Raw genomic sequence first — 51220 nt, forward strand, 5'->3', positions numbered from 1 at the left:
ATTAAAACAAGGATTGAAACCCATATACTCGAGCCCTTGCGTCCTCAGTCCCTGCATTGTCACAGTGGCAATTCCATTAAAACAAGGATTGAAACTAGTCAATGCCTGTATTTCCACCATTAAGCACACCAGTCACAGTGGCAATTCCATTAAAACAAGGATTGAAACACTTTGAATTCTTGTTCATTGATATATATAATTTCAGTCGCAGTGGCAATTCCATTAAAACAAGGATTGAAAGCCCAACTGCCTCTGGGCGATTGGCATTTACTCAAATCGGAGATTTGATATTTTTTTACATTTCAAGTCCATCAAAGGATTTTATGAACGAAGTGAATAAAAGGGTTTGGTTGAAAGCCCAACTGCCTTTAAATAAATCTTTCAGATTTATAGCTCGCCAACTACGTTGTCGATGGGCGGACGGCTTCATGTCAAATCGGAGATTTGATATTTTTATTTTCTTATTAAATTCCCATCAAAGGATTTTTACGAGTGAAACGAGTAAAAAGGGTTTGGGATATTCCATTAAAACAAGGATTGAAAGCCCAACTGCCTTAGGGCGGACGGCTTCATGTCAAATCGGAGATTTGATATTTTTTTACATTTCAAGTCCATCAAAGGATTTTATGAACGAAGTGAATAAAAGGGTTTGGTTGAAAGCCCAACTGCCTTTAAATAAATCTTTCAGATTTATAGCTCGCCAACTACGTTGTCGATGGGCGGACGGCTTCATGTCAAATCGTAGATTTGATATTTTTATTACATTTCAAGTCCGTCATCTTAAAAATCTTAGATTTTTGAGATACCTAAAATCTATGATTTTAGTGTAAAGGATTTTTACGAGTGAAACGAGTAAAAATGGTTTGTTTTATGAGCATAGCGAATAAAATGGTTTAGAGTGAAACGAGTAAAAAGGGTTCGATAGAAATTTCAAGTTTTATTTTATCAAATTATGCCTATTCGTAATAATTTCAGAAATCTTTTCTGAATAGATTCTGCTTCAATCTATATTTTAACTCTCAACTTATTTTTCTAAATTTTGGTTTTTTATTGATTTATATACGATTGATAACCCTAAAATCATTTGATGTCTTAATATTCATCTATTTTATGGAGTTTTGAAATATCCTTTTTTTAAAAAAAGTAAAAAAGTAAGTAATATATTATTCAACCACCCTAAATCCATCAGCAGTCCACTCAACGATAATAGGTTCTTCAGGAAGTTCTGTAAGAGTTTCAAAGTATTTTAAAGCAGCTTCAGTTCCTAATCTATCGGAACCAGCTATATATATCAACTTATAATTCTGAATTACAGTTGAAGAGCCTGAAGGTATTGAAATAACTTGTATAATTCCTCTATTTTCCCCAGGATTATCATTAGTTACAGGGATAGAGAATCTATCATTATATTGGTTAGCTATTCTGTTAGCTATTGGCCCACCTACGATAATTGTATCTCCATCTATTTCAGTATCGTCTGAATGTATATTTTCTTTTAAGTTTTCAGCTAACTGTTTATCGAAGCTACTTCCGTAAACTACGTTTGAATCTGAAACTGTCCTTCTTAAAGACTTAGAATCGATACTAGTGGAAGCATCTATTGTTCTATGTCTATTATTGTTATTTGAAGGTACGTGAGTATCTATTGTAAATGTTGTAGTTGTTGAATTACTGTTGTTAGCATTATCGGTAGATGTAACGTTTAATAGATATGTTCCATCGTTTAATGTTTTTTCCGCTACGTAGTAATCTCCTGTTTTAGTTAATGTAACGTTTTCATTAATATTTCCATTAGTTATGTTTGCTTTTACTTCTTTAACTTTAGATCCAGAATCTAAAGAGCTAACGTTTATTAAGAATTTATTAGTTTTTAAAGTTCCTGTTGGTGTGTTTATTGATACGTTTGGAGCTGTTGTATCAACTATAAATGTAGTTGTTGAGGATATTGCTTTATTATTTAACGTATCTATTGCATAGATTGTTAAATTGTAATTATTATCTGATAATGTTTTATCTATAATGTAGTAACCATCAGTTAATGTTAAAGTATTATTTTCTCCATTTATGTTTGCCTTTACTTCTTTAATTCCAGTTTTATCAATTACTGTTGCATTTATTGTAATATCGGATTCATTTTGAATTCCAATTGGAGAGTTTAATGTGATTGTTGGGGCAGATGAATCCAAGGTAAAGTTTATTACTTTGGTTTTATTGTAGTTACCTGCTTTATCGTAAGCAGTTATTACATAAGTATAATTACCACTAGACAATGAATTAATTGCAGATGTACTGTATATGTTTCCACCAATGTCATTCATTGTGTAATTATTTTCATTTAATTCAACGGTAACGTTTTTAACTTCCCTATTATCAGTTACTGTTGCATTTATTGTAAATCCTGTGTTTACAATTGTTCTGTTTGGTTTTTCATTTGTTATTACAGGTTTAGTTAAATCAATTATAATTTCATTTGGCTGAGTTTTATTTATATTTCCTAAATTATTCGTTGCATAGATGGTTATATTGTAATCACCTTCTGCTAACGTATTAGTATTTCCAATATAATTGTCAGTATCTTTTGATAAAGTTACGTTTTTATTTACAGCACTAGATTTTATATTTGCCTTTACTTCTTTTATCCCGTAAGTATCGGTTACAGTTGCATTTATTTCAATATCTGATTTATTATATATTGAATTATTTGTAGGTTCTGCTATTTCCATAACCGGTTTAGTTTCATCCACTATGAAGGTAGATTCGTTTGTATAGGTATTTTTATACAAATCTGTTGCAGTTACTTTTAATGTATAAGTACCTGCTTCCAAATTACTTATTAATTTAGTGTGTAAGTTTTCATTGTGCAAATCTTCAGTTAAATCATATTTAAATGTCTCAGTACCTTTTGTTAATGAAATATTAACAGTTGATTTTTCATTAACTGTTACTTGAATATTTGTTGCGATTCCCACTGTTGAACTATCTGTTGGTTTAACTGTAATTATCTTTGGAGCAGTTGTATCAACTGCGAATATTACTTCATCAGTTACGTTTTTATTTCCTACAGTATCTTCCGCATAAACTTTTATAACATATTTGTTATCTGCGAAGTTTCTACTTAATGTGTAGTAATTATCTGTTTTACTTAAAGTTACATTAGTTCCATTTATGTTCGCTATTACTTCTTTTATTGCACTTGAATCGTTTGCAGTTGCATTTATTACAATATCGCTTATATTGTAGATTTTATTGTTTATAGGAGTGTTTATTGATACGTTTGGAGCTGTTGTATCTACTATAAAGCTAATAACTTTCTCATCACTATTTCCTGCAGTATCTTTAACGGATATATTTATATTGTGTAACCCTTCTTTCAATCCACTAGCAGTTCCTGTATATGTTAAATCCGTTGGATTTACAGTCACTGTTTTTTCATCACCCGTTCCTCTATCGATAATTACTGTAGAACTTGAAACTGATTCGTTTACTGTAAAGTTTACTTTAACTTCACTCAAATTGTAGATTTTATTGTTTACTGGTGAATTTACTGTTATTCCAGGTTTAGTTGTATCAACTGAGAATATTATTTCATCGGTTACGTTTTTATTTCCGGCATTATCTTCGGCATAAACCTTTAAACCATGTTTACCATCGGATAACGTTTTACTTACTATGTAATAGTCATTATCTTTATTCATTGTATAGTTAGTTCCGTTTATGATTGCTTTTACTTCTTTTATTCCATATGTATCATTTACAGTTGCATTTATCAACATATAATTTTTAGAATATGTTTTATTATTTATTGGAGTGTTTAATGATACATTTGGCTTGGTTGTATCAACCATAAATGTTATTTCATTTACATTTTTAATACCTAAATTATCTTCAGCGTAAACCTTTAAACTATGTTTACCATCGGATAACGTTTTGCTTAATGTATAATAGTCACCAGTTTTGCTTAATGTTTCATTAGTTCCATTTATGTTTACCTTTACTTCTTTTATACCTATTGCATCTGTTGCATTTATATTTATTAGTATATCTCTTGTATTATAGCTAGTATTGTTTATTGGATTATTTATTATTATTTCAGGTGCTTCTGTATTTACAACAATCCATTGTTTTTTAACACTTCTATGCCCCAGGTTATCAAAAGCATAGAATGTTAATGAGTAATTACCATCAAGTATTCCGTTATATCCTAAGTAGAAGTAATTAGGATACTCTGCAAGTGATACATTCCAATCATCTAGTCCGGACACTATATAATCAACACCGCTTGCATCTACTGCAGTTATATTTACTATAAAATTCTTTACGTTTAATATTGATTTATTAGCTGGCGAATGCACTGTCATTACTGGACCTGTGGTATCCATACATTTTGGTAAATAATCAATAAGACCTGCTTTTATCGAATGTATGTCGTCACAGAAACCATCACCATTATTATCAGGATGAGTTTCAGAGAAACCGGGTCCTGTTGAATTAAACCAGTAGTTTCCACCACCGTTCTCTTTTGTAGTATTTAAGTCATTTGTACATTGATAAGCATCAATATTATACATAGAGTTATTAAAAAAATTGTCATATATTAAATTACCATTTGAAGATTCTAGATATGCACCATACTGATTGTTTAAATAAATACTATTATTGAATACCTCATTACCTGTACTTTGCATGGTATAAAATCCTATACCATTATTGCTGTATATTTCATTACTTTTTATGGTTGAATTCGTAGTATACCATAGTATTATACCATTCCAGTTATTGTGCGCGGTATTGTTTAGTATGGTATTATTTATTCCTTGTACCCTAATGCCAAATCCACAATTTGATGTAGTACTGTTGAAAACAATGCTGTCATCACATTTTTGAAGGTATATACCCTCCTCCATAAAATCTTTTACATTGAGATTTTTTATCGTAACATTTTTAAGTACTACGCCTGATTTATATACTAAAACACCTGTGCTTGCAGCACTATTTTTTCCATCTATTGTAAGTCCTTTTCCATCTAATGTTACATTGTCACTAGTAATTACAATTATATTACCCATATTGTGGGATATACTGTTATTTAAATAATACTTTCCCGGCGTATCTATCGTATCGGGTCCAGATATCGGCGTATCTGCATATGTAGTATTGATTGCTAACATTGTCACCATTAGTACCATAAAAAATGCTATTTTGTAGTTTTTTTTCATATTATCCTCCATTATATTTTACATAATTATTTATTTTTTTAATTGAATATATAATTATTTATTTAAATTGGGCATATTATAATATTAAATAACTTTAAAACAGTAATATATATTAAAAAAAAGATGAATAAGAGGAATGAAATAAATTTATAAGTTGATAATTAGGAATATTAATCATTTTTTGGTAAAATAATATATGTATAGCCGTCTTCTTTTTTAACAAATTCACATTTGTCTAAATCTACGTTTTCGTTAAATAATTCCTTTATTTCAGATTTAATCATTTCTAAAATTTCTTTATTTGAAATTGGTTCATCAATATCTACATCCATATGTACTATTAAAGAATCTTTTTCTTTATTATTTTCAAAAGGTATAATTTCAAAAGTTCCATATTCATTTCTGAATTTATATAGTATGTTTTCCATCAATTCACCTCGAAACCTATAATAATAAATTTTTATTTAAAGCTTTATATACCTTAATAATTTTTAAATAGTGAAAAATAGTACTAAAATAAAATAGTAAACTGAGGTATACTTGATAAACTAAAATAAAAAAATAAAAAAAAGTAAGTAGTATATTATTCGACTACTCTAAACGAAACTTTTGAAAAAAGCTTCACTCCAAACCATTTTATTCACTTCGTTCATAAAATCCTTTACACTAAAATCATAGATTTTAGGTATTTTAAAAACCGTAGGTTTTTAAGATGATGGATATATTTTGTATTTTTAAAAGTTTCATCAAAAGGTTAGTTAACTACTTTATAACCAGAACTAGTCCGCCCTACAACAATAGGTTCAGTAGGTAACTCTGTAAGAGTTTCAAAGTATTTTAAAGCAGCTTCAGTTCCTAATCTATCGGAACCAGCTATATATATCAACTTATAATTCTGTATTACAGTTGAAGAGCCTGAAGGAATACTTATAACTTGTATAATTCCTCTATTTTCTCCAGGATTATCATTAGTTACAGGGATAGAGAATCTATCATTATATTGGTTAGCTATTCTATTAGATCTAGGCCCTCCGATAATAATGGTATCTCCATCTATTTCAGTATCGTCTGAATGTATATTTTCTTTTAATTCTTTTGCTAACTGTTTATCGAAGCTACTTCCGTAAACTACGTTTGAATTTGAAACTGTCCTTCTTAATGAGCTTGATTCTATGCTTGGTGAATCATCTATTGGTTTACGTTTGTTATTATCGTTATTGTTACTATTTGTTGGCTCTGACCCTAGTACAGAGGTTGATTTTCCACGATATATCGGTAAATAGTCTACGTTTCTTTTTGAAATATTGTATGGTTCATCACAGAAACCGTCTTTATCTAAATCTGCATGAGTTTCAGAGAAACCCGTCCCTTTTGGAGTTATCCAGGTGTTTCCCCCACCTTTCTCTTTGGTAGTGTTCCAATAATTTAGCCCATATCCCATATGTACATTTTTTACATTGTTAAATACATTTTTTACAATATAATTATTATGGGAATTCGATAAAAAGACACCTGTATCCTTGTTTAAACTTATTGTATTATTTATTATTTGATTATTATTAGACAAATCTTCTATGTAAATACCATTTACTATGTTTAAACTTATTGTATTATTTATTACAGGATTACTTTGTGACTTATATATGTGAATACCATATCTAAGGTTTGAATGTACAGTATTCGTTATAACGGTATTATTTTTAGAATGCGATAAATAAATACCACTGTTCTTGTTTGAATTTACAGTATTATTGGTAATTGTGCTATTTTGAGAATACCCCATATAAATACCACTGTTCTTGTTTGAATTTGCAGTATTATTGGTAATTGTGCTATTTTGAGAATTTTCTATATATAGGCCATAACTGTTTGAATTTACAGTATTATTGGTAAAATTACAGTTTGTACTGTACTGTGCGGTTATTCCAAAATTTGCACCTGATATATTTAAATTCTCGACAAGCATATTTGAACAGTTCATAAGTATTACTTGCCCAGCGTCTTCGGGAACTTTTCCAGTATTGTTATTTTTGTAATAGTAAATTGGTCTACCGTTCATCGTGTTATTTTTGATTGTATGCGTATTTGTACCACCAATGCGGTCGTATGTATTTCCCACCCTAATTCCACGGATATCTAACGAATTATTGACGAGAATACAGCCATGTGAAGAATAATCTATCACAATATCATTAATACTATTTGAATTTGCAGTATTATTTTTAATAGTATTATTCTTGGAATTATCTATATACATACCATTTTTGTTTGAATTTATTCTGTTATTTATAATGGGGGTATTTGGGGAATTAAATATGTGTATACCACATTCGCTTGAATCTGCAGTATTATTTACAAAGAAGCTGTTCGGAGAGCTCCATAGTGTAATGCCATAATTGCTTGAACTTACAGTATTATTTATAATAGTGCTGTTTGGAGATTTTTCCAAATGAATACAAGCATCTCCCCTCGAACTTACAGTATTATCTATAACAGAGGAATTGGGACAATTATAAGTATAAATATCCCGTGTTATGCCTGAACTTACGGTATTATTTATAATAGTGCTGTTTGGGCAGTCTATTAAATGGATATTATAATCACCATTTGACTTTAGATTATTATTTATAATGGATATGTTAGTTACATTAATCATATGGATACCCATATGGTATCCAGATATATTCGTATTTTTTATTGTAATGTTTTTTAAATTTTGTCCATAAATACCCCGTGCTAAACCATTATTGGAAATTAAAGGAGCGGCTCTACCTATAATTGTTACATCATCAGATTTAATTACGATGGCATCGTACTGGGTAGTTGGTAGGGTATGGTCAATGTAATAAATCCCTGGTCCGCATATCGTACGTCCAGCTGGTTCATAACCTACGTTAGTGGTTTCATATTCTGCATAAACTGTATTTATGGATAATATCGCTATTATCAATAGTATAAAAAATATTAGATTATTATTTAGTTTCATTATTTACCCCTTAATATATTAATAAATTAGATATTTTAATTATTTAATAAATAATTATTTATTTAAATCCCGAAGCAAACGAAAAAATTAACCTATAAAATAATAATCTAAAAATAAGTAAAAAATAAGTAAAAAAAGTAAATTAGTATTTATAATTTGGATTAGGTTCAAATGAAATATTTTTAGTTTCTTTATCAATTTTTACAAGAATTCCAAGATATTCCATTTCTTCTAAATCTTTTGAAAGCATATATTGTGCTAATTCACTACAAATTTGAAGTATTTCATTATCTATATTATTTTGTAATTTTAACATCTTTTTCTTACTCGTAGCTTCTTCCAAATCTGCTTTAACTAACGCCATTGTCGTGTAGTTGTTTATCATTGTAGCTATTGCTAATTCTTCTTTATCTTCTTCAGTAGCTAATTTACCCAATATTTTTTTAGTTTTCATTTTATTTCCTCGGTTTATTTTGTGATTATTATTATTATTATTATTATTGCCATTATTATTTTTTTATTTATTTTAATAACTTAGTTTATTAAGTTATTTTATTAATTTTATTACAAAATTATGATTTATACTAGATTCATCAGTTGTAGAGTAATCAAGGATTTTGGTGCCATCGCATTTGTTTAATTCTTCACTACTAAATATGTTCCCATCTACTTTTAACGCCCCATTATGTACTAAATCCTGAAGTTTACTGATAATATCAAATTTACCCGTATCTTCTTCCCAGGTATCTTCAGGAAGTTCATTACAAAGCTGTAAAAATGTATAATTTTCCGTACTATTGGCATAATGGTTATTTACCACATCTACAATATTATTTTTTATTCTAGTCTCCCAAGCCAAATACTTCTGCTCTTCTTCGCTGATTTCTTTTTCAACTTCTTCATCAACTTCATAAGGGATTAATTCAAATGAAACAGTTGCATTTTTTTCATTTTCCTTATTGAGCTTAATTTTGTGGTCAAAAAATTCTACTTCTTCCAAATCGTTTGAAATCATATTATCTGCTAAATCTAACTTTATATTTTCCATCTGTTCTTCGATAAAGCTTTTTAATTGTAATATTTTTCTTCTATTGGTTGCACCATCTAAATCTTCCAAAAACATCCTGTTTAATTCATATGTCCTAAACATGTCTATTATAAACAATTCTTTAAGATCTTCTTCGGATAAATTACTTAAAAGTTTTTTACTTGCCAAATTTTCACCAGTTGAGATACTAACTTAATTATGGATTTATTAAATTATTAATTTTATCAGATAATTATTTTATTAGCATTACCATCATTTTTATTAGTTATTATTTAAAATTGCCATATATTCAAATCTTTTTCCATTTTTACGTTTAATAATTTTATTATTTTTAACCAGTAACTCCAAATCATTCCTTGCAGTATCGTAGGCAACAAAAAACATGTTTTGAACTTCTTTGATAGTAACATACTTTTCAGGGTTATTATAAAAATATCTAAGAATATCCGCTTGTCTTGAATTTAGGGCAGTATTTTCATAAAACTCCTCGCCAATATCCACTAGTTCTTTTTCTCGTCTAGATATATATCTATTCATTTCCTCGATTGATTTTTCAATGGCGTCTAAATTATAATTTATAAAGTAGGTTAAATCATTTTCATCCGTTTCAGAATACAAATAGGCTTTTGCATACTTCTTTTTAGCATTTTTCAATATTCTTGAAATGGCAGTATACCTAAATCCAACGTAGCCTCTCGAAAGTACGTACCAATAGAATATCGCTCGTGCAGTTCTTCCGTTTCCGTCGTTAAATGGGTGAATATAACCAATTAAAAAGTGAAGAATTATCCCTTTTATTATTGGCGGTATAAAATACCCATCTTCATCAGAATTTGCAAAATTGCAAAACTCTTCCATTAGTTCAGGGATTTCTGCGTATTTAGGGGGCGTATGGTAAGTAATACCAACGTCTAAGTTATCGCCCACAACTATTTCATCGTTATCTCGATATTGCATCTCATCTTTTTTATCATTCAACGTATCTTCTGTTATCGACCTATGAAGCTCCAAAATAACTTCGGGAGTTAATTGCTCGTTTATAAGGTTATCATAGATGTATTCCATCGTAATATATCCATTATATATCATTTTTTCAGAGTTATTTGTAGGCTTTTTCTGTTGAAGAATCATTTCTTTAGCTTTTTTACGAGTTGTAGTAGCTCCTTCAATTTGACTCGATGCAATTGCCTCTTCGATTAGGGAAGCTATAAGATATTTTTTCTTATATTTTTCGTTTACATTTTTAAGGCCAATATTCATTTCCCCGAAAGTTGCCTTATCAATTTCATGTATCCTCTTCAATAAGGTGTTTGTTAAGCAATATTTAAAACTATACCCTTTTATTTTAAAATTCTGGTTTTTAAAAGCCCTTAATAATTGTAATATAAACCAAAGTTCTTTTTTATCCATGCTGAAATCTTTATATTTTAAATCATCCCAATGAACGTAATTTACATTCAATAGTATTTCTTTTTCTTTTTCAGGAACATTTAATTCTTCGCCCTTAACTATAGAATTTATTAAATTAAAATACTTTAAAATACTTAAAAAGTCCAATTTAAATTTTTTATCATCATTGGAACTTAAATTTATGCCGTTAGTTGTATTAAGACCAAAATCACTCATTAAATCTAGCATATTCGGTGGTTTTTCAGGAATTTTCATAACTTCACCATCCGTACCAACTACCAATTTGGTAGATTTTGGTAGGTATTGGTAGTAAGTTATGAAGTTTGACACTTATATACTTATCTACCAATTTGGTAGATTTTGGTAGATTTTGGTAGATTTTGGTAGATTTTGGTAGATTTTGATATTAAATTAATCCTTAACTATATATCTAATAATTAAAATATTTTAATATATATTATTTATAAATGAGGGGAAAATAATGAAGATATGTATCAAAATAGTACTTTTTATGTTACTAATGGTGACGATGTTGGCTGTTAATACGGTATATGCAGATACTGAAATAAATAGTAGCGATTATACCATCAATAAATCAGGTAAATATTATTTAGCAAAAAATATAATTTGTAATGATAGCAATAATTGTATATCTATTACTTGCAACGATGTAGTTATAGATGGTAAGGGTTTTGCATTAGATGGGAATAATTCTGGAAGTAATGGGATTTATATGGCAGTAATGTTTACCCAACTCCGAAATATAACTATAAAAAATTTAAAGATAAGAAATTTTACAAATAGTGGAATTTATCAATATGGTGCTGTTTCTGGCTTAATTAAAAATAATACCCTATACCATAACGGGATGGGTGGAATTACAGCATATGATACTCACCGTTATGAGATTGTAAATAATAATATATCTTCAAATGAAGGGTATGGTTTTACCGCGTATTATTCAGATAATAATAACATAATAAATAATACCGTAGGACAAAATAATTATCATGGAATACACCTATACGATTCGCTACGTAACATGTTGGAAAATAATATTTTATCAAAAAATAAGTGGCACGATATACAGGTAGCAAGTTCCGACCGAACTACGATTAAAAATACAACCGTATCTTCAAATGATTCATTAGGAATTGCAATTTTAGATTCAAAATATAATGTTTTAACCAATAATTCGTTAAAAAGTGGTGGTATATCCATTACAGGTCGTTTTTTGGAAAATTGGAACACACATACCTTTGAAAATAATACGGTCGATGGAAAACCAATTTATTATTATAAAGACGTTAATAATACTACCGTACCAGAAGATGCTGGACAAATAATACTTGCAAACTGTAATGGTTTTTTAATTGAAAATATAAACGTCTCTAATCTTTTTACAGGTTTACAAATGGTTTATTCGTCAAATAATCTATTAAATAATGTTAATGTATCAAATTCTAAAAATGGAATGTTAATTCATATGTCCCATAATAATAGTTTCATAAATAATAAAATTTACTTAAATAATAATTACGGTATTTATTTACAACTTTCAGATAATAATACAATATATAATTGCGATATTTCAAATAATAGAGAAGGATTTAAATTTTCCGGTAATAATAACAACACTATAAACAATAATTTATTAAAAAATAATGAAATTGGTATGTATTTAAGTAATTTAAATAATAATTCGATATATAACAACACATTTAACAATACGGAAAATACCAAAACAGGTAGAATCATTGGTTTAAATCATTGGAATACCACAAAAGAGAACGGTGGTGGAAACTACTGGTTTACTCCAAACGGAACAGGCTTCTCTGAAACTCATGCAGATTTAGATAACGACGGTTTCTGTGATGAAATATACAATATTTCAAAAGGAAACATAGATTACTTACCAAAATGTTTTAAAAGAGAAGAACCGGCACCTAAACCAAGCAATAATAACAATAATAGGCATAGAACAATAGATGCTTCACCAAGCATAGAATCAAGCTCATTAAGAAGGACAGTTTCAGATTCAAACGTAGTTTACGGAAGTAGCTTCGATAAACAATTAGCTGAAAATCTAAAGGAAAATATACATTCAGACGATACTGAAATAGATGGAGATACCATTATTATCGGAGGGCCAATAGCTAATAGAATAGCTAACCAATATAATGATAGATTCTCTATCCCTGTAACTAATGATAATCCTGGAGAAAATAGAGGAATTATACAAGTTATTTCAATTCCTTCAGGTTCTTCAACTATAGTTCAAAGTTATAAGTTAATCTATATAGCTGGTTCTGATAGATTAGGAACTGAAGCTGCTTTAAAATACTTTGAAACTCTTACAGAGTTACCTACTGAACCTATTATCGTTGAGTGGACTAGTTCTGGTTGTAAGGTAGTTAACTAACCTTTTGATGAAACTTTTTTCAAAAGTTTCGTTTCATTACTTACTTTTTTTACTTTTTTAGATTATGTTGGTATTACTCAAAGTATTTTTATAAGCTCATAGTATGATATAATATATTTTTATAATCATTTAGTAATACTTTATATTAAATGTGTATGATTTATATAGTTGGTTATCTTAAGTAGTAATCGGCAGTATTCGTAAACGGGAGGTTAAAATTATGCCTAAATTAATCATTTGTGGCCGTGGAGGTTGTGGAAAAAGTACCTTAATCACACTCATGGCTCAGAAAATTGAAGAACAAGGAAAAAAGGTCTTAATTGTAGATTCGGATGAATCCAACCTCGGTCTTAGTGCCATGGTAGGGATAGAATCTCCAGAAAAAACTCTTATGAATTATTTGGGGGGTAGACCTATATTGGATGGTAAGTTAATGGAAGTTTTCCTAAATGGCGGGATTGAGCAATTAGATCTCTTTTCAGAGACTTCATTAGATAAACTCCCATCCGAATTTGTTAGTTGGAATGGAAACAAAGGCTTTATGCAAATTGGGAAAATAGAACACAACAATGAGGGCTGTGCATGCCCTATGGGTGTAGTAGGAAATGATTTCTTAAATAAACTTATTTTAAATCAAAATGAGTGGGTTTTAATAGATACCGAGGCTGGAGTGGAACACTTTGGACGTGGAACTGTTGAAGAAGTAGACGCTGTGATTATGGTGGTTGACCCATCTAACGATGCAGTTTTGTTGAGTGAAAAAATATCGAAATTATCTAATGACGCAGGTAAACCCTTTGGAATTGTTCTAAATAGAGTTGACGATGAAACAAAGGTAATACTCGAAGATGCCATTTCAAAGAAGAAAATTTCTATTATGGGTGCCATACCATATTCAAAGACAATGGCTCGTGAAAATCTTGTAGGAAACAGGCTTGATAATAATATGGTCGAAGGTAACGTAGGGGAAATACTAAAAAATCTTGAAAATTAATAATTAAAATAAATAAAAACATAATTTTTCTTTTTTTAAATATATCGTTTTAAAACATTCCTTAATATCGTATATCATCCCAAAAATTTGATTATAATAGCATATTTATAAAACTATATAATGATTTTATAAATTTTTTAAAAAACTAAATATCTCCATCTATTTCAGTATCGTCTGAATGTATATTTTCTTTTAATTCTTTTGCTAACTGTTTATCGAAGCTACTTCCGTAAACTACGTTTGAATCTGAAACAGTTCTTCTTTAATTGTAACAATTAATTGTAATAGAATCTCCCCCCTAGAATATCAAATTACTGTTTAAATAATAGTTACCTGGCTTATTATTGTAGTTTGACCAGTTATACGCATATCCATGTAACTACAATTAAAAGATAGAGTTATTGCTAGTAATAGCATATATAATATTATTTTATCATTTTTCATGTTATTCCATAAATCTTATACCATAATTATTTCGTTAATTAAATAACTAATTAGCAATTAAAATAATGCCAAAAAAAGTTATAAAATTAAAAGATGTTAAAATTATAAAATAATTATGAAATAAGTGTGACATAATATCAATAATATAAAGTAAATAGGGTTAATTTATTGTTTTTTTCCATAATTACACCTAATTAAAAATTTAAATCACTAATTATTTATTTTATTAAATGGCTAATTAATTTATTAGATATATCATAATAAAGTTATAATAAAGTTATAATAAATTACAAACCGATAATGGTGAATATATGAAAAAAAGTTGTTTTAAATTGACATTTTTTGTATTATTGGTAACAATAGTATTGTCCCTTAATTCAGCATATGCAGACACTGAAATAAGTGGCCCCTACAATATTAGCACGCCAGGGAATTACTATTTAATAAACAATATAACTCCAGGGGAACTTGGAGAAAATGATGCAATAATAAATATTTTTTGCAGTAACGTAACCTTGGATGGTAAGGGATATACCATAAAGGGAAATTATAATTCATATGGTATAGTAGTACGTAAAAATCCCAAATTTATAAAAAATATCACAATAAAAAATTTTAAAATGGAAAATTTAGAGAGATTTGGAATTTGTATCATGAATACAACTAATTCTCATATATTAAATAACACTGTCAATTCAGCATATGATTCAATTGCATTGATGAATTCATCAAATAACACTATTAAAAATAACAATGTTTCATTATCTGTACGTACAGGTATCGAAGCAGTAATGGGCAGTAATAACAATACCATTATTAATAACACTGTTTCAAATTGCCAATTTGGAATTGATATGGGTAAATCGTTAAATAACACTGTGATAAATAATACATTGTACAATGCAGGGATATGCGTTGGTGGAGATTATTATGGTAACCTTAATCCTAATATTATGCAATGGATTAATCATACAATAGTAAATAACACCGTAAATGGAAAACCAATTTACTATTACAAAAATAATATTACTGGAAAAGTTCCAAAGGATGCTGGACAAGTAATACTCGTAAATTGTTCAAATATGAATGTTGAAAACTTGACCCTAAATAACGTTTCAATGGGCATAGACCTTGGTTTCTGTTCAAATATAACCGTTAAAAACATTACCATGGGTAATAATTCAATGGCAAATATTTTGGCATATCAGTTACATAATAGTAGTATTTCAAACAATACTATTGGTTCAGGAAAATATGGAATTTCACTACATTATTCAAATAACAATACAATTTGTAATAACAATATTTCAAAGTTTAGCGAGGTAGGAATTATAGTTGCTACCCACTGTACGAATAATACAATTGAAAACAATGAACTCTACAAAAATAATATAGACTGTATGTTGGACAATTCTTTTAACAATACTATAAAATCCAATAAATTTACTATGGGTGGTCTTACAATTCGTGGATCACAAAAACAATACTGGAATACACACAATATCACAGATAACACCGTAAATGGAAAACCAATTTACTATTACAAAAATAACAATTCAGAAAAAGTGCCAGAAGATGCAGGACAAGTAATACTTGCAAATTGTTCAAATATGAATGTTGAAAATTTAGCTATAAATAACGTTTCAATAGGTATAAGCCTTGGTTTCTGTTCAAATATAACAGTTATAAACACTAACATGACAAATATATACGATTACGGAGTATATTGTAGTAAGTCACCCAATACAACAATTAATAATACTAGAATAGTTGGTATTCCATATCAGGGTTGTGGGATATATTTAAAGTATTCAGAATATAGCTCATGTATAAATAATAACATAGTTTCAGTTAGTGTCGGCATACTTACCACATATTCAAACAACTTAAAACTAATTAATAACGACATATCATCTAAATCTACGAATTTAGCATTTATAACATCGGATAATTCAGAAATAGCTTCTAATAAAATATACAATAGTGCTTTAGGAATATACCTAAATGCAAAAAATACTAAAATATATAATAATTATATATATTCAAATAATAATGGATTATTACAAGATAATCCAAATAATAACTCAATATATAACAATACATTTAACAATACAAGAAATGTTCTCGTATATGATATTATGGGATTAAATTACTTCAACACTACAAAAGAGAACGGTGGTGGAAACTACTGGTTTACACCAGAAGGAACAGGTTTCTCTGAAATAACGCCTGACAAAGACGGAGACGGTTTCTGTGATGAAATATACAATATTTCAAAAGGAAACATTGATTACTTACCAAAATGTTTTAAAAGAGAAGAACCGGCACCTAAACCAGGCAATAATAACAATAATAGGCATAGAACAATAGATGCTTCCACTAGTATCGATTCTAAGTCTTTAAGAAGAACTGTTTCAGAATCATCAGTAGTTTACGGAAGTAGCTTCGATAAACAGTTAGCTGAAAATCTAAAGGAAAATATACATTCAGACGATACTGAAATAGATGGAGATACCATTATTATCGGAGGGCCTAGATCTAATAGAATAGCTAACCAATATAATGATAGATTCTCTATCCCTGTAACTAATGATAATCCTGGAGAAAATAGAGGAATTATACAAGTTATAAGTATTCCTTCAGGCTCTTCAACTGTAATACAGAATTATAAGTTAATCTATATAGCTGGTTCCGATAGATTAGGAACTGAAGCTGCTTTAAAATACTTTGAAACTCTTACAGAACTTCCTGAAGAACCTATTATCGTTGAGTGGACCAGTTCTGGTTATAATGTAGTTAACTAACCTTTTGATGAAACTTTTAAAAATACAAAATATATCCATCATCTTAAAAACCTACGGTTTTTAAAATACCTAAAATCTATGATTTTAGTGTAAAGGATTTTATGAACGAAGTGAATAAAATGGTTTGGAGTGAAGCTTTTTTCAAAAGTTTCGTTTCATTACTTACTTTTTTTAGTTTTTCATCTTAATTATATTTTAGTTCTATTTTAATCATGTATTATTTCTTATTTTTTTATCAAATTTTGCAATAGTTATATAAATTAAGAATTCATATATGTAACTATAATTTATGATGTGAATATCTATGTTAAAAAGGAAAAAATACTACGGAAATGACCCCATAAAAAAACTTATGAACGACCCTGAAAAAGCGGAAAAATACTATAAGGTCGCATTTTTACTAAATATTTGGATGTGGTTTTCAATTTTCTTGGGTTCATTGATATTTATATATTGGACATATATCTCACTATCCTAGGAATCCAAAATTATAAAAGAGTTGGTTTAAATGAATGAATATGTAATATACTTTACATTGTTTACTTTGGTTATAGGAGCATTCTCCTCTTTAAAGTTATGCTTTCATAAAAATACTTCAAACGTTTTAATTGGTGAAGGATTATTAGCTATCATCGTAGCTACATTTTTAATTGTTATCAATGAAATATATTACATAGGTTTTGCGCAGTCTGTAGCATTATTTTTGCTAATCTGCGGACCAGTTGGCACATTGGCATTCTCAAAAACTATGATAAAGGGTAATTCAAAAATTACTACAAAAGAAAATTAATTTTTAAATACCTGTTAATTCTACTTTTTTAGTTTTTATATTATTATTTTATTATTATTTTATTATTTTATTATTTTATTAATTAATTTTTAATTTTATTTTCTACTTTTTTTTAGTTTTTATATATTCTATTTTTTATATTATTTAGATAGTTTATTTATGTCTAGATTTAAATCAATAATTATATATTCAATTAATTAAATAACTAATTTTATAATACACTGGAGGATAATATGAACAAAAACTACAAAATAGCACTTTTTATGTTACTAATGGTAACAATGTTAGCAATCAATACTACATATGCAGATACGCCGATATCTGGACCCGATACGATAGATACGCCGGGAAAGTATTATTTAACAAATAATATAACAGTTTCCAGTGGTCGAGTTATTGTAATTACCAGTGACAATGTAACATTGGATGGAAAAGGCTTTACTATAAAAGATAATGATAGCATTAATGTTTTAGACTATGGTATTTATGTACCTAATGTAAAGAATATTACAATAAAAAACTTTAATATATCTACTATTGGTTACGGTATTAGAATCGAAGGGTCTGAAAATACCGCCCTAATTAATAATACTTTAAATTCAAATTACCATAATATCAATATAAAATCTTCAAAAAATTCAACCATTCTTAACAATACGATAATTTCTAGTGATATTTCAGGTATATCAATATCAGATTCACCTAACACTAGTATTATAGGCAATAATGTAAGTTTAAACAAAGATTGGAGTATAGCCATATCTGGAACTTCTAATGATTTAGTTATTTCAAATAACAACGTAAGTTTAAATAAAAATGGTGTTAAACTACATGACTTACATAATGCAGATATTAGTGGTAATAATATAAGTTCAAATAACAATCGTGGTATTGACCTATATAATGTATATAATCTAACTATTGCTAATAACAATATAAGTTCAAATACAAATTATGGTATTGTTGCTGCTGAAATAACAAATATATCCATTATAAACAATACTATAAACTCAAATACGGCCAATGGTATTCATATGTATGAGGTCGTTAGTCCTATTACAATCATAGGCAATAATGTAAGCTCAAATCTAGATAATGGTATTTATATCAAGAGTTCTAATAACAATTTCATTATAAATAACACTGTAGATTCAAACACTGTTAATGGTATATATCTAGAGAGTTGCGATAATAATTCTATATGGAATAATAATGCAAGTTCAAACAAACAGGGTATTTATGTGCGAAATTCAAACAATAACACAGTTTTAAATAATAATGCAAGTTCAAACAAACAGGGTATTTATTTAGAAAATTGTGATAATACCTCCATTATAAATAATACTGCAAGTTCAAACGATCAGGGTATTTTCGTATACTACTCCAATAATAACTCCATTATAAATAATACTGCAAGTTCAAACGATCAGGGTATGTATTTAGCTAATTCTAATAATAACACAGTTTTAAATAATAATGCAAGTTCAAACAATAATGGTATTTTCGCATACTACTCCAATAATACCTCCATTATAAATAACACTTTAAATTCAAACACTGTTAATGGTATTTATTTAGAAAGTTCAAATGATAACTCCTTTATAAATGCTACTGCAAATTCAAACATTTTCGGCATTTACATATACAAGTCCAATAATAACTCCATTATAAATAGTAATGTAAATTCAAACAATAATGGTATTTATGTGCGAAATTCTAATAATACCGCCTTTATAAATAATACTGCAAATTCAAATAATGATAAGAGTATTTACCTACAATATTCCAATAATAATTCCTTTATAAATAATACTGCAAATTCAAATAATAATGGTATTTACGTATACTATTCCAATAATAATTCCTTTATAAATACCAATGTAAATTCAAACAGTGATAATGGTATTTATTTACGAAATTCTGATAATAATTCCTTTATAAATAATAATGCAAGTTCAAACAATAATGGTATTTACCTACAATATTCCAATAATACCGCCTTTATAAATAATACTGCAAATTCAAACATTGTTAATGGTATTTATTTAGAAGATTCTAATAATAACTCCGTTATAAATAATACTTTAAATTCAAACGTTGATAGGGGTATTTATTTACGAAATTCTAATAATAACTCCATTATAAATACTAATGCAAATTCAAACAAACAGGGTATTTATGTAGACTATTCAAATAATACTCACATTATAAATAATACTTTAAATTCAAACATTTTTGGTATTTATTTAGGTATTTCTGATAATAACTCTCTTATAAATAATACTTTAAATTCAAGTGATACTTGTATAGAATTGGAAGATTCACAAAATAATACATTTATTGAAAATTCATTGACGAACGGTATTGATATAGAAGGAAGTTCTTTATTACAATATAATAGCCATACGATACTAAATAACACAGCAAATGGTAAACCAATTTACTACTATAAAAATAACAATACAGGAAAAGTTCCAGAAGATGCTGTACAGGTAATACTCGCAAACTGTTCGAATATGATTGTTGAAAATTTGAATTTATCCAATGTATGTAATGGACTATTTATGATATATAGCTCAAATTGTTCAGTAAAAAATAATGATATAAGTTCAAACGGTTGCGGTATTTATTTAGTTAATTCTACTGATAACTCCATTATAAATACTAATGCAAGTTCAAACACCGAGGGTATTTATTTACGAAATTCTGATAATAACTCCATTATAACCAATAATGCAAATTCAAACCTGGTAGGTATTTATTTACGAAATTCTAATAATACTTCCATTATAAATACTAATGCAAATTCAAACTATTATGGTATTTATTTAGACCATTCTAATAATAACTCCATTATAAATAATAATGCAAATTCAAACATTTTTAATGGTATTTTATTAGGTAATTCGAATGATAACTCCTTTATAAATAGTAATGCAAATTCAAACAATGATAAAGGTATTTTCCTATTATATTCAAACAATACCTCCTTTATAAATAATACTGCAAGTTCAAACGCTGTTAATGGTATTTATTTAGAAAGTTCAAATGATAACTCCTTTATAAACAATTTATTTAATAATACGAAAAATATAGAATTCCAAGGGGTTAGTTCAAACTACTGGAGTACTACAAAAGAGAAAGGTGGAGGAAACTATTGGGCAACTCCAAACGGAACAGGTTTCTCTGAAACTCATAACGATTCAGATAACGACGGTTTCTGTGACGAAATATACAATATATCCTTAGGTAACATAGATTACTTACCGATTTCTGGCAAAAAAGTAGAACCAACGCCTGAGCCACAGCCTGAGCCAACATACAACAGAAATAATAACAATAAAAAATTAGATGCTTCACCAAGCATAGAATCAAGCTCATTAAGAAGGACAGTTTCAAATTCAAACGTAGTTTACGGAAGTAGCTTCGATAAACAGTTAGCAAAAGAATTAAAAGAAAATATACATTCAGATGATACTGAAATAGATGGAGATACAATTATCGTAGGTGGACCAATAGCTAACAGAATAGCTAACGTTTACAACGATAGATTCTCTATCCCTGTAACTAATGATAATCCTGGAGAAAATAGAGGAATTATACAAGTTATAAGTATTCCTTCAGGCTCTTCAACTGTAATACAGAATTATAAGTTAATCTATATAGCTGGTTCCGATAGATTAGGAACTGAAGCTGCTTTAAAGTACTTTGAAACTCTTACAGAGTTACCTACTGAACCTATTATCGTTGAGTGGACTAGTTCTGGTTATAAGGTAGTTAACTAACCTTTTGATGAAGCTTTTTTCAAAAGTTTCATTTCATTTTTTACTTTTTTACTTTTTTTAGATTGTTTTAATCGTAATCTATATATTTTAAATTAAACTGATTAATTATAATTAATAATTTAAAAATTTAAAATATTTGAAAAGGCGATAATTATGATATTACGAGGACATGTTTTTTCTAACGTATTGGAAATGGAAACAGGGATAACGGCGGTTATACCTAATGAATTTAACCCTGATGAAAAATATAAAGTAATATATTTATTACATGGTATGTGTGGTAGAAGTGGAGATTGGGTTGATTATACCATGCTACCCGTTTACGCAAACGATTATCACACTATTTTCATAATGCCCGAAGTTATACGGAGTTTTTACACAGATATGAAGTATGGCCAAAAATTCTTTAAATATGTTACAGAAGAATTACCTACATTATGTAGAAGTGTTTTTAATATATCTGATAAACGTGAAGATACAGGAATTATTGGTGCATCCATGGGCGGATATGGAGCTTTAAAAAGTGCATTATCAAAACCTGAACAATACGGGTATTGCTGTGCGTTTTCTTCACCATGTTTATTTTTAAAAGAAGGTATGGATTATCAGCGTGAAAATGAGCATACTGAAGAATTCAAAGCAATGTATGGCGAACAGTTGATTAGAGATTTTCATGCCTGCTTTGGTGAACGTTTGGAATGGATCCCCGAATATGAAATATTAGAACTTGCGAAAAAAGTTAGTGATAATCAGCTTAAACCCAAAATATACTGCAATTGTGGAAACGAAGATTATTTCCTCAATGAAAACATGAGATTTAGTGAAGAAATGAAAAAGCTCGATTTTGACTTTACATTTGAAGAATTACCGGGTAATCATGATTGGTATTTTTTCAATCAGGCTTTGAAAAAATCATTAGAATTTTGCTTTAAATAATATTAAAAGAATATTTATATTTTTAATTTATTGTACTTTCTTTTAGTTTATTCTATTTTAGTTTATTATTTTTTAAAATTTGAAATATCTTTAATTATATGATTTAACATCTCAAATCCATCGACCATTTTCATATCTTTTTGAGATTTTATATAATTCATCAAGTTATCCATTGTTTCCTTAGAAATTTGCGACTTCTCAAATACAGTTTCATATGTTCTAAGGGGATAATAGAGCTCTTTTGCATTTTTAATTAATATATCATGTTCTTCCCGAGTTACAATATTATCAGATAGTGCGTTTGCCATAAATTCCCTAAAGCTAACCATTGAAAAAGTTACCTGTACAATTTCAAATTCAGATTGTTCTTTTTGGCTTAAATTTTGATTATGATTTAATATTTTATCAAATGTAACTGCAACTTCGTCATCATCGCATAGAGCTCCTGACTTGTAGAGGTTATAAACTTTGCCTACTCCAACCATTCCAAAATCGTCTAATTCGGAAGCCCTTAAAGCACCCATAGAGCCTGCACCATAGACTTTGATACCTTTCTTTATAATATTTAATATTTCCCGGTGTCCCACTGCAGTATTTTGTAAAAAACAGCCATCTATTATACCTATTATGTCATAATTAAGCATTTCAGGCTTTTGTAAGTCCCCTCTTTTTATAGGGTCATATATGTGCAAATCTACGTTTTTAAGCTTATTATGACTTTCAAATAAATTTTTAATCTCATTTTCTTTTAGAGTTAGTTTAGAAAATATTGCTACTTTCAAATTTTCCATAAAATCACTATTATTTTGTTTTATTTTGTTTTTTTATACTTTTATATTATTATACAATATATATTTATTTATGTGCATATTGCAATTTCGTTTAAATTTAAATAAATTATAAATACTATGTTTAAATAGATAATAGATAAATCTATTAGTAAATAATATAAAAAGATTAAATAGACCAATATTATTATAAAAATTAATAAAACTATAATGTTATAAAATATGATTTATATTGTATGTATATTTATAGGTATATTTATATTTGAATACTTGAGGTGTAATTTTGGTTACTTACAAAGACGCAGGCGTAGATATTTACGGCGAAGACAAAATAATAAAAGCATTAGTTTCACAAATCAACTTTAAAAGAACAGACGCAATAAAACCAGCTGATTTAGATGGTCACTATGCAGGAGCTATCGAATTTGGCGATTATTACTTAGTACTCTGCACTGACGGAGTAGGTAGTAAAATGGTAGTTGCAGAGATGGCTAATAAATTTGATACTGTTCCTATAGACATGATTGCCATGAATGTTAACGATGCTATTTGCATTGGTGCTGAACCGGTCGCATTAGTCGATTATATGGCAGTTGAAACAATCACCGAAGATATTGCAAAACAAATCGGTAAAGGATTAAATGAAGGATTAGAGCAGTCCAATATAAACTTAATCGGTGGAGAAACTGCTTCATTACCAAGTATGATAAACGGTGTCGACCTTGCAGGAACTGTTTTAGCAGTTGTTAAAAAGGATGAAATAATTACAGGTAAGGAAGCTAAAAAAGGCGACGTAATCGTTGGTTTAAGAAGTAGTGGAGTTCACAGTAACGGTTTATCACTTGCAAGAAAAGTATTCTTTGATATTGCAAATTTGGACGTTAACTCAAAATTAAAACACGGAAAAACAGTTGCTGAGGAATTACTCACTCCTACAAAAATATATGTAAAACCAGTTATGGATATGATTAAAAAATCCGATATAAACGTTAAAGGTCTTGCACATATTACAGGTGGTGGATTTAGGAAGATTAAAAGGTTAAACAAGAACGTTACATATGTAATAAATGAGTTACCAGAACCATTACCTGTATTTAAAGAAATACAAGAGCTTGGAAGCGTTGATACTCATGAAATGTTTAAAACATTCAACATGGGAATAGGTTTCTGTGTCGTAGTTGCAAAAGAAGATGCTGAAAAAGTAATCGAAATGGCAAATCAATACTTGATACCTGCTCAAATTATAGGTAAAATAGACGATGAATACACATTAGAGAATGGCGAAACTGTTAAGGATACAGTTATTGTCAAATACGGAAAAGACGAATTTATAATGGAATAATTAAGAATAACTATAAAAAATAAACTAATAAAATAAAAAATAATAAAATAAAGAAAACTAAAAATTTGGTGAATAAAAATGCCTACAATCAATGTTGATAAGAAGGATTTAGAATATTTGGCAAATTTATCACTTTCTGATAAATTAATCGAAGATAAATTCCCTATGATGGGCGTTGAAGTTGAAGAACTTTTCGAAGAAGATAAAAGAGAAATGGTTCAATTTTCAATTAACCCGAATAGACCAGACTATTTAAGCGTAGAAGGTCTTGCAAGAGGTTTTAGGGGCTTTATGGGTATTCAAACAGGTTTATCCAAATACGATATTCATGATAGTGATATCGAAGTAATCGTTAAAAACAACAAAGAAAGACCATATATAGCTTTTGCACTAGTTAAAAACGTAATTGTAGATGATTTGATACTTGAAAGCATCATCAACCTTCAAGAAAAGTTACACTGGGCAATCGGTAGAGATAGGAAAAAATTGGCTATTGGTGTTCACGATTATGATAAAATCGAAGCTCCATTTACTTATGATGAAGTAGAAGGCGATGCAGTTAAATTTGTACCTTTAGCAATGGCAGAAGCTGGCGAAATGACCCCTGCTGAAATAATCGAAAAACACGAAAAAGGTCAAAAATACGCACACCTTATAAAAGATAAATTCCCGTTAATCACTGATAAAAACGGAAGTGTATTGTCAATGCCTCCGATAATCAACGGAGAATTAACCAAAGTTACTACAAACACTAAAAATCTCTTAATAGATATTACGGGAACTGAAAAAGGTGCTGTTGAAAATACATTGAATATTGTAGCAACTGCCCTTGCTGAAAGAAGAGGAACCATTTACAGCGTAAAAGTAATTTACGAAGAAGATGGAAAGGTTGTTGATACAAAAACCTACCCTAACTTAGAACCAACACAAATGGAAATCGACTTAGAGTTTATTAATAAAAAATTAGGATTAGAGTTAAACTTTGGTCAAGTTATTTCAGCTTTGAGAAAAGCAGGTTTAGACGCTGAATTAATCAATAAAGATGGCAATAACGTACTTAACGTTTACATTCCTGCATACAGAAACGATATGTTAGGAAAAGTAGATATTGTTGAAGAAATAGCTATTAACTACGGTTACGAAAAATTCAAAGGCGCTAAAATAAACGTACATACAATTGGACAGAAAAACGAATTGGAAGTTAAATCAACAGAAATCAAAAATACAATGATTGGTTTAGGATTCCAAGAAGTTATGAACTTAACACTTACAAATAAAGGCATTTTATTTGATAAAATGAATTTAGAGGTAGGCAATGTTGAAGAAGGTTGTAAAGATTACATCGAAGTTTTAAAACCGGCTTCAATTGAGCATAACGTCATTAGAACTTCAATTATTCCTCAATTGTTGGAAACGCTTAAAATAAACAAGCACAATGAATTACCTCAAAAAATCTTTGAAATTGGAGACTGTGTAATCATTGATGAAGAAGCAGACGAGACTGAAAAATGCTTTGATACCAAATGTAAAGACATTAGAAAAGTTTCTGGTGCTATAATTCAACCAAATGGTAACTTTAATGAAATTAGAAGTGCAATAGACGCACTTTTAAGAGAACAGTTTGAAAATTACACAATTGAAAACTACGTTCACCCATCATTTATTAAAGGCAGATGTGCTAAAATTTTAATAAATGGAGAATACAAAGGATTATTTGGAGAAATTAATCCACAAGTTATTGTTAATTTCGAATTAGAACATCCAATAACTGCTTTTGAAATTGAAATAGACAATTAAAATGATAATTAATTAAATGGTTATTATAATTTCATTTTAATTATATTGACTATAAATACATAATAATTATAATTAACTAATAATTACTACTTAAATATCTAAAATTACCACTTAAATACCTAATTTCATTATTTTTTAAGTAAAAATACTACTTTTTATAACTTATAACTAGTTAATATATGCGTATCATTTTAAAATCAAATTTAACGGGGTTTAAAATGGAAAATACTGAAAAAACTATGATTGGAACTGAAATAAATACCGATAAGTACAAAAATATTAAAAGACATCTCGAAAGAGAAATGATTAACTTAAACCCGATTCAGAGGGGCGGAATTTTACCAACTGAGTCCAAAAAGGTTATTTATGAGTATTGGGACGGCTACAGTGTTTGTGACTACTGCGCTGGTAGATTAGACCAGGTTGAAACACCTCCTATTCATGAATATTTGGACGACGCGTCAAAATTCTTCGGTGCTGATATTACTAGACCTACACACGGGGCAAGGGAAAGTAAGTACGTTATAATGAATTCAGTATGTAATCGCGGTGATTACGTAATTATGGATGGTAACGCACACTATACATCTTTTGTAGCTGCTGAACGTGCAAGATTAAACATTGATATCGCACCTGTGGAAGATTACCCTACTTACAGAGTAAATCCTGAAAAATATAAGGAAAGAATTGAAATATTGGAAGATGAAGGTAAACCTATAGGTTTACTATTACTTACACACGTTGATGGTAACTACGGGAACGTAGCAGACGCTAAAAAGGTTGGGAAGATTGCAAAAGATAAAGGATACCCATTCTTATTAAATTGTGCTTACTCCGCAGGTAGGATGCCAGTAAACGCAGAAGACTTAAACGCTGATTTTTTGGCTATTTCAGGTCACAAAAGTATGTCTGGCTCAGGACCTTGCGGTTTATTGTCCATTAGCAATAAAAATGAAGATTACGGCAAAAAAATCTTAAAAACGTCCAAAAAAAATATTGTAAAAGAGCTCGAAATGTTAGGTTGTACAAGTAGGGGTATTCCAATATTAACACTTATGACAAGCTTCGCACACGTTATTGAAAGAGTTAACAACTGGGATAAAGAAGTTAAACGTGCAAGATGGATTATTGATGAATTAGAGACTTTAGGATTTAAACAAATCGGTGAGAAACCTAAAAATCACGATTTAATTAAATTCGAAACTCCTATTCTTGATGAAATTGCTGAGCATGACAAAAGAAAAGGTTACTTCTTCTACGAAGAACTTAAAAGAAGGGGTATCGGCGGTATAAGAAGAGGAGCTACTAAAGAGTTTAAAATGAGTACTTTCGGCTTAACTGACGAGCAAACAAAATATGTTGTTGATAGTTTCAAAGAAATTATTGAAAACGGAAAAAAAGAAAACAAATTAAATTAAATACTTAAATTAAATATAATTTATATTTTTAATTCAATTTTTACTTTATTTTTATATTTTTATATTATTATATTTTTATATTATTATATTTTTATATTTTTTTACCAAATAACGAAGCTTCTACGATTTTTTTCAATATTACAGATGGTTCGTCCATTTTACCATTTGCATTTATATAGTCTACTAAATTTTTATCATTTACGTATTTTAAAATTCGACTAATATTTTTATTATTCAATTTATTCATTAAATAATTCATTTTTAGGCCGTAATTTATTTCTTTGCCAATTTCTGACTTCCAAAGGTCTTCATATACCTTTAAATAATCCAAACTAGCGTTATCATTATTAGTAGTATTATTGTAATAATTATTAATGGTTTTTGCACATAATTTTGCACATTTTGCACCAAAGTAAAGACCGCCTCCACTAAGTGGTTTTACCTGATTAACTGCGTCTCCTACAAGCATTACGTTGTTTAAAACGCTTTTACTATTATATCCTATCGGTATGGCACCTATACTATATTCCACAGGTGTGGCACCTTTTAATATTTCTTTTGCATTCTCATTTGTATTTATAAAGTTATTTAATTTATTTAAAGCATTTGACGTGTCGCACATCCCTACACGTACTCGGTCTTTTCCCGTTGGTATTATCCAGGTGAAAAAGTTTTTGCTATATCTTTTATCATAAAAAACATTTACAAAGTCACTATCAATATTGGTCACATTTGCGTATTCTATTTGAACACCGGTTACGATTTGTCGTTTTTTGTGCATATCTAAAGATTTACCCACTCCTGATTTTACGCCATCAGCTCCTACAATTATTTCCGGCGAAAATAAGTATTTTTCATCTTTCAAATTGTTTTTAATTTCAACATTGTACTTAAAATTAGTAATATTGGCATTATTCTCAATATTATTAGTAATATTATTAGTAATATTGGCATTCAAAATTTTTCCGTGCGATTTTAGCATTAAATTTACATTATTATTTTTTAAAGCCCTTTTTGCAATGTCTTTGTCCATTTCTTTCCTTTCATAGACCATTGCCCTTGTTTGTCCATCATCGCCAACAGTTACTTTATGATTTTCGCAAAAAATATTTGCACCATTAACTTTATTTACTATGCCTTTGGGATTTCCAAGTTCTTTTGAACATTGCTTACTTAATAATCCTGCGCATTGTAATGGCACGCCAATTGATTGATGTTCTTCTACAACCAATACATTTAAATCTTTTTTAATATTTTCCGCAGTTATAAAACCTGCAGGACCGCCACCTACGATGATAACGTCATATTTTTGACTATTTTCCATTTTATATCCCATGATATCCTCGCATCTACCTTCAATTGTATCTTCAATTGTATCTTCATTTCCTAGTTTACTTTTTTCAGGGTTATAATCTAAATTTGACATTTTTTCAATCCTTATATTATATTTAGCATTTATATATTTGGTATTTTTGTTTTTACAATACTTATTATTCTAAACTATAAATGATTTGCTAAAATTTTAACGTTTAAATTTTAAAGGTTAATTTCATATTTTTAAAATTCATCGATTATCGTGTGAATAAAAAAATCAAAACTAAAATTAATATCGCCATTAACATAATTACTAATATCATGTTAAAAAATTAAAAAAGTTATTTAAATAAAATTAGTTAAATTTATTTACATTTATTTACATTGCATTTTCAAGTGTCATGTCCATCATATTCTTAACACTTTTGGCAAGTTCTTCCGGTAAGCCTGTAATGTCCACGCTAAGGAACCCTTTAATAATTAAAGAAGTCGCCTCATCCTCGGTAAGCCCTCTTGACATTAAATATATAAGTTGGTCCTCTGCAATCTTACCTACTGCTGCTTCGTGAGATAAATCCAAATCGGTTTCAGTAGCCTCCAATTCAGGAACTGCTAATATTCTACCGTCTTTTGAAAGGATTAAACCCCTACATTCAAGGTGTCCCTTAACTTCTTTTTCAGCACCTACGAGGTGACCTCTTGAAACGATTTCTGATTCATCAACTGCGATAACTCTTGAAATCATGTCTGCACTAGCACCTTTTCCATTAAGAACTACTCTTGAGCCCATATCGTACTTAGATTTACCGCTACCGTATACGATTGTTTGGAAAGTTGCTTTACTGTTGTCTCCCTCACAATAAGCTGTTGGATAGCTTTGTATAGACTTAACAGGCATTGTCGTAACGTAGTTGTTAATGAATACAGCGTCTTCTTCTAATCTTACACCGGTTCTAGGTCTAACGTGTACGTTTTCGCCCCAATTATGTATCATTGTATAGGTTAATTTACCGCCTTTTTTAACGTAAAATTCTGAAACACCCAAGTGAAGACCTGATTTTACGTGAGGGGATGTTGTACATCCTGTTATTACGTTTAATTCAGCTCCTTCTTCTACAATGATGATATTGTGGACGTTTTGTGAAACATCTTCTTTACCAATTAAGAGGCAAGTTTGTAAAGGTATTGATTCTTTTACGCCTTTTGGTGCGTAGATGAAATAACCTTCGGATAATTCATTCTCTACTCTTGCAGCGTATTTATCCTTGATATCTACTACATTCCAGTAGTATTCACTTAAATCATGCTTTTTAAATGCTTCAGTAATAGGCATTATTTCGATATTTTTGTACATTTTTGAGTATATCGGTTCGTTGTTAACTTGTACGTATGAACCAGATGTACTTTTTTCGTTTATATCGATTCCTACTTTTGAAAGTGCTATCTTTTCATCGTCGTCAATTTCTTTCAATGATTCAACTTCTCTGTTTGTAGGAGCAGGTGTTGGGTAGTCATTGAAGTCTATATCTTCCCCAAATGGTGCGGGAACGTCTTTAAACTTCTCTGCTTTGATTTTAGCTTCTTTTATTTTTTGATTCATTTTTTCGCTAAATTCTGGACTTGGATTCATTTTCCCACCACGCATTTTTTATTTCTTGAGCAAGCTACGCATCTTTCGTAACCGTTTTTAATGATTTCAGGAAGTATCTCGTTAGGTGAGCCAGAGCAAGCAATTACTCCGTCATATAAAACGTGTGCTTTGTCCACATCCATAAAGTTTAAGATATAACCTAAGTGTGTAATGATTAATCCTGATTTTTTACGTTCACTTGGTTTTTTATCTTTATCAAGTAAGTGGTTTATAATTCCACCTAATAATTCAACGTTTTCAACGTCTACACCACTATCTGGTTCATCAAACATGATTAACTCAGGGTTTTGGGCATAGATTTGTAATAATTCAGACCTTTTAACTTCACCGCCAGAAAAACCAACGTTTACATCTCTGTCATAGAAATGTTTAATGTTCAATTTTTCTGCCATTTCATTTATTTTGCTCATATCCTTAGTGGTTATTGACTCAAGTAATGTATTTAATCTTACACCAGATAAGGAAGGCGGTGATTGGTAGGAAATGCCTATTCCAAGTTTCGCTCTTTCATACATTGGCATATCTGTTATATCGTGACCTTTAAAGTAAATATTACCACGTACAACTTCGTATTTTGGGTTTCCTAGTATAGTATTTAAAAGTGTGGACTTACCCGCACCATTAGGGCCAAATAAAACGTGACTTTCGCCCTTATCGATATATAGATGAATATCTTTTAAAATTACCTTATCCCCAGTTTTAACCGATAAATCTTCAATTTGTAGCATATAAACACCTTTTTATATTCGGTATTATTGATTTATTTATAAATAGGCTTTATCAATAAAATTTAATAAAATATAAAATATAAAATATAAAATTTAATAAAATCTATAATGTTTAATATATTTTTATTTTGTAGATTATCTATTTTATCTATTTTATCCATTTTTTTATTTATCTTATCTATTTTATTAATTATGACCCATATGAATTTGAGTAGTGGCTTTGAATTAACAACATATGCATATATGATTATGTAATTAAAAAAATAATCGTTAATAGTATATATTAGTTTATATTTGATTTTATTCAAATGTATAATATATATAAATAAATATATGGAATTTACTTCGAGTAATTAAATAAATTTATTATCTTTATTATTTTTATTATTCACTATTATTTACTATTATTATTTTATTATTCACTATTATCTTTATTTTCTAATTTTTCAAATAAATTTTTTAAAGCGGGCTTTATTTCACTTACTGAATCTAAAACATCTATTTCTTCCATCTGTTTTATGGTTGCTACATTTTTATAGTCTACATCCCTAAGGTGTAGCTTTATTGTCCTGCCATCTGGTATGATTGTATTTATTTCCCCCAATCTATTGTCTGGAGGATACATAAATATTGGAACTCTTGCTTTCGCCCCTTGAGCGACGGAATTTGTTATCAAAGTGTCTGCAATACCGTAAGCTATTTTTGCAGTCGAGTTTGCAGTTACAGGAGCTACTAAAAACGCGTCATATTTTCCAGTTTGCAATTTACCTGGTAAAAACGGAGCGTTTGCATTTGCTTCAGGCAGTACCTTTTCAAAGTTTTCTTTTAATAAATCAAGCAAATTATAGAGACTTAAGACCATTCTTGCATTTTGAGAGTAATAAATGTGTACCTCAAGATCAGGGTATTCCTCTTTTAATTCAACCATGGTCTTCACAATCTCTTCTATCTTATCGCCACAACCTGTTATTCCCCATGCAATTCTAACCATCATATCACTTTTTTAATAGTATATTAATCTTAAAATTTTTATAGTTATTATTCATAATCTTTATTCATACTCATTATTGTATTTGTTATTCAATATTCTAATATATTATTCTATAATGGTATATGATATACTATAAATTAGTTTATATTTGCTTTTACTTGCTTTTATTCTATTATTAATTTATTATTAATTTATTATTAATTTACTATTTTATTATTCTATTAATTTACTACTTTTTACTTAATTCATTATAGAATTTATTTAACGTTCTTTTTAAAACTCTCGCACCTTCGGTGTCATTTTCTACGCCCTCTCGCCCTAAGTCACGTGACCAGAACGTAGCGCCCAGGTTAGAGCCAAAAGAACCGCCACTAACGGGTAAAGCACCATTTAAGATATAAAAGTCGTGAATCGTTTTTAAAGCCACTTCCTGACCCCCATTTCTATCCCCGCCTACTGAAATACCCATTCCATACTTATCACGTATTGCATGGAGGTCCATTGCAAATAACGCTCTGCATCTGTCCATTACTGTTTTTAACTGTCCGGATACATTCCCATTATAGCAAGGGGTACCCATAATTATACCATCTGCCCATTGTAACGCACCATAAACTTCTTGCATACTGTCCTTATGAACGCAACCTTGTTTTTTTCTTATACAATGGTCACAATGTATGCAAAAATTTAATTCCTTTCTTGCCACGGTTATATATTTAGTTTCACATTCTATTCCATCAGTTTTACACTTATCAGACAAATAATTTAAAGCATGCTGTACTGCAAAATCAGTCCCTTCTAATCTTGGGCTTCCACTAATACCTAAAATTTTCAAGAAATCACCTGGCTATAGATAAACAGATATAATAACTTTGACTGTATTTTTAATTATTATATACTATTCTGTAATTTGATTAATAAATAGTTTAATAAAAAAATTAGAATGTATTAAATACATATAAATAGTATATAAAAAAATAAAAAGAATAATAAAGGTAATATTAAAATTAATAAAAAAGAAATAAACTAAATTAAAATCAATAAAAATAAAAAGAAGGTAATTATTATGATAATGGGCGCAAACATCTCTAAAGAGTTTTTTGAAAATTTGGACGAAAAACAAATTCAACAGTGTGGTATTGATTTAAAAGTAGGTACTATTTCTAAATTAAACGGTACAGGTTGCATAGATTACTCAAATAAAGATAGAGTATTACCTGAATACGTTGAAATCTTTGACTCTGAAAAAGATGAATACATAGATTTAGAACCTGGTATATATATTGTTAAAGTAGCAGATAAAATGAGCATACCTGAAGATATGGCAGGCTTTGCATATCCTAGAAGTACATTAATTAGAATGGGTGCAACACTCTACACAGCAGTTCACGACCCCGGATATATTGGATATCCTGCTTACGCTTTGCACGTAATCAACCCATTAAGAATTAAAAAGTATGCTAGAATTGCACAAGTCGTATTTGTTGCTACAAAAGATTCAAACGGAACCTACGAAGGAATTTACAAAAATAAATAATTTTTTTAATTTTACGTTTTCTATTTTCTTTATTATTCTATTTTCTTTATTATTCTATTTTTTATACCTCGAATGTTAATTGATAAATTTATATTCTATTAAAATAGATAATTTATTATGACATTATACAATTATAAAATATAAAAGAGGATTTAAAATCAATTAAGGGGGTTTTAATATGGGATTGGCGAATACTACAAAAATACTAATCATAGGGATAATTGTATGGCTATTCTATAAGCCACTTGGTTATTTAATCATTATATCGTTAATTTTAAATGGGTTATACTGTGCACTCAAAAGTAAAAATCTAAAAAAAATAGACAAGGTAATCTATTTTTTAATGGCAATATTTGTAATTGGCGTAACAATTCCTACGGGCTTTTTACCTGATAGTTACAACGGAGAACAGTTCATACGGGATAATTGGATGCTATATGTTATTGCCGTTGCTATTACCGTTTTATTGATTGGTATATACTCATATAGGATGAAAAAATACTATATTGAGGTAGATTTCCAAAAAAAGGCACTTAAATAATAAAATAATAGTGTATTGTAATAAAATAAGATGATATAAAATAATAAATAATAAAATAATACTAAAAATAATAGTATAATAAATAATAAGATTAAAATTGTTATAAATTTTGTAACGAATCTATCGAACCGTCAAATTTTACAATTTTAATATCTTGCGATTTTGCAAATTCAACTAACTCATTATTTTTTTGGTTAATTTCTCCAACTGGGAAATTGGAATATACAAACATTTCACAATTTAACAACTGTTTTTTGGCGTTTTCGAATGTGTTATCATCAATATTTGAAAATGATTTTTCAGAAATTATATTTACTTCCATTGTTTTAGATATTGCATAATCGATGTCATTTTCGTGTAAGATACCCACCGTAATGTCGTAACCGTTTTTCTTAAAGTATCTCAAAGCTTTTGCACCTGTTCCACCACCACAGGTTATAAACACTTTTTTAGGTGGTAATATGTCGCTTGTATCAATTTTTGAATCAAATTCTGAACTAAATTCTGAATTATTTTGGTTTAAATCGGAATTTGAATCTGAATTTAAATTATCACTTAATTCGTTATTATAATTATTTTTTAATTCAAAATAACCGATTTGTTCGTTATAATTTGCCTCAGTCAATCCATAAAGGTAATTTACGGTTTCTGTGGTCATTATATCCTCTGGAAAACCATAAGCTAGTATTTTATTATCTTTAACTAGTGCCATCTTGTCTGCAATTCTTAAAGCAAGTTCTATATCATGTAAAGTAACTATGATAGCTATATCTTTTTTAGATAACTTTCTAAGTAATAAAGTAAGTTCTATTTTGTGATTAGCATCTAAAAAACTTGTAGGTTCATCGAGTATCAATATCTCCGGCTCTTGTGCAAGAGCTCTTGCAATCATTATTTTTTGGCGCTCCCCATCGCTCATCTCGAAAAAGTTCTTCTCAAGCAATTTGGTTGCATTCACAAGTTTTGCACTGTGCATTATTATTTCTTTATCTTTTTTGCTTAATCTACCCAATAAACCAGTATATGGGTGCCTACCAATAGAAATTACATCATATCCCGTCATATTTGCAGGATTAATCCTGTCCGTTAAAACTACTGCCATTTCTTTTGCAAGTTGTGAAGGTTTTAAGTTGTGGATTTTTGAACTGTTTATATATACTGCCCCTTTTTTGGGAGTTAGATATGTTGCAATGGTTTTTAAAAGTGTAGATTTCCCCGCCCCGTTAGGTCCTATAATACACAATATTTCATTTTTATGTACATTTAAATTTACATCCGTTAGTACTTCTGAATTAGCATATCCTACAGTTAAATTTTCCGTTTTTAGCATCATATAACCTTTAAATTATTTTTATTTTATTTATTTATTTATTTTATTTCCTTTTAGTTCCCTATAGTTACTTTTACTTTATTTTATTTCATTTTTAGAGTGTAGCTTTCAATTTTCAATAATAGAATTATTATTAAATATGGAATTACTACTTATTAAAGTTATCTTAATTTTTTTAAAGTTATCTTAACTAGACAGTACATTCAAATAAATAAATTTACAATTATTATTTATATTAATAGAAACATCATATTTGTTAAATTTTAATGATTAATAATGTAAAATAAATGTTAAAGTTAAAATTAATTAAAAATATTTAAAATTGAATATTGAAGATAAAGATTGAAGATTAAAGATTAAAAATATATTTAAAAATTAAGGAATCGTGAAGTCATATGTATGAAGGAGAAATAGCAATTGGACCAGTACACTCTACAATGTTAGAACCGCACAGATTAAGACTTTTTATAGATGATGAGATTGTAAAAGACGCAGAATTAATAATCGGTGTTAACCATAGGGGCGTCGAAAGATTAATGGAAGGTTTACCCGTAGAAAAAGCTTGTATATTAACTGAAAAAATATGTGGTATCTGCTCACATATACACCTCTGGAGTTCTGTAAGATTAACGGAAATTGCAAGTAAAATATACGTGCCTGAAAGAGCACAGCATATTAGAGTTATTGTTGAAGAATTAGAAAGATTACACTCCCATAATTTATTATTTGGTCACGCTTTTGAAATATTAGGGCATGAAACCATGTCAATGAGATGTTTTATGACAAGGGAGCCTATTATGCAAATATTCTTCGAGATATCTGGTAGTAGGGTTCACTATTCTTGCCCGCTAATCGGTGGAATTAGACCTCGTTGTAACATAACTGAAGAACAGAGCAAAAGAATACTTTTAAAATTGGATGAATACGAAGAAAACATAACCGCTATTATCGATAGAGTTTTAAATGACCCGCTCTTAATTTCAAGAATGAAAGGTGTTGGTATACTCGACAGAAAAACTGCGGCTAAATTCCACGCTGTAGGTCCAACTGCAAGAGGTAGCAATGTAAAATCCGATATGCGTAAAATGGGTTGGGTTCCAGAATATGACGCTTACGAATTTGATGAAATATTATTTGACGATTGTGACGTATTATCTAGAATTGCAGTTCGTGGATTTGAAATCCTTGAAAGTATTAAAATAATAAGACAAGCTTTAGACTTATTAAACGATAAAAGCTTAAGTCCTGAAATTTACAACTCAGACTATGAAGTAAAAGAATTTAAACCTATTGAATGCTACACTGAAGCCCAAAGAGGTCAGCAATACTATTCGTATGGTGTTGATAAAGACGGTAGAGTAAGACATGCACGTATAAGGACCCCTACTGCTACAAACTTAGGTGCTATGGAAGAAATCGTTAAAGGATACCATGTAAGCGATGCAGAACTTATCATTGCAAGTTGCGACCCTTGTTTTACTTGTACGGATAGATTATCTATATTAAAAGAAGATTACAATACCTATTCCAAAAAAATCTAAAAATTTAAAAGACATAAAAAATCCAAATATATTTTATAATTTATTTTTATTATCTTATTATTCTTATTATTCTTATTATTTTTATTATCTTATTATTCTTAATTTATTATTTTATAAATTATTCTTATCTATTTTATAATATCAATGTGTGGAAACCTTTTTATATGGGAAATATATAACTAATGAGTTATAGGTACAAATATTGTAACATATAATAATGATTACATTACCCTGTGTACCGATAGGATGAATATCCCACTAAATAGAACATACGAAGAAACATAAGAAACAAGTGGAGGTAATAATATGCCTGCCCCAAGATATAAATCTGGCTCAATGAAAAAAACCTGTGTAAGAGTAACCAAAGGAAATACAGCTCACTACAGAAGAAAAAAACAAGGTACAGCTAAATGCGGTGCTTGTGGCGCTGTTTTAAACGGTGTACCTAACGGCAGAATTGCAGAAATATCAAAATTAGCAAAAACCGAAAAAAGACCTGAAAGAATATATGGTGGACACTTATGTGCAGCATGTGTTAAAAAAATGATGGTCGAAAAAGCAAGAAACTTTTAATTAGGTGCTATGATGATTATAACCATTGGAGGATTACCTGGAACTGGAACAACCACAATCGCCAAATTAATTTCTGAAAAATATAACTTAGACCATGTATGTGCGGGTTTTATCTTCAGAGATATGGCCAAAGAAAATAATATGTCTTTAAAAGAGTTCAGTGAATATGCTGAAGCTAATGATAAGGTAGATTATGAAATTGACCGTAGGCAGATTGAATGTGCTAAAAAGGGTAGTATAGTCCTCGAAGGAAGATTAGCAGGTTGGGTGCTTGAAAATAATAATATTAAAGCAGATTTAAGCATCTGGTTAAAAGCGGACCCAATGGTTAGATGCAAAAGAATAAGCTTGCGAGAAAACGAAGGCATCGAAAAAGCGATGGAAGAGATGATTCTTAGAGAAAACTCTGAGAAAAAACGATATAATGAAATATACGACATAAACATTGATGATTTATCAATCTACGATATAATTATCGAATCATCCAAATGGGATATTAACGGGGTATTTAAACTCATTGATTTTGCAATAGGTAATAAAATTCAATAAGTTAAGTTATTTAATTTAATTTTATTATCGTTCGGAATGAAGTTAAATACTTCCCTATTTCAAGAATGAAGTGCGTAACGGCGACGTTCACATTAACAAAAAATAAGGCGAGGTAATACTTATGTCAGCTATAGAAGTAGGTAGAATTTGTATTAAAACATTAGGTAGAGAAGCAGGTAACACATGTGTTATCGTGGAAGTATTAGATGCAAACTTTGCAGTAATTGACGGAAACGTTAAAAGAAGAAGATGCAACTTAAAACACGTTGAACCTACCGAAAAAACCGTTGAGTTAGAAAAAGGAGCATCAACAGAAGAAGTTAAATTAGCTTTAGATGCTGCAGGTTTATTATAATTATATATCTTCACTAAACTGATGTAAATTAGTTTAAGTAGTTACGGTATTAATTTATTATTAATTTATTATTAATTTAATAATATTTTGAATTAATACTTTTTAGCTACATATTTTGATTATGTACTCTATTTTGTTATTTTAATTTAGATTTTAAGTTTAGATTTTAATTTTAGTTCATGTTATCTTATTCGATATCTATTTTATGAGTATTAGTTTTATATTACCCATGTGGCTAAAAATCTTTTATTTTACGGTTAATTTTATAACAAATAGTAATATTATGTTAAAATTTTAATATATTAATAATATTCTAATTAATTATCTAATCTAGTTTAAATTATTAAACGTTTGAATCCTAAATATATAAAATTAACTATTTGTTCCCAATAAAAATATAATTATATTAAAATATTAATAACTACTTTTGTTCCTATTATGGGGCATAAAATATAAAATATAGGTAATATTCGATCAATGTACAATATAAATTATCACTTAAAGAAATATGACATATATAATGAAAATATATTTAGAAAACTAACTAATTAGAATTTTGTAGATATTACTTCATAAATAACATTATTTACAAACCCCAAAATGGTAAATACTGTAAAATAGCGTAAAATAGCTTAAAATAATGTTAAAATTAGCAAAAAATTCTATTAAAAGCTAACAATATTGAGGGCAATAATGAAAAAAATTAACAGTATAGTGAAAAAATTAAGTCATAAAATGTTAATTCTGTCTATGATATCTATTATAATACCCATGGTTGCCTTAAGTGCATTTTCAATAAATGGGCTTGATAATTTGGCTTCCGAAAGTTTAGATAAATCTGCAGAATTGTCATTGAATTCCGGATGTGTGGCCTTAAATGATAAAATAAATTATTATGAGAAATTTTCAGAGTATGTTTCAAGTACAACTGGACTAAAAAAAGAAATACTAGCAGAAGATATTCCTAGTATTAAAAATAGGATTAATCTGCTAAATAATGTTCAGAATGTAGAATTAATGGTTATTGCAGACGATAAGGGCAATATATTAGCATCTAATGCAAAAAACAATGATTTTGAAGTTAACAGTGTCATATCCAAATTTTCAAAATCCTCCAAAACCATAGCATTTGAATCAATACCTGGAAATATTGCTGAAAAATTCAGCAACTATAAAGTCAGGAATACAAACGATGCCCTATCTATAGTTTCAGTTACCCCTATATACTGTACTGAAGAAGTAATGAGTACTTCAGATAAGAGTGGAGACACAATCGGCTATTTTATAATCGTAGATGTTTTAAATAATGACGTAAATTATCTTTCACAACTTCAGAAAGAAACTGGCAGTAGTGCAGCTTTAACGTTGTATGACTCAAGGATATCCACCACTGCAGATAATAAAGATTTGCTCGGTGAAAAAATTAATTCTGAAGCTTACAATTACTTAAAAACTCAAGATAAATACTATGAGAGCATGGTAATTAATGGAGAATACTATTATTGTGCATATAAAGCGTTAAGAGATGTAAATGGTAATTTAGTTGGTACTTTGGGGATTGGAGTACCTACTGAAGAGATAATATCCGTTTTAGATGATACAAAACGTCAAAACGTAACTGTTATAATCGTAGGTATATTATTAGGCTTATTGATATCCTTATACACTAGTAGACTTATTACAAGACCATTAGGTAGATTAAAAGAAATTGCCGAACAATTTGGAGCTGGAAACTTTTCCAGTCGTGCCGATATTAAAACAGGAGATGAATTAGAAGCTTTAAGTAATTCATTTAATGGTATGGCAGACAATATTCAATCAATGAACAAATTGATGGAAACGGATAAAGAAAAATTAGCGGAAACCATTATGGACGTTTCAAAAGTCATGAAAAAACTTTCAGAGGGTGATTTTACAGCCCATGCTGACGAAAGCAAAGACATCAATGGCTTGCAAAAGTCAATTAACTTAGCAATTGAAAATATTGGCGAATTAATCAAAGACTTAAGAAAAGATATAGAAGTATTGGATAATGAAATAGAATTGGTCGAAAGTCAATTGGTAAATGCTGAAGAAAGTGCTGAACAATTAACCGATGCAGCCTCACAAGTGGCTAATGCAGCGTCTGAACAATCTGTAAAATTACAAAACTCTACTGAACAATTGATGGAAACTTTTGAAGATGCTAAATCGGTCAACGATACGATAGAGAATATGGTTAAAATTGCTGGGTCAATAAAGGTAAATTCAAATGAAGGAATAGAAAAAGTTGAAAATGCTACAGGAACTATGGATAATATTGCTAGTGTTATTGATGACCTTAGTAAATCCATTAGCGAGCTAGGAACTGAAAGTAAGAAAATTAACGAAGTAACTACGTTAATTAAGGATATTGCAGACCAAACAGGTCTTTTAGCACTCAATGCAAGTATTGAAGCAGCAAGAGCAGGGGAAGCAGGAAAAGGCTTTGCCGTTGTAGCAAGTGAAATTAAAGACCTTGCCGAAGAAATTAAGAAATCTGTGGAAGATATTAATAAAACCATCAAAGGTATTAATTCTAAAATCGATGAAACAATTGAACTTGGAAATAATGGAAAATTACAAGTTGAAAAAGGAGTTTTAGCTATTGATGAAGTTAACTCAGCCTTTGAAGGTATACAAGATGGCGTAGCTAATTCAGGTTCAAGAATGAATACTATATATACAGGCTCACAGAATGCGTCCACTAATGTAAATTTAGCACTAAAAAACTCACAAGAAGTTGCGGCTATTGCAGAAGAATTTGCAGCTACTGCTGAAGAAGTAACCGCGTCTACAGAAGAGTTGAATAGTATTATTGAAGAAATAAGGAACGCTTCCGAGGAATTGACGAAAATTTCCCGTAATGTTTCTAAAAAAACTAATGAATTTAAAGTATAATATAATTTAATAACAATATTAAAAAATAGGAATATTAAAAAATAAAATAAAATAAAATAAAAATAATAGCAGTATATTTTATAATATTACTGTATATAATCCTCAATTTCCTTTAAATTGGGGAAATACATAATTTCTTTTTCTTTTATTATTGGATAAATTTTTTCTTTAAAACTTTCAGATTTAAGTTCTTTCAAATAGGGTGATAAAAAATTACCAAATAATTCATTTATTTTTACTCCCGAAGGTATATTTGAAAATGAGGGTAATACTAAAATATTTTTTAAATCATGATTTTTATAATTTTTATTATCATTATCATTATCATTATTTTCTTTATTATTTTCAAAATAAGTACTATAATCTGCAATATGTAAATAACTTGGAAATCTGTGATTATTTAATTCTAAAACCGGGTGTTCATGCCCCATAACCATTAAGGTTATATCTGATTTGAAATTTAAATTTTCTTGGTTTAGTATTTTATGACCATGATAATAAAGTAAACCATCTACCTTGTAATATTCGTATATTTCATACAGATCACTATCTTCAAGCTTTGAATATTCTTGATAAATTCCATCGCCTTTATCCTTCATTTTTTTCTTCAATTCTGCATTTTTCTCATTTATTTCATCATTAAACCTATTTAAACATTCATTTAATACATAATCAATCATTATATCGTGATTACCCCTAACTAATATTAATTTGGTATCTTTATACTCGTTATGTATTAATTTCAATATTTCATACATTACATCGTAAGTCTTGTAAGGTATTTTATTAAAATGATGTAAAATATCTCCAACCATTATAAATTTTTTAGGTCGATATTTATCTAATAAATAAACAATTCTATTAATTATAACGGTTTTTTCGTGCAATGGAAATAATACACCCTTTCTTTTAAATTGCTCTTCTAATCCGATGTGCAAATCAGAAACTGCCACAGTTTTGTTTCTAGAATCTATCAAAGCATTCTTATCAAAATTTAAATCTAAATCTCTGTAAAAATTGGCTATTTCCTGCATTTTATCAAATCTCTTATAATTGCTATTAATAAAATTAAAATTAAGTAATAAATTTATAATAATTTATAATAATTTATAATACGTTATAATACCATGTACTAATTTATTATTTTATGAAATTATTCAAATTTTTGTAAGTATTTTGAAGCACTCGAAAAGGCGTAGACTCCTTCACCTACTGCTTTAGAAACTTGCAAAACTCCTCCCGTTATATCCCCGCAAGCATATATCCCTTCGATATTCGTTTCACAGTTTTTATTAGTTACTACAAATCCTTTGTTTAGCTCTATGTTACTATCACTTAAAAATTCATTATTTGGCGTGTAACCAAGCATTATAAACGCTCCATCTCCATTTATAACTTGTTTTTGATTATTATTATTATTATTATTATTATTAGCATTAGTATTATTCTTAGTATCTAGCATTTCAACTTCTATACCCTCAAATTTAACTTCCCCTTTAAATTCCAATGGTTTTGCATTGTATATTATCTCTAAATTCTCAATTTTTTCAAGTCTATCCATAATAATTTTTTCTACGACTTTTATTTCTGATTTATCCGTTACTATTGTAATCTTTTTGGCAATATCTTTTAAATTGTACGCCGCCATAGCTGCAGGTGTATTTCTACCGATTACTAAAACGTGTCTGTCTTTAAAGAAGAAAGCATCACACATAACACAGTAACCAACACCTTTACCGACATACTCGTCTTCATTTATGCCCAAAGACTTATATTTGCTACCTGAAGCAATTACAACAGTTTTTGTTATGTAGTCGTTGTTACTAGTTACTACTTTATGGTAAGATAATTTATTATTCCCATTTTCATCGTGTATGGTAACCGCGTTAGGTACAACATTAATCACTTCTTCGTGTACTATTGGTAGGTTTAAGCTGTTGGCGTGCTCTGCAAAATTATTAGCAAGTTCAAAACCTTTTATTTGAGAATAGCCCAGGTAATTTTCAACTACGCCTGCTTCTGCTATTTTACCGCCTGCATTTTCCTTCTCGATACATATCGCATTAACTCCGCCACGCATTGCATATATGCCTGCAACAAGTCCCGCAGGACCTCCGCCAATAATTATCATGTCTTTAAGATTTCCAATTTCCATAATATCCCTTTTTTACATTAATTCTTATATAATTTAATATATCTTTGATGTTATTTTCCAATATTATTTTAATAGTATTTTGATATTGTTAATTCTCAGTATTTAATTCTCAGTTTATTATTTATCTTTCTACATTTTTATAGATTATTTTATGAATTTCGTAAATGTTACAAATATTACAAATATTACAAATATTACAAATGTTAAAAATCATATACTTTTAAATTTATTCTATTTATTTTCTATTTTTTAAAATAATTATGATTTTATATAGGATTATTAATAAATTATATATAGGAAAAAACAGTACACTATTGAGGATAGATAATTCAAAGTCCTATCGTATTTTATTACATAATTGTTTAACAAGTATATATTGGAGGGAAAATATGAAAAAAATTGCATTGGGTTTCCAGCACGTTTTAGCGATGTTTGGAGCTACTGTTACAGTACCCCTGGTAGTGGGTAGTGCTATTGGGTTACCACTCGAACAAATAGCGGTCTTAATTCAAGCCGTTCTTTTAACGATGGGTATCGCTACCATATTACAGACTACAATTGGTTCAAAGTTTCCTATTGTTCAAGGTTCAAGTTTTGCTTTTATTCCTGCTTTAATCTATATCGGCAGTAGCGTTGGATTGGCAGCTGTTGAAGGTGCTTTAATCGTTGGAGGTATCCTCGAGGCGATAACTGGTGCTTTCGGTTTAATCGGAAAATTAAAAAAATTATTTACCCCTGTTGTTACTGGTGTTACCATCATGTTGGTTGGTTTCAGTTTGGCTAGTACGGCTATGAAATACACGTTCAACTTTTTTGGAGACCCTACCGGTGCTTCTATACCATACGCTGCTTTTGTTGCATTGTTAACCTTTTTTACAACTGTTATAATCACATTAAAATCAAAAGGAACCTTAAAAACTATGCCTGTTGTTATTGGTGCAACTGTTGGATACCTTGCAAGTATCGCTTTAGGACTTGTAGATTTCACATTAGTTTCAAGTTTACCACTTTTCAGCCTACCGCAACTTATGCCTTGGGGTATGCCAGTATTCAACGCTGATGCGATAATCATTATATTATTTGCGTTCCTTGTAAGTATTATTGAGAGCGTAGGGGATTATCATGCTATTTCTACAATATCTGAGGAACCCATCGACAATAAAAAAATAAACAAAGGTATTACATCAGAAGGTTTATCCTGTACAATTGCGGGTTTACTCGGTGGTTGTGGTACAACAAGTTATTCTGAAAACATAGGACTTGTAGCACTTACAAAAGTTTCAAGCGTTCAGGTTGTGCAAATTGGTGCAGTAATCTTAATGTTATTCTCATTAATTCCTAAATTCACCGGTATTTTAGCATCTATACCGGGACCAGTTTTGGGTGGTCTTACAATTGCTTTATATGGTATGATTGGTTTAACAGGTCTTAAATTAATCAAGGATAAAGTAGAATTAAACGATAAAAATACTTTGGTTCTTGCAAGCGCATTAATTGTTGGTTTGGGCTCTCCTCAGTTACCAGCGGAGTTTTTAGCACACTTCCCTAAAATAATAGCGAGTATATTAGAATCAGGAATGGCAATGGGTGCAATAACTGCTATAGTACTTGACCAATTGTTTAAAATTAAAAATTAATATTTTTTATCTCTTAATTTTTAAAATAAGGTTTATTATCGAATGTTAATTGATAAATTTAAGTATATGTCATCAAAACATTAAAATAGTATATATACCAAAATAAAATATGATTATAAATTATATGATTATAAATTAAATTTTATAATTATATCTTTAATGCTTTTACTATATTGAAATTATTATTTCTAAATATTATTTTTAGCATATCAAAAATTAACGAGGCGATATAATGAAAAAAGATACAAGATGGGAAGGAGTATACTCATTTGAAGACTCACCTTTTTTAATTGAAACACTTTCAGATTTAAGAGAGCAAGATACTGACAACATTGCGTTCAGAAAAGGTCTTGTAAGACTTGGTAGGTATATGGGCTACGAATTAACAAAAACAATGGATTTTGAAGAAGTAGAAATCGAAACACCCCTTGAAGCTACAATTGGTTTAAAAGGAAAAGACAGGAAAAATGTATTAATCATTACAGTTTTAAGAGTTGCTATTCCTTTAATGGAAGGTTTAATCAAAACACTAGAATCTGCCAGAGTAGGTATTGTTTCAGCTTCAAGAGGACCGGCTCCAGACTTTGAAATTAAAATGGACTACATAAAAGTACCTAAATTAAAAGAAGAAGACACCTTGATTATCTGCGACCCTATGATTGCTACAGGTTCAACTTTAATCAGCGTTATGAGAGAACTCAAAAGCTGTGGTATGCCAAAAAGAGTTGTTGTAGTTGGTGTAATTGGTGCTCCTGAAGGTATCGATGCAATTAAAAAAGAATTCCCTGAAACAGAGATATATGTTACTAAAATGGACAGAGAATTAAACAAAAAAGGTTATATATTACCAGGTCTCGGAGATGCAGGAGATAGAGCATTTGGAGAACCTGTGAAAGTTTCATTATTACCACAAATGCACAACCTTGAATAATTAAAAATGTGAACTACATTATAATGCTACATAAATGTTAACTACATATAACATCACATAAACTTACAAGATAACCTAATATTGATAAATTTACATGATAAATTTACCATATTTTATTTTTTTTAAGAATAATTTTTATTATATGATAAGATAATTTATCTATTATGATAATTAAATATCATTATTTTAATTTTACCATATAATCGTTTAATTTTATTAAAAACCCATATTTTTGTTTTGAAATATTTTTTAAGCATAATTTAGCATTTATTTGGTTAAAAGGTTATTTTACTATAACAGTTTAATTAACTACATTCTATTAACCCGAATCTATATATAGAAATTATAATATATACATAATAGGACTTTATGACCCTTATGGGGGATAATAAGGTCTAAACAGTTTAACTTAAGAAGCGTAGAATACTAAAAATATATGCAAATAAAATAACATAATAATGTAATTTTAAATATTATATACGTGCGATATTACAACATAAGGATATATATTGACTTTATGGTTCTAGAACATTAGTCTCACGGTAACCATTATAGTATTAAAAATATATGACATTTATAATTGTATAATCTATATGTTACATTTAATTATAATTTAAAGATATAAGAGTTTAATTAATAATTTATCCTCAAAATTTAGGATAATGCCAATAGTTTATCCAACAATATGCTATTATTCTATTATACTATTATTCTATTATACTATTATTCTATTATTCTATTATGTACTATTCAATCACTTTATTTAATCTTCTATTTTTTAATTTTTAATTTTTAATTTAGTAATTCAATTAATTAAGTTATTAAGCTACTAAGCTACTAAGCTACTAAGTTAGTAAATTATTTACCCTTCGATTTTGACAATATTTCCAATTTCTTTTTATATGACGACGATATTCGAACTAAATTTATCGAAAAACTATTTATATGATACTAATTATATGTATAGTACCATATGATTATAATATTAATATAAAAATAAAATTAAATTAAATTAAATTAAAAATAGTATATTAATAGAAATAATATCGATAAGAGTATTATACGAATGGGTAAAAATAGATAATAATAAGTAAAAATAGGTAAGATAGACAAGATATTTAACTATGGCTATATTACTATATTCATTAAAAATTACCATATGTTATTAATATATCCATTTTTAAATATATATCGCCACATAATTAATTTTAAAATTTGATGGAGGACAATTATGAATATCATCTCAAAAACAAACGACTCGACTACAAACTCAAAAACCCTAGAACAAGAAATAAGGGAAGAACTAAACGTCAAAAAGGAACAAAATTTAGTTTCAAAAAGTATATCTTACAGTACTGGAAAATATGCTTTTGATATAGATTCTGACGAAAAAATACTGGATTTATTCCAAGATGGGGTTAAAGATTGGTGGGTACAAAAATTCGAAAAATACAAAGAATTTAACGAGGGTTATTTCACACCCCCTCAACGTCAAGCAATCCCCCGTATTCATTACGGGAGAAATACTCTTATTTGTAGCCCTACTGGTAGTGGTAAGACTCTAAGTAGTTTTATGAGTATCATAAACGAGCTTTTCAGAATTGAAAAAGAAGAAGGACTCGAAAATAGCGTGTATTGTATATACATAAGTCCCTTGAAGAGTTTGGCAAATGACATTCACGTAAATCTTGAAGAGCCACTCGTAGAAATCAAAGAAATTTTAAAGGAAAAGTATGGAAAAGAAGATATGGGGGATATAAGGCACGCTATAAGACACGGAGATACTACAAGTTACCAAAAAAGTAAAATGTTGAAGCAAACACCCCATATTTTAAATACTACCCCTGAAAGTTTAGCAATTATCTTGAACTCACCCAAGTTTAAAGAAAAATTAAGGACTGTTAGATGGGTTGTTATTGATGAAATACACTCTCTAGCAGATAATAAAAGAGGGGTACACCTTAGTTTAAGCCTTGAAAGACTGCGAGAACTTACAAATAACGAATTCGTAAGAATTGGTTGTAGTGCTACGGTTGAACCACTTGATGAAGTTGCAAGTTATCTGGGCGGTTACTATGATATAGAAACCCCTAGACCTGTGGAAATTGTAGATACGAGATTTGTACGTAGCTACGATATGAAATTAATTTGTCCAGTTCCGGATTTAATTATGAGTACGCCAGAGGAAATTTCAAAAAAATTATACGGTGAATTACATAATTTAATTCAAGAACATGAAAATACCCTTATATTTACAAATACGAGGGGTGGAGCAGAACGTATATTGTACAACTTACGTAGAAAATTCCCAGAATATACGGAAGAAAATAGTGGTAGCCACCACGGTAGTTTATCTAGGGATAAAAGGTTAGAAATAGAATCTAAGCTTAAAAAGGGTGAATTAAAAGTAGTAACCACGAGCAGTAGTCTTGAACTTGGTATTGATATGCCATACGTGGACTTGGTTATTCAGATCGGTAGCCCGAAAAGTGTTAAAGTACTACTTCAACGTATTGGTAGAGCAGGTCACGGTATTGAGAGGATTGCTAAAGGTAGATTAATAGCTTTAGATAGGGATGAACTTGTAGAATGTACAGTTATGCTAAAAAAAGCAAGAGAAGGGTTTATAGATAAGGTTCAGATACCTAAGAAGCCTTTAGATGTACTTGTTCAACATATCTATGGAATTGCAATTAATGGAATAATTGAATTTGAAAAAGTTAAAGATATAGTACGAAGAAGTTATAATTATAACACGATGACCGAAGAGGACTTTAAAATAGTTTTAAACTACATGACTGCTAGTTATGCAGGAATGGAAGATAGAAACATCTATTCTAAAATTTGGTATGACGAAGAAACCAAAAAAATTGGAAAATCAGGTAAAACTGCAAGAATGATATATTACATGAATATCGGCACTATTCCAGATGATTTTAGCTGTGATGTATATGTAAGAGCAAATAAAGCTTGGATTGGTAAATTAGACGAACAATACCTTGATAGACTTGAAAAAGGCGATGTTTTTGCATTGGGTGGCGAACATTTGAAGTTTATATACCGTAGAGGTAGTAAGGTATACGTTGATAAAACGTCTGAAAAACCAAATATTCCAAATTGGTACTCTGAAAGACTCCCACTTAGCTATGATTTGGGTAAAAACGTTTTAGAGTTTAAAAAGACTGCAATAGAGAAATATGGCAATGGCATATTAAAAGAATGGCTTTCCGAATTACCTATAGATAATAACAGTATAGAAAGTCTTTATGGGCTATTCGGTCAGCAAATTCAGTATAAGGGTAATAGTAGCATTAGTTTACCTAATAGACTTGTTATAGAAGAATATAATGGTGAAGGCTACGATGGCTACAAGAAAGATAAGAAAGGAAAAACTGAAAATAAGTATCTTTACATCCACAGTAATTATGGAAGAAAATTCAACGATGGATTCAGTAGAGCCATAGCTTATAAAATTAGTGAGCATTTTGGCGTTGGTGTGCTAGTTAGCGTCTCAGATACTGGTTTTTCATTGGAAGTGCCAAAGAAAAAACGTATTGACATAGTTCAAATTATCAAAGAGCTAACTCCGAATAACGTATATGGCATTTTAAAGCTTGCTCTTGAAAATACCAATCTTATGAAGAGAAATTTTAGAATAAACGCTACAAGAAGCTTGATGATACTTAGAAACTACGCTGGACGTAAAAAATCCGCTAAAAGACAGCAAGTCAGTGCTGATTTGTTGATACACTATGCTAAAAAGTTAGATAGATTTGCACCACTTGAAGAGACTTACCGTGAAATTATCGAAGATAGTTTGGAAGTTGAGCATTTGCAGGAAATTTTGGGTAAAATACAGTCTGGGCATATTAAATTAGAACATATTGATGTATCAGTGCCAACTCCAATGAGTTTCGGGCTTGCCACACTTACTGCGAGCGATGCAGTACTTGCAGAGGATAAAAATAATTTATTAAAATTATTCCACGCTCAAGTAATGTATAAAATTTCAAAAAAGGGCAAATAATTTGTTAAATTAAATTTAATGCTGAAAAAAGTAATAAACTAAAAAACTTTTACTCTTTTTAATATCTTTTAAAAATTGAAAATAATATTTTTATTTATTATAATATAATAATATTTAAAAATAATAAGTTAATAAGTTAATAAGTTAAGATGAATAATTTAAGATAAATAATTTAATTATTCAATCTTAAATCTTCCTGCAGATTGCTCAACTCTTTCAGCAACTTGTACAACTTGTTTTGAAATAGATTCGATTTCTGAA

Annotated in this window: 35 protein-coding genes; 20 read left to right on the plus strand and 15 right to left on the minus strand. The window is 29.1% G+C overall.

Annotated elements, in window-relative coordinates; translation table 11 throughout:
* Window positions 1–1163: 1163 nt before the first annotated feature.
* From J2127_RS08045 to J2127_RS08070, 6 genes are all read right to left on the minus strand, one after another.
* Window positions 1164–5216 carry an Ig-like domain-containing protein gene (locus J2127_RS08045; RefSeq protein ID WP_209733052.1) on the minus strand — a complete coding sequence of 1351 codons (4053 nt, stop codon included), beginning with the start codon at window positions 5214–5216 and terminating at the stop codon, window positions 1164–1166.
* Window positions 5217–5386: 170 nt separating this feature from the next.
* The gene (locus tag J2127_RS08050) at window positions 5387–5644 is read right to left on the minus strand and encodes a hypothetical protein (RefSeq protein ID WP_209733053.1); all 258 of its coding nucleotides are present in this window, start codon (window positions 5642–5644) and stop codon (window positions 5387–5389) included.
* Between the two features lie 326 nt (window positions 5645–5970).
* Complete coding sequence (locus tag J2127_RS08055; protein ID WP_209733054.1) at window positions 5971–8202, minus strand: NosD domain-containing protein; 2232 nt, start codon at window positions 8200–8202, stop codon at window positions 5971–5973.
* Between the two features lie 142 nt (window positions 8203–8344).
* Window positions 8345–8656 (minus strand): hypothetical protein, encoded by a 312-nt coding sequence (locus J2127_RS08060; RefSeq protein WP_209733055.1) that lies wholly within the window; start codon window positions 8654–8656, stop codon window positions 8345–8347.
* 93 nt (window positions 8657–8749) lie between these two features.
* The gene (locus J2127_RS08065) at window positions 8750–9418 is read right to left on the minus strand and encodes a hypothetical protein (RefSeq protein ID WP_209733056.1); all 669 of its coding nucleotides are present in this window, start codon (window positions 9416–9418) and stop codon (window positions 8750–8752) included.
* Window positions 9419–9511: 93 nt separating this feature from the next.
* Window positions 9512–10915 carry a Fic family protein gene (locus J2127_RS08070; protein ID WP_209733057.1) on the minus strand — a complete coding sequence of 468 codons (1404 nt, stop codon included), beginning with the start codon at window positions 10913–10915 and terminating at the stop codon, window positions 9512–9514.
* A gap of 226 nt (window positions 10916–11141) precedes the next feature.
* Here J2127_RS08070 and J2127_RS08075 point away from each other — a divergent pair, with 226 nt between their 5' ends.
* From J2127_RS08075 to J2127_RS08105, 7 genes are all read left to right on the plus strand, one after another.
* Window positions 11142–13082, plus strand: a complete 1941-nt coding sequence (locus tag J2127_RS08075) for a NosD domain-containing protein (RefSeq protein WP_209733058.1) — start codon at window positions 11142–11144, stop codon at window positions 13080–13082.
* A 220-nt stretch (window positions 13083–13302) separates the two neighbouring features.
* Window positions 13303–14076: an AAA family ATPase gene (locus J2127_RS08080; RefSeq protein ID WP_209733059.1), complete on the plus strand. Its 774-nt coding sequence runs from the start codon at window positions 13303–13305 to the stop codon at window positions 14074–14076.
* Between the two features lie 755 nt (window positions 14077–14831).
* Entirely contained in the window at window positions 14832–17324 is a 2493-nt protein-coding gene (locus tag J2127_RS08085) for a NosD domain-containing protein (RefSeq protein WP_209733060.1), read from the plus strand.
* 304 nt (window positions 17325–17628) lie between these two features.
* The gene (locus J2127_RS08090; protein ID WP_209733061.1) at window positions 17629–17802 is read left to right on the plus strand and encodes a hypothetical protein; all 174 of its coding nucleotides are present in this window, start codon (window positions 17629–17631) and stop codon (window positions 17800–17802) included.
* Between the two features lie 30 nt (window positions 17803–17832).
* Window positions 17833–18114, plus strand: coding sequence for a hypothetical protein (locus J2127_RS08095; RefSeq protein ID WP_209733062.1), 282 nt, complete (start codon window positions 17833–17835; stop codon window positions 18112–18114).
* A 233-nt stretch (window positions 18115–18347) separates the two neighbouring features.
* Window positions 18348–21899 carry a NosD domain-containing protein gene (locus tag J2127_RS08100; RefSeq protein WP_209733063.1) on the plus strand — a complete coding sequence of 1184 codons (3552 nt, stop codon included), beginning with the start codon at window positions 18348–18350 and terminating at the stop codon, window positions 21897–21899.
* 153 nt (window positions 21900–22052) lie between these two features.
* Window positions 22053–22835 carry an alpha/beta hydrolase gene (locus tag J2127_RS08105; protein ID WP_209733064.1) on the plus strand — a complete coding sequence of 261 codons (783 nt, stop codon included), beginning with the start codon at window positions 22053–22055 and terminating at the stop codon, window positions 22833–22835.
* 65 nt (window positions 22836–22900) lie between these two features.
* Here the strand turns inward: J2127_RS08105 and J2127_RS08110 are convergent, their stop codons facing one another.
* Window positions 22901–23617: a TfuA-like protein gene (locus J2127_RS08110; RefSeq protein WP_209733081.1), complete on the minus strand. Its 717-nt coding sequence runs from the start codon at window positions 23615–23617 to the stop codon at window positions 22901–22903.
* Window positions 23618–23906: 289 nt separating this feature from the next.
* Between J2127_RS08110 and purM the strand changes: the two genes are divergently transcribed.
* The 3 genes from purM (at window position 23907) to pscS (ending at window position 28180) form a co-directional block, all read left to right on the plus strand.
* Window positions 23907–24965 (plus strand): phosphoribosylformylglycinamidine cyclo-ligase, encoded by a 1059-nt coding sequence (purM, locus tag J2127_RS08115; RefSeq protein WP_209733065.1) that lies wholly within the window; start codon window positions 23907–23909, stop codon window positions 24963–24965.
* Window positions 24966–25043: 78 nt separating this feature from the next.
* Complete coding sequence (gene pheT, locus J2127_RS08120) at window positions 25044–26762, plus strand: phenylalanine--tRNA ligase subunit beta (RefSeq protein ID WP_209733066.1); 1719 nt, start codon at window positions 25044–25046, stop codon at window positions 26760–26762.
* 218 nt (window positions 26763–26980) lie between these two features.
* Entirely contained in the window at window positions 26981–28180 is a 1200-nt protein-coding gene (pscS, locus tag J2127_RS08125) for an O-phospho-L-seryl-tRNA:Cys-tRNA synthase (protein WP_209733067.1), read from the plus strand.
* 91 nt (window positions 28181–28271) lie between these two features.
* On the opposite strand, the gene J2127_RS08130 is transcribed toward pscS, so the two are convergent.
* The 5 genes from J2127_RS08130 to J2127_RS08150 all read right to left on the minus strand — a co-directional run bounded on the left by J2127_RS08130 (window position 28272) and on the right by J2127_RS08150 (window position 33699).
* The gene (locus J2127_RS08130; protein ID WP_209733082.1) at window positions 28272–29504 is read right to left on the minus strand and encodes a geranylgeranyl reductase family protein; all 1233 of its coding nucleotides are present in this window, start codon (window positions 29502–29504) and stop codon (window positions 28272–28274) included.
* A gap of 369 nt (window positions 29505–29873) precedes the next feature.
* Window positions 29874–31094 carry a SufB/SufD family protein gene (locus J2127_RS08135; protein ID WP_209733083.1) on the minus strand — a complete coding sequence of 407 codons (1221 nt, stop codon included), beginning with the start codon at window positions 31092–31094 and terminating at the stop codon, window positions 29874–29876.
* Between the two features lie 26 nt (window positions 31095–31120).
* Window positions 31121–31873 carry an ABC transporter ATP-binding protein gene (locus J2127_RS08140; protein ID WP_209733068.1) on the minus strand — a complete coding sequence of 251 codons (753 nt, stop codon included), beginning with the start codon at window positions 31871–31873 and terminating at the stop codon, window positions 31121–31123.
* Window positions 31874–32288: 415 nt separating this feature from the next.
* Complete coding sequence (gene afpA, locus J2127_RS08145; RefSeq protein WP_209733069.1) at window positions 32289–32864, minus strand: archaeoflavoprotein AfpA; 576 nt, start codon at window positions 32862–32864, stop codon at window positions 32289–32291.
* 229 nt (window positions 32865–33093) lie between these two features.
* Window positions 33094–33699: a flavodoxin family protein gene (locus J2127_RS08150; protein ID WP_209733070.1), complete on the minus strand. Its 606-nt coding sequence runs from the start codon at window positions 33697–33699 to the stop codon at window positions 33094–33096.
* 201 nt (window positions 33700–33900) lie between these two features.
* On the opposite strand from J2127_RS08150, the gene J2127_RS08155 reads away from it, so the two are divergent.
* Both J2127_RS08155 and J2127_RS08160 read left to right on the plus strand, forming a co-directional pair.
* The gene (locus J2127_RS08155; protein ID WP_209733084.1) at window positions 33901–34401 is read left to right on the plus strand and encodes a deoxyuridine 5'-triphosphate nucleotidohydrolase; all 501 of its coding nucleotides are present in this window, start codon (window positions 33901–33903) and stop codon (window positions 34399–34401) included.
* Between the two features lie 178 nt (window positions 34402–34579).
* A complete protein-coding gene (locus J2127_RS08160) occupies window positions 34580–34942 on the plus strand; it encodes a hypothetical protein (protein WP_209733071.1) in 363 nt (120 codons plus the stop codon).
* Between the two features lie 100 nt (window positions 34943–35042).
* Here J2127_RS08160 and J2127_RS08165 read toward each other — a convergent pair whose 3' ends face one another.
* Window positions 35043–36272, minus strand: a complete 1230-nt coding sequence (locus J2127_RS08165) for an ABC transporter ATP-binding protein (protein ID WP_209733072.1) — start codon at window positions 36270–36272, stop codon at window positions 35043–35045.
* Between the two features lie 395 nt (window positions 36273–36667).
* Between J2127_RS08165 and J2127_RS08170 the strand changes: the two genes are divergently transcribed.
* The 5 genes from J2127_RS08170 (at window position 36668) to J2127_RS08190 (ending at window position 42209) form a co-directional block, all read left to right on the plus strand.
* Window positions 36668–37813, plus strand: a complete 1146-nt coding sequence (locus tag J2127_RS08170; protein WP_209733073.1) for a nickel-dependent hydrogenase large subunit — start codon at window positions 36668–36670, stop codon at window positions 37811–37813.
* Between the two features lie 306 nt (window positions 37814–38119).
* Window positions 38120–38386, plus strand: a complete 267-nt coding sequence (locus J2127_RS08175) for a 50S ribosomal protein L34e (protein WP_209733074.1) — start codon at window positions 38120–38122, stop codon at window positions 38384–38386.
* 12 nt (window positions 38387–38398) lie between these two features.
* On the plus strand, window positions 38399–38935 hold the full coding sequence (cmk, locus tag J2127_RS08180; protein WP_209733075.1) for a (d)CMP kinase: 537 nt from the start codon (window positions 38399–38401) through the stop codon (window positions 38933–38935).
* Window positions 38936–39056: 121 nt separating this feature from the next.
* Window positions 39057–39290: a 50S ribosomal protein L14e gene (locus J2127_RS08185; RefSeq protein ID WP_209590774.1), complete on the plus strand. Its 234-nt coding sequence runs from the start codon at window positions 39057–39059 to the stop codon at window positions 39288–39290.
* A gap of 693 nt (window positions 39291–39983) precedes the next feature.
* Window positions 39984–42209 carry a methyl-accepting chemotaxis protein gene (locus J2127_RS08190; protein ID WP_209733076.1) on the plus strand — a complete coding sequence of 742 codons (2226 nt, stop codon included), beginning with the start codon at window positions 39984–39986 and terminating at the stop codon, window positions 42207–42209.
* An 86-nt stretch (window positions 42210–42295) separates the two neighbouring features.
* Here the strand turns inward: J2127_RS08190 and J2127_RS08195 are convergent, their stop codons facing one another.
* On the minus strand, window positions 42296–43243 hold the full coding sequence (locus J2127_RS08195) for a metallophosphoesterase (RefSeq protein ID WP_209733077.1): 948 nt from the start codon (window positions 43241–43243) through the stop codon (window positions 42296–42298).
* A 119-nt stretch (window positions 43244–43362) separates the two neighbouring features.
* On the minus strand, window positions 43363–44364 hold the full coding sequence (locus J2127_RS08200) for an NAD(P)/FAD-dependent oxidoreductase (protein ID WP_209733078.1): 1002 nt from the start codon (window positions 44362–44364) through the stop codon (window positions 43363–43365).
* 389 nt (window positions 44365–44753) lie between these two features.
* On the opposite strand from J2127_RS08200, the gene J2127_RS08205 reads away from it, so the two are divergent.
* The 3 genes from J2127_RS08205 (at window position 44754) to J2127_RS08215 (ending at window position 50959) form a co-directional block, all read left to right on the plus strand.
* Window positions 44754–46001, plus strand: coding sequence for a uracil-xanthine permease family protein (locus J2127_RS08205; protein ID WP_209733079.1), 1248 nt, complete (start codon window positions 44754–44756; stop codon window positions 45999–46001).
* A gap of 232 nt (window positions 46002–46233) precedes the next feature.
* Complete coding sequence (gene upp / locus J2127_RS08210) at window positions 46234–46932, plus strand: uracil phosphoribosyltransferase (RefSeq protein ID WP_209733080.1); 699 nt, start codon at window positions 46234–46236, stop codon at window positions 46930–46932.
* A gap of 1375 nt (window positions 46933–48307) precedes the next feature.
* On the plus strand, window positions 48308–50959 hold the full coding sequence (locus J2127_RS08215) for an ATP-dependent helicase (RefSeq protein WP_209733085.1): 2652 nt from the start codon (window positions 48308–48310) through the stop codon (window positions 50957–50959).
* The last annotated feature ends 261 nt before the right edge of the window (window positions 50960–51220 follow it).

The sequence above is a fragment of the Methanococcus voltae genome (genome assembly GCF_017875395.1).
Classification (GTDB): Archaea; AGJL01; Methanococci; order Methanococcales; family Methanococcaceae; genus Methanococcus; species Methanococcus voltae_C.

Bases quoted from the DNA above. Each gene is read 5' to 3' on its own strand.
- J2127_RS08205 (WP_209733079.1), top strand. From the start codon at position 44,754: ATGAAAAAAATTGCATTGGGTTTCCAGCACGTTTTAGCGATGTTTGGA.
- J2127_RS08185 (WP_209590774.1), top strand. From the start codon at position 39,057: ATGTCAGCTATAGAAGTAGGTAGAATTTGTATTAAAACATTAGGTAGA.
- J2127_RS08175 (WP_209733074.1), top strand. From the start codon at position 38,120: ATGCCTGCCCCAAGATATAAATCTGGCTCAATGAAAAAAACCTGTGTA.
- J2127_RS08060 (WP_209733055.1), bottom strand. From the start codon at position 8,656: ATGAAAACTAAAAAAATATTGGGTAAATTAGCTACTGAAGAAGATAAA.
- J2127_RS08055 (WP_209733054.1), bottom strand. From the start codon at position 8,202: ATGAAACTAAATAATAATCTAATATTTTTTATACTATTGATAATAGCG.
- J2127_RS08090 (WP_209733061.1), top strand. From the start codon at position 17,629: ATGTTAAAAAGGAAAAAATACTACGGAAATGACCCCATAAAAAAACTT.
- J2127_RS08190 (WP_209733076.1), top strand. From the start codon at position 39,984: ATGAAAAAAATTAACAGTATAGTGAAAAAATTAAGTCATAAAATGTTA.
- J2127_RS08130 (WP_209733082.1), bottom strand. From the start codon at position 29,504: ATGGAAAATAGTCAAAAATATGACGTTATCATCGTAGGTGGCGGTCCT.
- J2127_RS08070 (WP_209733057.1), bottom strand. From the start codon at position 10,915: ATGAAAATTCCTGAAAAACCACCGAATATGCTAGATTTAATGAGTGAT.
- J2127_RS08140 (WP_209733068.1), bottom strand. From the start codon at position 31,873: ATGCTACAAATTGAAGATTTATCGGTTAAAACTGGGGATAAGGTAATT.
- J2127_RS08045 (WP_209733052.1), bottom strand. From the start codon at position 5,216: ATGAAAAAAAACTACAAAATAGCATTTTTTATGGTACTAATGGTGACA.
- pscS (WP_209733067.1), top strand. From the start codon at position 26,981: ATGGAAAATACTGAAAAAACTATGATTGGAACTGAAATAAATACCGAT.
- J2127_RS08170 (WP_209733073.1), top strand. From the start codon at position 36,668: ATGTATGAAGGAGAAATAGCAATTGGACCAGTACACTCTACAATGTTA.
- J2127_RS08085 (WP_209733060.1), top strand. From the start codon at position 14,832: ATGAAAAAAAGTTGTTTTAAATTGACATTTTTTGTATTATTGGTAACA.
- upp (WP_209733080.1), top strand. From the start codon at position 46,234: ATGAAAAAAGATACAAGATGGGAAGGAGTATACTCATTTGAAGACTCA.
- J2127_RS08075 (WP_209733058.1), top strand. From the start codon at position 11,142: ATGAAGATATGTATCAAAATAGTACTTTTTATGTTACTAATGGTGACG.
- J2127_RS08105 (WP_209733064.1), top strand. From the start codon at position 22,053: ATGATATTACGAGGACATGTTTTTTCTAACGTATTGGAAATGGAAACA.
- J2127_RS08050 (WP_209733053.1), bottom strand. From the start codon at position 5,644: ATGGAAAACATACTATATAAATTCAGAAATGAATATGGAACTTTTGAA.
- cmk (WP_209733075.1), top strand. From the start codon at position 38,399: ATGATTATAACCATTGGAGGATTACCTGGAACTGGAACAACCACAATC.
- afpA (WP_209733069.1), bottom strand. From the start codon at position 32,864: ATGGTTAGAATTGCATGGGGAATAACAGGTTGTGGCGATAAGATAGAA.
- J2127_RS08160 (WP_209733071.1), top strand. From the start codon at position 34,580: ATGGGATTGGCGAATACTACAAAAATACTAATCATAGGGATAATTGTA.
- J2127_RS08095 (WP_209733062.1), top strand. From the start codon at position 17,833: ATGAATGAATATGTAATATACTTTACATTGTTTACTTTGGTTATAGGA.
- J2127_RS08165 (WP_209733072.1), bottom strand. From the start codon at position 36,272: ATGCTAAAAACGGAAAATTTAACTGTAGGATATGCTAATTCAGAAGTA.
- J2127_RS08135 (WP_209733083.1), bottom strand. From the start codon at position 31,094: ATGAATCAAAAAATAAAAGAAGCTAAAATCAAAGCAGAGAAGTTTAAA.
- J2127_RS08080 (WP_209733059.1), top strand. From the start codon at position 13,303: ATGCCTAAATTAATCATTTGTGGCCGTGGAGGTTGTGGAAAAAGTACC.
- J2127_RS08195 (WP_209733077.1), bottom strand. From the start codon at position 43,243: ATGCAGGAAATAGCCAATTTTTACAGAGATTTAGATTTAAATTTTGAT.
- J2127_RS08100 (WP_209733063.1), top strand. From the start codon at position 18,348: ATGAACAAAAACTACAAAATAGCACTTTTTATGTTACTAATGGTAACA.
- pheT (WP_209733066.1), top strand. From the start codon at position 25,044: ATGCCTACAATCAATGTTGATAAGAAGGATTTAGAATATTTGGCAAAT.
- J2127_RS08200 (WP_209733078.1), bottom strand. From the start codon at position 44,364: ATGGAAATTGGAAATCTTAAAGACATGATAATTATTGGCGGAGGTCCT.